This is a genomic window from Pseudomonas guariconensis, assembly GCF_024127895.1.
Lineage (GTDB): Bacteria > Pseudomonadota > Gammaproteobacteria > Pseudomonadales > Pseudomonadaceae > Aquipseudomonas > Aquipseudomonas guariconensis_B.
The window spans coordinates 1-56,789 of sequence record NZ_JAMYBK010000023.1; the positions used below are offsets into that span (position 1 = coordinate 1).

48 protein-coding genes and 2 tRNA genes (1 of these 50 running past the window's edge) are annotated in these 56,789 nt (G+C 65.9%); 24 read left to right on the plus strand and 26 right to left on the minus strand.

The features are described from left to right. Positions 1-267 precede the first annotated feature (267 nt). Genes NJF35_RS19785 through NJF35_RS19800 form a run of 5 tightly spaced genes read left to right on the plus strand, consistent with a single transcriptional unit; the run spans position 268 to position 3,885 of the window. A complete protein-coding gene (locus NJF35_RS19785; RefSeq protein ID WP_225788292.1) occupies positions 268-1,446 on the plus strand; it encodes a glycoside hydrolase family 5 protein in 1,179 nt (392 codons plus the stop codon). A 53-nt stretch (positions 1,447-1,499) separates the two neighbouring features. Further along, on the plus strand, positions 1,500-1,904 hold the full coding sequence (locus NJF35_RS19790) for a MarR family winged helix-turn-helix transcriptional regulator (RefSeq protein ID WP_225788291.1): 405 nt from the start codon (positions 1,500-1,502) through the stop codon (positions 1,902-1,904). Between the two features lie 60 nt (positions 1,905-1,964). Beyond that, positions 1,965-3,167 (plus strand): MFS transporter, encoded by a 1,203-nt coding sequence (locus NJF35_RS19795; RefSeq protein WP_225788290.1) that lies wholly within the window; start codon positions 1,965-1,967, stop codon positions 3,165-3,167. After that, positions 3,164-3,286, plus strand: coding sequence for a hypothetical protein (locus NJF35_RS24700; RefSeq protein WP_262923706.1), 123 nt, complete (start codon positions 3,164-3,166; stop codon positions 3,284-3,286). Before NJF35_RS19795 ends, NJF35_RS24700 begins: the two co-directional genes overlap by 4 nt. 47 nt (positions 3,287-3,333) lie before the next feature. Continuing rightward, the gene (locus NJF35_RS19800) at positions 3,334-3,885 is read left to right on the plus strand and encodes a glutathione peroxidase (protein ID WP_225788357.1); all 552 of its coding nucleotides are present in this window, start codon (positions 3,334-3,336) and stop codon (positions 3,883-3,885) included. A gap of 271 nt (positions 3,886-4,156) precedes the next feature. Here the strand turns inward: NJF35_RS19800 and NJF35_RS19805 are convergent, their stop codons facing one another. The 3 genes from NJF35_RS19805 to NJF35_RS19815 all read right to left on the minus strand — a co-directional run bounded on the left by NJF35_RS19805 (position 4,157) and on the right by NJF35_RS19815 (position 6,523). Next, positions 4,157-5,422, minus strand: a complete 1,266-nt coding sequence (locus tag NJF35_RS19805) for an OmpP1/FadL family transporter (protein ID WP_225788289.1) — start codon at positions 5,420-5,422, stop codon at positions 4,157-4,159. Positions 5,423-5,569: 147 nt separating this feature from the next. Then, the gene (locus tag NJF35_RS19810) at positions 5,570-6,052 is read right to left on the minus strand and encodes a hypothetical protein (protein WP_225788288.1); all 483 of its coding nucleotides are present in this window, start codon (positions 6,050-6,052) and stop codon (positions 5,570-5,572) included. 246 nt (positions 6,053-6,298) lie between these two features. After that, a complete protein-coding gene (locus tag NJF35_RS19815; RefSeq protein WP_225788287.1) occupies positions 6,299-6,523 on the minus strand; it encodes a hypothetical protein in 225 nt (74 codons plus the stop codon). A gap of 948 nt (positions 6,524-7,471) precedes the next feature. Here NJF35_RS19815 and NJF35_RS19820 point away from each other — a divergent pair. Further along, positions 7,472-7,891, plus strand: a complete 420-nt coding sequence (locus NJF35_RS19820; RefSeq protein ID WP_225788286.1) for a tetratricopeptide repeat protein — start codon at positions 7,472-7,474, stop codon at positions 7,889-7,891. Between the two features lie 192 nt (positions 7,892-8,083). After that, positions 8,084-9,469, plus strand: a complete 1,386-nt coding sequence (gene rmuC / locus NJF35_RS19825) for a DNA recombination protein RmuC (RefSeq protein WP_225788356.1) — start codon at positions 8,084-8,086, stop codon at positions 9,467-9,469. On the opposite strand, the gene NJF35_RS19830 is transcribed toward rmuC, so the two are convergent. Beyond that, positions 9,441-12,917, minus strand: a complete 3,477-nt coding sequence (locus NJF35_RS19830; protein ID WP_253091400.1) for a PAS domain-containing hybrid sensor histidine kinase/response regulator — start codon at positions 12,915-12,917, stop codon at positions 9,441-9,443. The two genes, rmuC and NJF35_RS19830, sit on opposite strands and share 29 nt — an antisense overlap. Before the next feature lie 359 nt (positions 12,918-13,276). Between NJF35_RS19830 and NJF35_RS19835 the strand changes: the two genes are divergently transcribed. Then, positions 13,277-15,151 carry an MFS transporter gene (locus NJF35_RS19835; RefSeq protein ID WP_225788284.1) on the plus strand — a complete coding sequence of 625 codons (1,875 nt, stop codon included), beginning with the start codon at positions 13,277-13,279 and terminating at the stop codon, positions 15,149-15,151. Between the two features lie 15 nt (positions 15,152-15,166). Here NJF35_RS19835 and sugE read toward each other — a convergent pair whose 3' ends face one another. From sugE to rdgC, 3 genes are all read right to left on the minus strand, one after another. Beyond that, a complete protein-coding gene (sugE, locus tag NJF35_RS19840) occupies positions 15,167-15,484 on the minus strand; it encodes a quaternary ammonium compound efflux SMR transporter SugE (protein WP_225788283.1) in 318 nt (105 codons plus the stop codon). Between the two features lie 205 nt (positions 15,485-15,689). Further along, a complete protein-coding gene (locus tag NJF35_RS19845) occupies positions 15,690-16,652 on the minus strand; it encodes a bile acid:sodium symporter family protein (protein WP_225788282.1) in 963 nt (320 codons plus the stop codon). A gap of 139 nt (positions 16,653-16,791) precedes the next feature. After that, positions 16,792-17,712, minus strand: coding sequence for a recombination-associated protein RdgC (gene rdgC, locus NJF35_RS19850; RefSeq protein ID WP_225788281.1), 921 nt, complete (start codon positions 17,710-17,712; stop codon positions 16,792-16,794). Between the two features lie 205 nt (positions 17,713-17,917). Between rdgC and NJF35_RS19855 the strand changes: the two genes are divergently transcribed. From NJF35_RS19855 to NJF35_RS19865, 3 genes are all read left to right on the plus strand, one after another. Continuing rightward, positions 17,918-17,993: transfer RNA gene (locus NJF35_RS19855), tRNA-Val, on the plus strand. Positions 17,994-18,008: 15 nt separating this feature from the next. Then, positions 18,009-18,085 (plus strand) — tRNA-Asp (locus tag NJF35_RS19860). Between the two features lie 160 nt (positions 18,086-18,245). Beyond that, entirely contained in the window at positions 18,246-19,952 is a 1,707-nt protein-coding gene (locus NJF35_RS19865) for a molecular chaperone HscC (RefSeq protein ID WP_253091401.1), read from the plus strand. 84 nt (positions 19,953-20,036) lie between these two features. Here the strand turns inward: NJF35_RS19865 and NJF35_RS19870 are convergent, their stop codons facing one another. The 3 genes from NJF35_RS19870 to map are packed head-to-tail and all read right to left on the minus strand — an operon-like array spanning position 20,037 to position 24,177. Next, entirely contained in the window at positions 20,037-22,682 is a 2,646-nt protein-coding gene (locus NJF35_RS19870; protein ID WP_253091402.1) for a molecular chaperone DnaJ, read from the minus strand. Beyond that, positions 22,679-23,371 (minus strand): DUF1266 domain-containing protein, encoded by a 693-nt coding sequence (locus NJF35_RS19875; RefSeq protein ID WP_253081104.1) that lies wholly within the window; start codon positions 23,369-23,371, stop codon positions 22,679-22,681. The genes NJF35_RS19870 and NJF35_RS19875 overlap by 4 nt, the downstream gene beginning before the upstream one ends. A 14-nt stretch (positions 23,372-23,385) precedes the next feature. Further along, complete coding sequence (gene map, locus NJF35_RS19880) at positions 23,386-24,177, minus strand: type I methionyl aminopeptidase (protein WP_225788277.1); 792 nt, start codon at positions 24,175-24,177, stop codon at positions 23,386-23,388. Positions 24,178-24,501: 324 nt separating this feature from the next. Here map and NJF35_RS19885 point away from each other — a divergent pair, with 324 nt between their 5' ends. From NJF35_RS19885 to NJF35_RS19920, 8 genes are all read left to right on the plus strand, one after another. Next, complete coding sequence (locus tag NJF35_RS19885; protein ID WP_253091403.1) at positions 24,502-28,545, plus strand: bifunctional nitrate reductase/sulfite reductase flavoprotein subunit alpha; 4,044 nt, start codon at positions 24,502-24,504, stop codon at positions 28,543-28,545. 271 nt (positions 28,546-28,816) lie between these two features. Next, positions 28,817-31,369 (plus strand): nitrite reductase large subunit NirB, encoded by a 2,553-nt coding sequence (gene nirB, locus NJF35_RS19890; RefSeq protein ID WP_253091404.1) that lies wholly within the window; start codon positions 28,817-28,819, stop codon positions 31,367-31,369. After that, entirely contained in the window at positions 31,369-31,728 is a 360-nt protein-coding gene (gene nirD, locus NJF35_RS19895) for a nitrite reductase small subunit NirD (protein ID WP_253081101.1), read from the plus strand. Before nirB ends, nirD begins: the two co-directional genes overlap by 1 nt. A gap of 52 nt (positions 31,729-31,780) precedes the next feature. After that, positions 31,781-32,713: a pca operon transcription factor PcaQ gene (gene pcaQ / locus NJF35_RS19900; protein ID WP_253091405.1), complete on the plus strand. Its 933-nt coding sequence runs from the start codon at positions 31,781-31,783 to the stop codon at positions 32,711-32,713. Positions 32,714-32,866: 153 nt separating this feature from the next. Continuing rightward, positions 32,867-33,607: an FKBP-type peptidyl-prolyl cis-trans isomerase gene (locus tag NJF35_RS19905; protein ID WP_225788272.1), complete on the plus strand. Its 741-nt coding sequence runs from the start codon at positions 32,867-32,869 to the stop codon at positions 33,605-33,607. 291 nt (positions 33,608-33,898) lie between these two features. Continuing rightward, on the plus strand, positions 33,899-34,339 hold the full coding sequence (locus tag NJF35_RS19910; protein WP_253091406.1) for a YkvA family protein: 441 nt from the start codon (positions 33,899-33,901) through the stop codon (positions 34,337-34,339). Between the two features lie 100 nt (positions 34,340-34,439). Then, positions 34,440-34,790 (plus strand): helix-turn-helix domain-containing protein, encoded by a 351-nt coding sequence (locus tag NJF35_RS19915; RefSeq protein ID WP_225788270.1) that lies wholly within the window; start codon positions 34,440-34,442, stop codon positions 34,788-34,790. Beyond that, the gene (locus NJF35_RS19920; RefSeq protein ID WP_225788269.1) at positions 34,787-35,155 is read left to right on the plus strand and encodes a hypothetical protein; all 369 of its coding nucleotides are present in this window, start codon (positions 34,787-34,789) and stop codon (positions 35,153-35,155) included. Before NJF35_RS19915 ends, NJF35_RS19920 begins: the two co-directional genes overlap by 4 nt. 103 nt (positions 35,156-35,258) lie before the next feature. Here the strand turns inward: NJF35_RS19920 and NJF35_RS19925 are convergent, their stop codons facing one another. After that, entirely contained in the window at positions 35,259-37,340 is a 2,082-nt protein-coding gene (locus tag NJF35_RS19925; RefSeq protein WP_253091407.1) for a carboxy terminal-processing peptidase, read from the minus strand. 142 nt (positions 37,341-37,482) lie between these two features. Between NJF35_RS19925 and NJF35_RS19930 the strand changes: the two genes are divergently transcribed. Then, the gene (locus tag NJF35_RS19930) at positions 37,483-38,445 is read left to right on the plus strand and encodes an NAD(P)H-quinone oxidoreductase (protein ID WP_253091408.1); all 963 of its coding nucleotides are present in this window, start codon (positions 37,483-37,485) and stop codon (positions 38,443-38,445) included. Between the two features lie 55 nt (positions 38,446-38,500). On the opposite strand, the gene NJF35_RS19935 is transcribed toward NJF35_RS19930, so the two are convergent. From NJF35_RS19935 to NJF35_RS19960, 6 genes are all read right to left on the minus strand, one after another. After that, positions 38,501-39,154: an HAD family hydrolase gene (locus NJF35_RS19935; RefSeq protein ID WP_225788266.1), complete on the minus strand. Its 654-nt coding sequence runs from the start codon at positions 39,152-39,154 to the stop codon at positions 38,501-38,503. A 12-nt stretch (positions 39,155-39,166) separates the two neighbouring features. After that, positions 39,167-40,156: an ABC transporter ATP-binding protein gene (locus tag NJF35_RS19940; protein ID WP_225788265.1), complete on the minus strand. Its 990-nt coding sequence runs from the start codon at positions 40,154-40,156 to the stop codon at positions 39,167-39,169. Then, positions 40,153-40,950: an ABC transporter permease gene (locus NJF35_RS19945; protein ID WP_253091409.1), complete on the minus strand. Its 798-nt coding sequence runs from the start codon at positions 40,948-40,950 to the stop codon at positions 40,153-40,155. Before NJF35_RS19945 ends, NJF35_RS19940 begins: the two co-directional genes overlap by 4 nt. Beyond that, a complete protein-coding gene (locus NJF35_RS19950; protein WP_225788263.1) occupies positions 40,940-41,779 on the minus strand; it encodes an ABC transporter permease in 840 nt (279 codons plus the stop codon). The genes NJF35_RS19945 and NJF35_RS19950 overlap by 11 nt, the downstream gene beginning before the upstream one ends. Beyond that, complete coding sequence (locus NJF35_RS19955; protein ID WP_225788262.1) at positions 41,776-42,582, minus strand: alkaline phosphatase family protein; 807 nt, start codon at positions 42,580-42,582, stop codon at positions 41,776-41,778. Before NJF35_RS19955 ends, NJF35_RS19950 begins: the two co-directional genes overlap by 4 nt. 362 nt (positions 42,583-42,944) lie before the next feature. Continuing rightward, positions 42,945-44,009: an ABC transporter substrate-binding protein gene (locus tag NJF35_RS19960; protein ID WP_225788261.1), complete on the minus strand. Its 1,065-nt coding sequence runs from the start codon at positions 44,007-44,009 to the stop codon at positions 42,945-42,947. Positions 44,010-44,333: 324 nt separating this feature from the next. Between NJF35_RS19960 and NJF35_RS19965 the strand changes: the two genes are divergently transcribed. Then, on the plus strand, positions 44,334-45,047 hold the full coding sequence (locus tag NJF35_RS19965) for a UTRA domain-containing protein (RefSeq protein WP_225788260.1): 714 nt from the start codon (positions 44,334-44,336) through the stop codon (positions 45,045-45,047). 104 nt (positions 45,048-45,151) lie between these two features. Here the strand turns inward: NJF35_RS19965 and NJF35_RS19970 are convergent, their stop codons facing one another. The 7 genes from NJF35_RS19970 to minC all read right to left on the minus strand — a co-directional run bounded on the left by NJF35_RS19970 (position 45,152) and on the right by minC (position 51,758). After that, positions 45,152-47,308 (minus strand): mechanosensitive ion channel family protein, encoded by a 2,157-nt coding sequence (locus tag NJF35_RS19970; protein WP_225788259.1) that lies wholly within the window; start codon positions 47,306-47,308, stop codon positions 45,152-45,154. A gap of 47 nt (positions 47,309-47,355) precedes the next feature. Then, complete coding sequence (locus NJF35_RS19975; protein ID WP_225788258.1) at positions 47,356-47,520, minus strand: hypothetical protein; 165 nt, start codon at positions 47,518-47,520, stop codon at positions 47,356-47,358. 145 nt (positions 47,521-47,665) lie between these two features. After that, positions 47,666-48,955 carry a M18 family aminopeptidase gene (locus NJF35_RS19980; protein WP_253091410.1) on the minus strand — a complete coding sequence of 430 codons (1,290 nt, stop codon included), beginning with the start codon at positions 48,953-48,955 and terminating at the stop codon, positions 47,666-47,668. 99 nt (positions 48,956-49,054) lie between these two features. Beyond that, positions 49,055-49,690, minus strand: a complete 636-nt coding sequence (locus tag NJF35_RS19985) for an RluA family pseudouridine synthase (protein WP_225788256.1) — start codon at positions 49,688-49,690, stop codon at positions 49,055-49,057. Between the two features lie 143 nt (positions 49,691-49,833). Then, positions 49,834-50,088, minus strand: a complete 255-nt coding sequence (gene minE, locus NJF35_RS19990; protein ID WP_021782476.1) for a cell division topological specificity factor MinE — start codon at positions 50,086-50,088, stop codon at positions 49,834-49,836. A gap of 3 nt (positions 50,089-50,091) precedes the next feature. Then, positions 50,092-50,904 carry a septum site-determining protein MinD gene (minD, locus tag NJF35_RS19995; protein WP_225788255.1) on the minus strand — a complete coding sequence of 271 codons (813 nt, stop codon included), beginning with the start codon at positions 50,902-50,904 and terminating at the stop codon, positions 50,092-50,094. Between the two features lie 95 nt (positions 50,905-50,999). After that, positions 51,000-51,758: a septum site-determining protein MinC gene (minC, locus tag NJF35_RS20000; protein WP_225788254.1), complete on the minus strand. Its 759-nt coding sequence runs from the start codon at positions 51,756-51,758 to the stop codon at positions 51,000-51,002. A gap of 99 nt (positions 51,759-51,857) precedes the next feature. On the opposite strand from minC, the gene NJF35_RS20005 reads away from it, so the two are divergent. Both NJF35_RS20005 and NJF35_RS20010 read left to right on the plus strand, forming a co-directional pair. Then, positions 51,858-52,793 (plus strand): lipid A biosynthesis lauroyl acyltransferase, encoded by a 936-nt coding sequence (locus NJF35_RS20005; protein ID WP_253091411.1) that lies wholly within the window; start codon positions 51,858-51,860, stop codon positions 52,791-52,793. A 105-nt stretch (positions 52,794-52,898) separates the two neighbouring features. Continuing rightward, on the plus strand, positions 52,899-54,050 hold the full coding sequence (locus NJF35_RS20010; RefSeq protein WP_253091412.1) for a patatin-like phospholipase family protein: 1,152 nt from the start codon (positions 52,899-52,901) through the stop codon (positions 54,048-54,050). A gap of 35 nt (positions 54,051-54,085) precedes the next feature. Here NJF35_RS20010 and NJF35_RS20015 read toward each other — a convergent pair whose 3' ends face one another. Continuing rightward, positions 54,086-54,901 (minus strand): VacJ family lipoprotein, encoded by an 816-nt coding sequence (locus NJF35_RS20015; protein WP_225788251.1) that lies wholly within the window; start codon positions 54,899-54,901, stop codon positions 54,086-54,088. Next, positions 54,894-56,192, minus strand: coding sequence for a serine/threonine protein kinase (locus tag NJF35_RS20020; protein WP_225788250.1), 1,299 nt, complete (start codon positions 56,190-56,192; stop codon positions 54,894-54,896). Before NJF35_RS20020 ends, NJF35_RS20015 begins: the two co-directional genes overlap by 8 nt. Before the next feature lie 338 nt (positions 56,193-56,530). Between NJF35_RS20020 and NJF35_RS20025 the strand changes: the two genes are divergently transcribed. After that, positions 56,531-56,789, plus strand: the start of a protein-coding gene (locus tag NJF35_RS20025) for a glycine betaine ABC transporter substrate-binding protein (protein ID WP_225788249.1). Its footprint extends 590 nt past the window's final position; only the first 259 of its 849 coding nucleotides appear in the window; its start codon is at positions 56,531-56,533; the stop codon falls past the right edge of the window.

Here is a 56,789-nt window from a genome sequence, read left to right on the forward strand (position 1 = left end):
TCAATTTGCGATTCTGTACGGAGACCGGTTCATCAGGCCGACCTGGTGAGAATCAGGGCCTGCCTGACGGCAGGCCGTTACCGGCCCGCACACAAAAAATCTGACAGTCCCATCTGGGGCGCGAAGCGGCCCCAATGGGCCGGTCCAGACACCCGGCGACCTGAAGGCAACCTCTTGCTGTAATGTCTGGCAACCCTTTGGTAACTGCTTCCCTGTGCAACCGGGCGTATCCTCGGCCGCCACTGCAACCGGCCAGGGAGGCCTCCCATGCGTCACTGGATACTCGCCAGCCTGCTCGCGCTGGCTACCCTGCCAGCCACGGCAGCCGATCTGATCGGCTTCTGGAACAGCCCTCGCCATGGCGGCAACAGCTTCAACCGCCTGCCCCCTGACCAAGCCTATTTCGAAGCCCTGCGCGGCTACGGCGCTACCTGGGTGCGGCTGTCCTACGACAAGTGGCGGCCCGAGAAACGCGATTTCCTGCTGGGCAACGCCGATGCCTACCAGGGCCTCGCGGCAGCCGACCTGGCCCAGCTCAGGGCTGTCCTGGACCGCGCCCACGCCGCAGGCCTCAAGGTCGTGATCGCGCCCCTCTCGCTGCCCGGCATGCGCTGGTCGCAAAACAACGAAGGCCAGTTCGACGATCGCCTCTGGCAGGACAAAGGCTATTGGACCCAAGCCGCCAACTTCTGGCGTGACCTGGCCCAGGCACTCGGCGACCACCCGGCCATCGCCGCCTACAACCTGGTCAACGAGCCGGCACCGGAAAAGCAGGGCGGCCTGCCCGAGCATGCCGATCCGCTGCGCATGAAGCAGTGGTACCAGCAGGTGCAGGGAGGCGCGCGCGACCTGCCTGCCCTCTATCGGCAACTGATCGCAGCGATCCGCGAAGTCGATGCCACTACCCCGATCATGGTCGACGCCGGCTGGTACGCCGCGGCCGATGCGTTCAGCTATTGGCCGGCCCCCCTGGCGGACGAGCGCGTGCTGTACAGCCTGCACATGTACGAACCCTACTCGGCCACCAGTGCGCCGAACATGGCCCGCCAAGCGCCCATCGCCTACCCAGGGCCCGCGCCCTTTGCGGGGCGCTCCGAGCCATGGGGGGCGAGGCGGGTGGCGCAGTACCTGCAGCAGCCGCTCGACTGGATGGCCACGATGAAACTGCCACGTTCGCGCCTGGTGGTTGGCGAGTTCGGTTGCATGCGCCGCCTGCCTGGTTGTCGGCAGTACCTGGAGGATGTACTCAGCGTGCTGGACCGTCAGCAGGTGCACTGGGCCTTCTACAGTTTCCGCGAAGACAGCTGGGATGGCATGGACTACGAACTGGGTTCGGCCAAGGTGCCCTGGCGCTATTGGCAGGCGATCGAACAGGACGCGCCGGATCCGCTGCCGCGCAAGGCCACGGCTGAATTCGAGCCGATCCGCAGCCGCTTGGCCCGCTGATCGAGATGTGAAATGTCTTGCAACATTCAATGTGCGGGTATATACACGCATTCATGTTGACCAGCGAATGCCTCTGTACCCACCTGCGTCGTGCCGCCCGCGGGGTGAGCCGGCACTATGACGAAGCCCTTGTCGGTTTCGGCATCAATGTCGCCCAGTTTTCCCTGCTTCGCCACCTGCAGCGGCTCGACCGCCCCAGCATCACGTCCCTGGCCGAAGCCATGGGGCTGGATCGCAGCACCCTGGGCCGCAACCTGCGGGTGCTGGAAGCCGAAGGTCTGGTTGCCCTGGCCGAGGGGGACGACCAGCGCAATCGCCTGGTGCTGTTGACCGAGGCGGGCAAGGCGCGGCTGCAGGCGGCCCATCCGGCCTGGGAGCGGGCCCAGCGGCAACTGGTCGAGCGGTTGGGGGAAGGGCAACGGGACGCACTGGTGCGGTTGCTGGAGCGCCTGGCCTGATTCACACACCAGAAGCGGGCAGCTACCCGCCTCAACCTTGCGATGCGCAGGAGAACGACAATGACTTCGGTATGGCGAACCAGCGGATGGATTCTACTGGGGGCGGCGTTGATCCTGGCGCTGTCGCTGGGCGTGCGGCACGGTTTTGGCCTGTTCCTGGCGCCAATGAGCGCCGATTTCGGTTGGGGGCGCGAGGTGTTCGCCTTCGCCATCGCCCTGCAGAACCTGATCTGGGGGCTGGCCCAGCCTTTCGCCGGTGCCCTGGCGGACCGCCTGGGCGCGGCGCGGGTGGTGATCATCGGCGGCATCCTCTATGCCGCGGGCCTGATGCTGATGGGCATGGCCGACTCGGCCTGGTCGCTGTCGCTGAGCGCCGGCTTGTTGATCGGCATCGGGCTTTCGGGAACGTCCTTCTCGGTGATCCTCGGCGTGGTGGGGCGTGCCGTACCGGCGGAAAAGCGCAGCGTGGCCATGGGTATCGCCAGCGCGGCCGGCTCCTTCGGTCAGTTCGCCATGCTGCCCGGCACCCTGGGGCTGATCCAGTGGCTGGGCTGGTCGGCGGCATTGCTGGTACTGGGCCTGCTGGTGGCCCTGATCATCCCGCTGGTAGGGATGTTGCGGGATCGCCCGCTGCCCAGCCTCGGCGCCGAGCAGACCCTCGGCCAGGCCTTGCGCGAGGCCTGCTCGCACAGCGGTTTCTGGCTGCTGGCCCTGGGCTTCTTCGTCTGTGGTTTCCAGGTGGTATTCATCGGGGTGCACCTGCCGGCCTACCTGGTGGATCAGCACCTGCCGGCCAGTACCGGCACCACCGTGCTGGCGCTGGTCGGGCTGTTCAATATCGTCGGTACCTACACCGCAGGCTGGCTGGGTGGGCGCATGTCCAAGCCGCGCCTGCTCAGCGCGCTGTACCTGCTGCGTGCTCTGGTGATCGTGCTGTTTCTGTGGGCGCCGGTGACCGAGGTCAGTGCCTACCTGTTCGGCATCGCCATGGGGCTGTTGTGGCTGTCCACGGTACCGTTGACCAATGGCACCGTGGCCACGGTGTTCGGCGTGCGCAACTTGTCCATGCTCGGCGGCATCGTCTTCCTGTTCCACCAGTTGGGCGCTTTCCTGGGGGGATGGCTGGGCGGCGTGGTGTATGACCAGTCCGGCAGCTACGAGCTGGTCTGGCAGATCTCGATCCTGCTCAGCCTGCTGGCGGCCGCGCTCAACTGGCCGGTGCGCGAGCGGCCCGTCGCGCGCTTGCAGGTGCAGGCCGCATGAACCGCTACCTGGCCCGCATCCTCTTGGTGGCGGGTGCGGCAGTGCTCCTGGCGCTGGTGTGGTGGGGCTGGCAACTGGGCGGGTTGCGGTTGATGCAGCTGGGCATGAGCGTTTGTTAGGCGCTACCCTGCAAGTTCAAGGATCGCCTTGCAGGAGAACAACGATGATGCGTGTACGCTGGCTGACGATACCCGCGCTGGCCCTGGCCACCTTTTCTTCCAGTTGGGCAGCGGATTGCCCGGCACTGCTGCAGGGTAGCCTGCCCGAGTTGCGTGGCAAGGAGCAGGTCGACCTGTGCCAGCGTTTCGCAGGCAAGCCGCTGGTGGTGGTGAATACCGCCAGTTATTGCGGCTTCGCCCCGCAGTTCGAAGGGTTGGAGGCGGTCTACAAGGAATACCACGAGCAGGGCCTGGAAATGCTCGGCGTGCCGTCGAACGACTTCAAGCAGGAGGACGCCGACAGCGAGAAGACCGCCAAGGTCTGCTATGCCAACTACGGTGTGACCTTCACCATGACCAAGGCCCAGGCGGTGCGTGGCAAGGATGCGGTGCCGCTGTTCGGTGAGTTGGCGCGCCAGAGCAGTGCGCCGAAGTGGAATTTCTACAAGTACGTGGTAGACCGCCGCGGCAAGGTGATCGCCAATTTCTCCAGCCTGACCAAACCTGACGACCCGGCGTTCAGGACGGCTATCGAAAAGGCGATCGCTTCCCAACCCTGAGTGCCCGGCCTGGCGAGCGTCGCTGCCTTTCTCGGGCTGGGTCGAAGCGGTGCTAATACCTGGGGCCGCTTCGCGCCCCGTCGCTGGCAAGCTCCCACAGTGGGGCCCATGCAGAGGACTCTGTGGGGATCACCCAGCCCTTCGGGCTGCGCTGTCGCGTAGAGAACATGCGGTTGACGCAGGCCCCTGTGGGAGCGGGCTTGCCCGCGAAGGGCCGCAGAGCGGCCCCATGGCCTGAAGAAGCCTACGTCTCTTGCAAGGCCCCGGCGACTCAGAAGCGGTAGGTGAGGGACGCGCCGATACCGTGGGCGCTGTTCTCGTACTTGGCTTGGTAGGAGCCCTTGGTCGCGCTGACCTGGTTGACCTTGGTGTCTTCCTCCCACAGGTAGGAGTACGCCACGTCGATGGTCATGTCGTCGGTCGGGCTCCAGCCGGCGCCGAGGCTCAGCACCTTGCGATCGCCAGTCGGGATGCGCGGCGAACGGTCGTGGTTGTTGGTCGGCGACTGGTCCACGGTGAAGCCGGCACGCAGGATCCACTCCTTGTTCACCTTGTAGGACGCGCCGATGGCGTGTGCCCAGGTGTCATGCCAGTTCTGCTCCTCGCTGATGGTCTGGAACGGCGAACCGACCAGTGCCGGCGGCACATCGTTCTGCACGGTGATGTCTTCCAGGCGGCTCCAGCGGGTCCAGGTGCTGCCCGCGTAGAGGGTCCACTGGTCGTCCAGCTCGTGGGTGATCGACAGGTCGACGGACTCCGGCGTCTTGATCTTCAGGCTGGCGTCGAACTTGCTGCCGTCGTAGGGGCCGATCAGCGGGGTGCTGACGCGGGTCTTGCCCTCGAGCTTGTAGTCGACCATGGAGTGGTAGGTCAGGCCGACGCGGGTGCGGTCGGTGGCCTGGACCAGGATGCCGATGTTGTAGCCGACTGCGGTATCGTCGCCCTTGATCTTCACTTCGCCATCGTTGCTGCCCGGGGTGAACGGGTTGATCAGGCTGGAGCCCAGCTCGCCCTTGATGCGGTTGAAGGTCGGGCCGAAACCGATCGAGACCTTGTCGTTGAAGGCATAGCTGACGGTTGGCTGGAAGGTGATGACCTCGACGTGGCTCTTCTTGCCCCAGTAGCGGGCGGCGTCGTCGCTGCCGTAGTCGGTGACCAGGCCGAACGGTACGTAGACGCCGAAACCGACGCTCCAGTGCTCATCGATTGGCTTGACGTAGTAGCCCATGGGTACGCCGACGGTCGGGACCATGTCGCCGTCGGTCTCTCCCCCCAGGTTGCTGCCTGGGCCCGAGATGTCGGACTTGGCGATGACGGCGGCGCCGCCCACGGTGATTTGCTCGCGCTTGAGGCGCGACATGCCGGCAGGGTTGCCAAAGACGGTGCTGGCATCTTCGGCAGAGGAAGAACGACCCGCGAAACCTGTACCCATGCCGCTGACGCTTTGCTCGTTGAGGGCGAAACCACTGGCGAGCAACTGGCTGGAAGCGAGGGCAACGGCAACGCCGAGGGAGGTTTTGAGCATTGCTTTTTTCATTATTGTGAAACTCCTTGGGATCTCCGGGGCGAAAAGCTACCAACAAATCACGTGCTGCGCCATAGGCTCGATCGCAGGAGTTAGAGCGGTTTTGTAGGACAATCCGACCAAAATTCCGTTTTTTCCGGTTTTAGCGTAGGACGTTTCTCAAGATGCCTGCGACATCATCGGCTCGACGCACAGATGCCAGGCTTGGGTGAAGTCGCGCAGGCGCCCCGGGGGGTGGAAGACCTGCCGCCAGATACGCGCCAACCCCAACAGGTCGTCGGCGGCGGGCAAGGGCGTGGCCTGTTCTTCGATGAGCATCCAGGCGATGGCGGTGGAGTAGCGCAGGTTGACCGCCAACTCCAGGTGCGGCCCGCGCAGGAAGGCGTGCTGGCTGGCCAGGCCACGGACCAGGCTGGCCAGGTCAGGGTCGCGGGCGAGGAAATCGTCCCACAGCGCCTGGTGACGCGTTTCGCCGATCCGGTAGAGACCATGCCCGCGCCGGTCGTGCAACGCCGAGCCGAGCGCCGATTGGCTGGCGGCGACGCCCAACAGCAGGGCCTCGGCGCTTTCGCAATGGCGGTCCAGGTAGACCAGGGTCGGCCGGATCACATACTGACACAACTCTTTCGCTGCGATACCCATGATGCCCTCGAACGATAAAGGCCGACGGGCACTGGAGCTTGGCAGCTGGTGGATTGATCAGGCCCGCCGGAAGCGGCTCGCACCGCTCGAGTTGAAGTGTAGTGTGATAATCATGGTGTAAAGGGCTGTTTTTAAATCGATTGCTGCCTGTCGTCCGGTGCTATATGCCCTACGGCAATTACGCCAAGAACGATCAGGCAGCGCAGTGGCGGGGATCGATCGCCTGAATGGGCGGGCATTCGCCGCTCATGCGGCCAGCGACTGGCGGGTTCGCTCGATCACTGCCTGCAGCGGTTCGCCGCGGCCGTATTGCTCTGGGTACAGGCGCTCGGTGTGGCACGCGACGCCATGTTCGTCGACCAGGGTGAAGCTGAAGCTGCCCTTGCGTGGGGCGACGATCAGGCACTTCAGTGGGGCGAAGGCCTGGGAAAGGGTGCCGATGGCAGCCTGGATCTGATGGTGCGTATTCATATTGTTGGATGTTCCTGCTTTAAACACGGGTTTCGATCCGTGCATCTTAGAAACGTTCCAGTGACGTCATTATTAAGGGACGCAGAACCTGACTGGAACAGGGCAGCCAGGGAGGCGCAATAAAAAGTGGGCGCTGGGCTGACTGGTAGGTACGTCAAAAGGCGGGCAAGCACACCAGGGCCAAGGTTCGTTGCCTCTGGGTGAAGATCCCGATCAATCTGTGCGTGATTCGTGCTAGGGCAGGTAGGGCTGCCGAGTGAACCATCGAATGGGCCGGTCCGTTTTCAGCATCGCCCGGAGGATCGAGCCGATGACTGAAGGGCGCTTGTGGCCAGAATTGACTTTCAGCTGGGTACTAACAGGGCGGCACCATACAGGAAGCACGCAGCAGGTGCAAGCCTTTGTTCGTTTCGCCAGGCGAGCCGAACAGTATGGCCTTTCTTGCTCAGTCTGTGAAGTAGGGCAAACGGATCATACGCGGCGGGATGATGCCATTTCGTGCATTCAAATGGAGGGATTCGGTGCACTTGTACACACTTGGTGCACGACTTGTAACGGCCCCGCAACATGTCTCGGCGGGCTCGCCAATGCCTTGACTGCACGCTTAAGTCAATGAAAAAAAACACTAATTTTTACTGGTGAAAAAATCGTCAGTTTGACTGAAACCCCCGTTTCATCGGGGTTTGAGGACTTGTTGAGGGGGTTGTCCACCGAGTTATCCACAGGATCTGTGGATTGTCCCGAGCGCTTGCTCTAGGACGGGCGTGCCAGCTCTTTTTCGAACTGTCCGACAATCGTCAACCCGGGATGATGGCAGGGACCACCCAATCGAAAACGTCAAGAAAAGATCATCGAATTTTTTTTTCGCCTGCGTGGCGATCGATCAGGCCATCGGCGAAAAAATGGAGTAGAGTGGCGCGCCTCTCGAGTTGCCTTCGCTGTTTGGTCATGAAGTTTCGCGGTAAATACCTCGCAAGCCCCGCTGCAACCCCGTCGGTGCCATCCCCCAAGCGTTTTTCCCTGAAAGTGGCCCTCTGGCTGCTCGATAGCCCGCGCCTGGGTGACAAGCCCAGCGTCAAGCACCTGGCCGGTCGTCTGCTCAAGCAGCCGGCGCGCCAGGGCGTGGTGGTCGCCCAGAGCCGCCTGGGGCAGATGCTCTGCCGGGACTGCGGTAACGCCCGTGACCGCCGCATCGGCCATGAGCTGCTGCGCCAGGCCGCACGGGCCGGCGACCGGCGGGCGCAGGTGGAGTATGCCCGCCTGTGCCAGCACAGTGAGCCGGAGCAGGCCCGCTACTGGCTGGAGTTGGCGGCAGGGCAGGGGTCGCAGGAGGCGCGGCGGTTGCTTGGGCAGTTGCGCTCGAGTTGATACCTGGGGCGGCACGACCACCCCGGGCCTCACCTGTTAAGCTGCGCGCAGCATTGTCGAACATCGATCGGAGTAGCTATGGCAGTGGATCTTGCCAGTATCCTGCTGGGCATCGTGGCAGCAGCGGTTCCATGCCTGGCCTGGGCGTTGCAGGTGCAGCGACGGCTGTCGGCCCGGCAATCGGAACTGGCCCTGGTGCAAGAGCGTCTCACCGGTGCGCAACTGGCCCAGGAAGGCCTGCAGGCCCAGCTGGAGGCCTGCCGCGACGAGATCAGCGACCTGAGCGAGGCCAACGTGGCCAAGCAGACCACCCTGGCCGCCCAGGCCCGGGAACTGGAACTGCTGCAGATCGAGCGTGACAACGCCCGCGACGCCGCCCATGCCTGGCAACTGGAACGTGTCGGCCGCGAGGCCGAGCTGCGGCGCCTGGAGGCCCAGGTCGCGCGCCTGGAGGCCGAGTTGCGTGAGCAGCAGGAAAGCCACCAGCAACGCCTGGAAGACCTGCAGGAAGCCCGCGACACCTTGCGCGCGCAGTTCGCCGAGATGGCCACGAAGATCTTCGATGAGCGCGAGCAGCGTTTCGCCCAGACCAGCCAGCAGCACCTGGGGCAGTTGCTCGACCCGCTCAAGGAGCGCATCCAGGCCTTCGAGAAGCGCGTGGAGGAGAGCTACCAGCAGGAGGCCCGCGAGCGTTTTTCCCTGGCCAAGGAGCTCGAGCGCCTGCAGCAGCTCAACCTGCGCCTGTCCAACGAAGCCACCAACCTGACCCAGGCGCTCAAGGGCCAGAAGACCCAGGGCAACTGGGGCGAGCTGATCCTCGAACGGGTGCTGGAGCATGCCGGCCTGGAAAAGGGCCGCGAATACCTGACCCAGGTCAGCCTCAAGAGCGCCGAGGGCGAGCGCTACCAGCCCGATGTACTGATCATGCTGCCCGGCGACAAGCAGGTGGTGGTCGATGCCAAGGTCAGCCTCACCGCCTACCAGCAATTCGTCGGCGACGACGACGCCGAGCGCGCCCAGGCTGCGCTGAAGCAGCACGTGCAGTCCCTGCGCAGCCACGTCAAAGGGCTCTCCAGCAAGGACTACAACCGCCTGGAGGGCTTGCACAGCCTGGATTTCGTCCTGCTCTTCGTGCCCATCGAGGCGGCCTTCTCGGCGGCCCTGCAGGCCGAGCCCAACCTGTTCCAGGAGGCCTTCGACCGGCAGATCGTGATCGTCAGCCCCACCACCCTGCTGGCCACCCTGCGGGTGATCGACAGCCTGTGGAAGCAGGAGCGCCAGGGCCAGAACGCCCGGGAGATCGCCGAGCGTGCCGGGTGGCTGTACGACAAGTTCGTGTTGTTCATCCAGGACCTGGACGAGCTGGGCAGCCGCCTGCAGCAGGTGGACAAGGCCTATGCCGCGGCGCGCAACAAACTCTGCGAAGGGCGTGGCAACCTGGTCAGCCGCAGCGAGCAGCTCAAGCTGCTCGGCGCCCGGGCCAGCAAGAGCCTGCCGGCCGACTTGCTCGAACGCGCGCTGTCCGACGACGCGGTGCCTGACGAGGCGCTCACTGAACCAGGCTCAGATGCCGATTGAGCAGGGCGCGCAGGGCCGCTGGCTTGACCGGCTTGGCCAGGTAGTCGAGGCCGGCGGCATGGACCATGGCGATGGTCTCGTTGCGTCCGTCGGCGCTGATCACCACGCCCGGTACCGGTTCGCCCAGGCGGGTGCGTAGCCAGGCCATCAGCTCGGTCCCCGTCTCGCCATCGTCCAGGTGGTAGTCCACCAGCGCCAGGTGCGGGCGCATGCCCTTGGCCAGCAGGGCTTCGCATTCGGCGCGGCTGCGCGCGGTCCACACCTGGCAACCCCAGCGGCTGAGCAGGCTGTTCATGCCGACCAGGATGCTGTCTTCGTTGTCGACGCACAGCACCTGCAGCCCGGCCAGCGGTTGGCCAGCCTGTGGCTCCGGTGGCGCGCTGGGCGCCGCGACGGCGGCCTTGGCGATCGGCACGCCGACCCGGAACACGCTGCCCTTGCCTGGCCAGGAGCGCACCTGAAGCGGATGGCCGAGCACCCGGCACAAGCCGTCGGCGATCGCCAGGCCCAGGCCCAGGCCTTTTTCGGCGCGCGTCTGGTGGCTGTCCAGGCGCTTGAACTCCTGGAAGATCACCTGCAGCTTGTCGTCGGCGATGCCTGGGCCTCGGTCCCAGACTTCCAGCCACAGGCGCCCGCCCTGGCGGCGCACGCCAAGCAGCAGTGGGCTCTTGCCATAGCGCAGGGCGTTGGTCAGGAAGTTCTGCAGCACCCGCCGCAACAGTTTCATGTCGCTGTCGACCCGCAGGCGACTGCCGCGCAGGCGGAACTCCAGGCCCTTTTCCGCAGCCAGCAGCTTGAACTCGGCACCGAGGGTGTCGAACAGCTCGTTGAGGGCGAAGGGCTTGATGTCGGGGGTGATCCTGCCGTTTTCCAGACGCGAGATGTCCAGCAGGTCGCTGATCAGTTCCTCGGCCGAGCGCAGCGAGCTGTCCATGTGCTGCACCAACTGCCGGGCTTCCTCGGACATGCCCTCGGCCTGCTGCGACAGGGCGGCGGAGAACAGCCGCGCGGCATTGAGCGGTTGCATCAGGTCGTGGCTGACCGCGGCCAGGAAGCGGGTCTTGGACTGGCTGACCGCCTCGGCATGGCTCTTGGCCTCGGACAGCGCCTGGTTGAGCTGGGACAGCTCATGGGTGCGCTCGGCGACCCGCTGCTCCAGGCCCTCGTTGGCGTCCTTGAGCGCCTGCTCGGCCTCGCGGAACGGGGTGATGTCGGTGAAGCTCATGACGAAGCCGCCGCCAGGCATGGGGTTGCCGATCAGCTCGATCACCCGGCCGTTGGGGAACAGCCGCTCGGAGGTATGGGCACGGCCCTGGCGCATCCAGTGCAGGCGCCGGGCCACATGGACCTGGGCCTCGCCGGGGCCGCACAGGCCACGTTCGGCGTTGTAGCGGATGATGTCGGCAATTGGCCGGCCCACGCTGATCAGCCCGTCGGGGTAGTTGAACAGCTCCAGGTAGCGCCGGTTCCAGGCCACCAGGTGCAGGTTCTGGTCCACCACGCTGATGCCCTGGTTGATGTTCTCGATCGCCCCCTGCAGCAGGGCGCGGTTGAACTGCAGCACCTCGCTGGCCTCGTCGGCGATGCGCACCACGTCCTCGAGCTGCATGTCGCGGCCTTCGATGGCGGCCTTGACCACCGCACGGGTCGAGGAGGTGCCGAGCACGCCGGCCAGCAGGCGCTCGGTGTGTTCGATCCAGTCGCCGTCGGCGTTCTGGTTGGGGTTGAAGCCCTTGCCCTGGCGGTAGGCGAAGCGGATGAAGCTCTGCCGCGCGCGTTCCTCGCCGACGAAGCGTGCCGCCAGCTTGAGCAGGTCGTCGATCTGCACCGCCAGCAGCGACCGGCTGTTGGGGCGGGTGGTCTGCTGGCCGATGAAGCGCCCGGCCTGCCAGTGTTCCGAGACCCGGGTGCGGGAGAAGATCGAGACCCAGGCGAACAGCACGAAGTTGCCCGCCAGCGACAGCACCACGCCCTGGGTCAGCGGGGTGATCGGCAGGTTCAACGGGTTGCCGTGCAGCCAGGCAAGGCCAGGGAACAATTGCAGCGACCAGCCCAGGCTGTGCGCGGCGATCGGCAGCACCAGGGTGTAGAACCACAGGAAGATCCCGGCCGCCAGGCCCGCGAACACGCCGCGCCGGTTGGCCTGTTTCCAGTACAGTGCGCCGAGCATGGCCGGGGTCAGCTGGGTCACTGCGGCGAAGGCGATCTGGCCGATGGTCGCCAGGCTCGCGGTGGAACCGAGCAGGCGGTAGCTGACGTAGGCGAGCAGAAGGATGACCACGATGGTCACTCGGCGGACCGAGAGCATCCAGTGGCGGAACGCCTCGAACGGCCGTTCGGCGTTCTTGCGGCGCAGCAGCCAGGGCAGCAGCATGTCGTTGGACACCATGGTCGACAGCGCCACGGCCTCGACGATGACCATGCCGGTGGCGGCCGAGGCGCCGCCGATGAAGGCCAGCAGGGCCAGGCTCGGGTGGGCTTCGGCCAGGGGCAGGCTGATGACGAAGGAGTCGGAGATCACCGTGCCCGGCAGCAGCATCTGCCCAGCCAGGGCGATCGGCACCACGAACAGCGCGGCCAGGGCCAGGTACAGGGGGAAGACCCAGCGCGCCATGCGCATGTCCTGGGGCTCGATGTTCTCCACCACGGTGACGTGGAACTGTCGCGGCAGGCAGATGATCGCCATCATCGCCACGGTCGTCTGCACCACCATCGAGGGCCAGTTGATGGTCTCCTGCCAATAGCTTTCCAGGTGCGTCGACTGGCGCGCCTGCTCGAACAGGTCGTCGAAGCCGTCGTACAGGTTGAACACCACGAAGGCGCCCACGGCGAGGAATGCCAGCAGCTTGACCAGCGATTCGAAGGCGATCGCCAGGACCATGCCGCGGTGGTGCTCGGTGACATCCAGGCTGCGGGTCCCGAAGACGATGGAGAACAGCGCCAGCACCAGCGACACCACCAGCGCGGTGTCCTGCACGCGGGTGCCGGTGGCATCGGCGCTGGCGCCGATCAGCAGGTTGACGCCGAGCACGATGCCCTTGAGCTGCAGGGCGATGTAGGGCAGCACGCCCACCAGGCAGATCAGCGCCACCACCACGGCCAGGGTCTGCGACTTGCCATAGCGCGCGGCGATGAAGTCGGCGATCGAGGTGATGTTCTGCTGCTTGCTGATCAGCACCATCTTTTGCAGCACCCAGGGGGCGAAGATCAGCAGCAGCACCGGCCCCAGGTAGATCGGCAGGAACGCCCACAGCTGTTCGGCGGCCTGGCCGACCGCGCCGAAGAAGGTCCAACTGGTGCAGTACACCGCCAGCGACAGGCTGTACACCCAGGCACGCAGGCGCGGCGGCAGCGGGGTGCTGCGGCGGTCGCCGTAGAAGGCGATGGCGAACATGATGGCCATATAGGCCAGGGCGACCACGGCGATCAGCCCGCTGGACAACGACATGCAAACTCCGGAGCAAAGAATAGAACGCGGTCCCGATCAATCAGTCTGGCATGGCGCCTGGCGTTCGTCAGCGCAGACGATGGTCGCAGTGGCAGGACGTCGCAGCCCTTGCTGCTCAGCATAAGGGCGAGGGCGGGGTTTGTCGTGCGTCTTTGTGGTGCTCAAGCTCGATGCCGGTCATTCGAGTGGCAGCGGGGCTGCTGTGCAGCCATCGTCGGGGGGACGTGGTGCTCCTTCGGCATCTGCTTGGCAGAGGATTCTGTGGGTGCGGCTTGCCAATGGCCGGCTTTCCCATGCAGATTTGTGGCTCTGTGCGGCCTGCGGGCCTCCAATGACAAAAGCCCCCAGGAACAAGGACGATGAGTCACCCCTCGCAATTCACCTTGCTCGGCAAGCGGCGTTTCCTGCCGTTCTTCATCACCCAGTCGCTGGGTGCCTTCAACGACAACCTGTTCAAGCAGTCGTTGATCCTGGCGATCCTCTACAAGCTCAGCCTGGAAGGCGACCGCTCGATCTGGGTCAACCTCTGCGCCTTGCTGTTCATCCTGCCGTTCTTCCTGTTCTCGGCCCTGGCCGGGCAGTTCGGCGAGAAGTTCGCCAAGGACGCGCTGATCCGCGCGATCAAGCTGGCCGAGATCGTCATCATGGCCATCGGCGCCACGGGCTTCGTCACCCACCACCTGGAGCTGATGCTGCTGGCGCTGTTCGCCATGGGCACCCATTCGGCGCTGTTCGGCCCGGTGAAATACTCGATCCTGCCCCAGGCCCTGCGCGAGGAGGAACTGGTGGGCGGCAACGGCCTGGTGGAAATGGGGACCTTCCTGGCGATCCTCGCCGGGACCATCGGCGCGGGGGTGATGATGTCGTCCACCCACTACGCCACGGTGGCGGCGGGGGGCGTGGTGGGCACCGCGGTGCTCGGCTACCTGGCCAGTCGCTGGATCCCTCGGGCCGCGGCAGCGGCCCCGCAGATGAAGCTGGACTGGAACATCTTCCGCCAGTCCTGGGCCACCCTGCGCCTGGGCCTGGGGCAGACGCCGGCGGTTTCGCGCTCGATCGTCGGCAACTCGTGGTTCTGGTTCGTCGGGGCCATCTACCTGACCCAGATCCCGGCCTATTCCAAGGACTGGCTGCACGGCGACGAAACCGTGGTGACCCTGGTGCTGACGCTGTTCTCGGTGGGCATCGCGGCGGGCTCGCTGCTGTGCGAACGGCTCAGCGGCCGCAAGGTGGAGATCGGCCTGGTGCCGTTCGGCTCGTTCGGCCTGACCCTGTTCGGCCTGCTCTGGTGGTGGCACTCCGGCGACGTGCCAGCCGGCGAGGCGCCGCATGACTGGCTGGCCCTGCTGGGCATGGGCCAGGCCTGGTGGATCCTGGTGTCGATCGTAGGCCTGGGGGTATTCGGCGGTTTCTACATCGTGCCGCTGTATGCCCTGATCCAGGCGCGTACCCCCGAGGACCAGCGGGCGCGGGTGATCGCCGCCAACAACATTCTCAATGCCCTGTTCATGGTGGTCTCGGCGATCCTCACCATCGTCCTGCTGAGCCTGGCGCAACTGAGCATCCCGCAGTTGTTCCTGGTGGTGTCGCTGCTCAACATCGCGGTCAACGCCTATATCTTCCGCATCGTCCCTGAGTTCACCATGCGCTTCATGATCTGGCTGCTCAGCCATTCCATGTACCGGGTCGAGCATCGGGACCTGGAGCGTATTCCCGACGAGGGGCCAGCGTTGCTGGTGTGCAACCATGTGTCCTTCGTCGATGCGCTGCTGATCGGGGGGGCGATCCGCCGACCGGTGCGTTTCGTCATGTACTACAAGATCTACGACCTGCCGCTGCTCAACTTCGTGTTCCGCACCGCCGGGGCGATTCCCATCGCTGGCCGCAGCGAGGACGAAGCCACCTACGAGCGGGCCTTCGCGCGTATCGCCCAGTACTTGGCCGCGGGTGAAGTGGTGTGCATCTTCCCGGAAGGCAAGTTGACCTCCGATGGCGAGATCGACGTGTTCAAGGGGGGCGTCAACCGCATCCTCCAGGAAACCCCGGTACCGGTGATTCCCCTGGCGTTGCAGGGCTTGTGGGGCAGTTTCTTCAGCCGCGATCCGGCCAAGGGCTTTTTCCGGCGCCTGTGGTCGCGGGTGACCCTCGTGGCTGGCGCCGCCATCCCGGTGGAGGCGGCGCAGCCAGAGGTGCTGCGCGAGAAGGTCATGGCCTTGCGCGGCGACCAGCGTTGAGGGAAGGGGCGTGGGTCAGCCGGTGCTGACCTTCAGGCCGACCAGGCCGGCGACGATCAGGGCCACGCTGGCCAGGCGCACCAGGGCCATGGATTCGCCGAACAGGATGATCCCGGCGATCACCGTGCCGACGGCGCCGACGCCGGTCCAGATGGCATAGGCGGTACCCAGTGGCAGTTCCTTCATGGCCAGGCCCAGTAGACCCAGGCTCACGGCCATGGCGGCGACGGTCAGTACGGTGGGCAGGGGACGGGTGAAACCGTCGGTGTACTTCAGGCCTACGGCCCAGCCGACTTCGAACAGACCGGCGAAGAACAGGATGATCCAGGACATGGGAGCCTCCATCGTTTTCAAGGATGGGGCCGTCCCCGGAATGGTCACGCGGTGCGTCGTGAGGTCGTCCTCACAGTGCGCACTATAGTGCACATTTGCCATGGGTAGGGCAAGTCGGGCGGATCTGCGGTGCCTGTTCCGGCACAGTGGAGAACACCAGACGTGTGGATCAGGCTGCCGCGAACAGGCCGGTGCCGTCAGCCCATCAATGCCTGGCCGGCTCGGCCTCTACAGGAGCGCCGGGCTCTTCCATCCGGCGGAACCAGGTCGACAGCACCGCCCCGGAGATGTTGTGCCACACGCTGAACAGCGCACTGGGCACCGCTGCCAGCGGCGAGAAGTGCGCCGCCGCCAGTGCCGCGCCCAGCCCGGAGTTCTGCATGCCCACTTCCAGCGCCAGCGACTTGCGCTGGGCCAGCGGCAGCTTGCACAACTTGCCGGTCAGGTAGCCGAGCAGGAAGCCGAAACTGTTGTGCAATATCACCACGGCCATGATCAGCAGGCCCGACTCGGCGATCTTCGCCTGGCTGGCCGCGACCACCGCGCAGACGATCATGACGATGCTCACCACCGACACCAGCGGCAGCACCTGCACCGCCAGTTGCACCCGCGCGCCCAGTACCCGCTGGGCCAGCACGCCGAGGACGATCGGCAGCATCACCAACTGCAGGATCGACCAGAACATGTCCATGAAGGACACCGGCAGCCAGGCCGAGGCCAGGAACCAGATCAGCGCCGGGGTCAGCAGCGGTGCCAGCAGTGTGGTCACCGCGGCAATGGCCACTGCCAGGGCCAGGTCGCCCTTCGACAGCCAGACCATCACGTTCGAGGCCGTGCCGCTCGGGCAGCAGCCGACCAGGATCACCCCCACGGCGATCTCCGCTGGCAGGTGGAACAGCTGGCACAGCAACCAGGCCATGCCCGGCATGATCACGAAGTGCGCCACCACCCCCAGCGCCACCCGCCAGGGCTGGCGGGCGAGGGCGGCGAAGTCGTCGAGCTTGAGGGTCAGGCCCATGCCGAACATCACCAGGCCCAGCAGCGGCACGATGGCCACCTTCAGGGCGATGAACCACTGGGGTTGAAGGAAGGCCAGACAGGCGAACACCAGCACCCACAGGGCGAACGTGTTGCCGACGAAGCGGCTGAAGGCGGCCAGGGCACGCATGGGGGAAATCTCCGGTTTCAGCTTCAAGCTTCAAGCTTCAAGCTGCAAGTAAAAGCGGGACGGTGTGGCCGTTCGATTCCGCATGTTCTCGAAGCTCTGTGCTTTCGCTTTGGCTTTTTCTTGCAGCTTGCAGCTGCCGTCAAACCCCTTGGGGAATCTCTTCGCCGCCCAGGGCCTCGAACAGCGCCGGGAGGAACTCGGTGAAGGTCATCATCATCAGGGTGAAGCTGGCATCGAACTGCTGCTGGGCCTCTTCGCCGCCATCCTGCTCGGCCTGCTCCTGCAGCAGCTCCTCGAACTTCAGGCGCTTGATCACGGTCTTGTCGTCCAGCACGAACGACAGCTTGTCCTGCCAGGCCAGGGCCAACTGGGTGACCACCTTGCCAGTGCCCAGGTGCAGCTGGATCTCCTCGCTGGCCAGGTCCTGGCGCTTGCAGCGCACGATGCCGCCGTCTTCATGGGTGTCGCGCAGCTCGCACTCGTCCAGGACGAAGAAGTCCGCAGCCGGCGCCTGGGACTTGACCCAGTCGGTCATGGTCGCGCTCGGGGCGGTTTTCACGGTGACCGGGCGCACCGGCAGCGAGCCCATGACCTCGCGCAGGGTCGAGAGCAGGTCTTCGGCGCGCTTGGCGCTGGCCGAGTTGACCAGGATCAGGCCCAGGCGCGGGGCGATGGCGGCGAAGATCATCGAGCGACGGATGAAAGCGCGGGGCAGGAAGCTTTGGATGATGTCATCCTTGATCTGGTCGCGTTCCTTCTTGTAGACCTTGCGCATCTGCTCGGTCTCGATCTCCTCGACTTTTTCCTTGACCGCATCGTTGACCACGCTGCTGGGCAGGATGCGTTCCTCCTTGCGTGCGGCGATCAGCAGGAAGTCACCGCTGACGTGTACCAGCGGCGCGTCCTCGCCCTTGCCGAACGGGGCGACGAAACCATAGGTGGTCAGCTCCTGGCTGGCGCAGGGGCGGGCCGGCTTGCTGGCCAGGGCGGCTTCCAGTGCTTCGGGCTCGAACGGGACATCCTGGGTCAGGCGGTAGGTCAGCAGGTTCTTGAACCACATGAGGGGGAATCTCTCCTTAATGCATAAGGCGGGCATTATTCTCCGAGTGACGGTTTGCGACCACCCCTGTCAGAGGGCCAGCAGCCATTAATCGCCAGGAAAAGGGCAGTGATGCTAGGTCTTTGAAAGGCTTCAAAAAAAATTTGAAAAAAGTGCTTGCCAGGGTGGCGGGTCATCCGTAGAATGCGCGCCACACCGAGACGAAGGGTGGTTAGCTCAGCCGGGAGAGCATCTGCCTTACAAGCAGAGGGTCGGCGGTTCGATCCCGTCACCACCCACCAATCTCGATGTATAGCGCAGCGGTAGTTCAGTCGGTTAGAATACCGGCCTGTCACGCCGGGGGTCGCGGGTTCGAGTCCCGTCCGCTGCGCCATATTCCAGCTTCCAGGGCCCACTGAACACCCGGAAGCCACAAAGAAAGCGACCTTGAGGTCGCTTTTTTTGTTTATGGCATTGCGTCAGAATCCTTCCTGTCCGCCGGATGCGGCCAGCAGGTCGCGTTCCGGTTCTTCACCGCGAGCACGAGACCGACCATGCAGGATGCCAGTACCTCTCCATCCCCCGCGCAGCCAACCCCGCTCCTGGGCATCGACCTGGGCACCACCAATAGCCTCATCGCCGTCTGGCAGGATGGCCAGGCACGCTTGATCGCCAATGCCCTGGGCGATGTACTGACGCCGTCGGTGGTCAGCGTCGACGACGATGGCAGCATCCTGGTGGGCAAGGCCGCCCGTGCGCGCTTGACCACCCACCCGCAGCGCACCGCTGCGGCCTTCAAGCGTTTCATGGGCAGTGACAAGCGTTTCGAGCTGGGCGAGCACCGCTTCAGCCCCGAGGAGCTCTCCGCCCTGGTGCTGGGCGCGTTGAAGCAGGATGCCGAGGCCTACCTCGGCTGCCAGGTGAGCGAGGCGGTGATCTCGGTGCCGGCCTATTTCAGCGACGAGCAGCGCAAGCGCACGGTGTTCGCCGCGGAGCTGGCGGGGCTGAAGGTACAGCGGCTGATCAACGAACCGACCGCCGCGGCCATGGCCTATGGCCTGCATGAACAGGCATTCGAGCGCACGCTGGTATTCGACCTGGGCGGCGGCACCTTCGATGTCACCGTACTGGAGTACGCCCTGCCGCTGATCGAGGTGCATGCCTCCACCGGCGACAACTACCTGGGCGGAGAGGATTTTACCGACGCCTTGCTGGCCGCCTGCCTGCACGACTGGGGCCTCGAGGCCGAGGGCCTGGAACCCCAGGCGCTGGCCAGCCTGCATGACGCCATCGAGCAGTTCAAGCATGACCTGGGCGAGGGCAAGCGCACCCTGGGCTGGAATGGCGATGGCCAACTGCGCGAGTGGACGCTCGACGAGACGCGCCTGCAGTCGATCTGGGCACCGTTGCTGGCCCGGGTGCGAGCGCCCATCGAACAGGCTCTGCGCGATGCCCGCCTGAGCCCGCGCGAGCTGGACAGCCTGGTGCTGGTCGGCGGTGCCACGCGCATGCCGCAGATCCAGCAACTGGTGGCCAAGCTGTTCGGCCGTCTGCCGTACCGTCATCTCGACCCGGACACCATCGTCGCCCTCGGCGCTGCCAGCCAGGCCGCCTGCAAGGCCCGTGACCAGGCCATCGACGAGCTGATTCTCACCGACGTCTGCCCCTATACCCTGGGCGTGGCGTCCCAGCGTGGCGAGGAGGTGTCCGGCGCCTTTTCGCCGATCATCGAGCGCAACACGGTCATCCCCACCTCCAAGGTGCAGCGCTTCTACAGCAGTCATCCGCAGCAGAAAAGCGTGCGCATCGACGTGTACCAGGGCGAGCGCCCCTGGGTGCGCGACAACATCCTGGTAGACAGTTTCGAGATTCCCTTGCAGCAGACCGGGCAGGTGCAGTCGCTGGACGTGCGCTTCAGCTACGACATCAATGGCCTGCTGGAGGTGGACGTGACCTTCCTGGAAACGGGCCAGAAGCACAGCCACAGCATCGACCGCAGCCCCACTGGCCTTGACGCCGAGGCCCGCCAGGCCAGCCATGAGCGCCTGGCGCGGTTGAAGATCCACCCCCGCGACGCCTTGCCCAACCGCACCCTGCTGGCGCGCCTGGAGCGGGCCTGGATGCAGAGCCTGGGCGACGAGCGCGAGTTGATCGGCAGTTGGCTGGATGCCTTCAATGCGGTGCTGGCCAGCCAGCAGGCTGGCGAGATCAACCGGCAGCGCCAGCAGTTGAGCCAGGCGCTGGACGATCTGCGTTACTGAAAGCCAAGGCCCAGGGATCAATGCCGGTCGGTCAAGGGGGGCTGGGGCTGCAAAGCAGCCCCGGGGGCGGTGAAGAACGCAGACCTAGCGCCGCAACGCCGCTTGCAGCCCGTACTGCAGAACATCCTGCCTACTCGCGGTGATGCCATAGCGGTTAGGCAACGGATCACCTCCAAGACCGAGCAGCACCAGCACGGCGAACGGCAACAACCGGCTGACCCCCATCAGCACCAGCAGCGACGGTACGCCACGCCCCATGTCGCGCAGGCGGCGCAGGCAGGCGCTGATCAGCACCAGGGCGATCACCGGCAGCACCGCGGGCTGCGTGGTATAGAAGGGGGCCGCCAACAGGCACAGCAGCAATTGCAGGGCAAAGTTGCTGCGATCCAGGCGGCTGCGCAGTTTCCATAGCTCCCAGGCCGGTGTCGGGGGCGTCTGCGCGAACTTGAACAACAGGCGCTCGCTCCACGACAGCAGGGCGGTGAGGGCACAACGCAGGCCGAGATCGAGGTTCGGATCGTCCTTGCCCCGTTGCAATGCCCGCAGGGTACGGTGGCGTGGAATGCCATCCAGGCCTTGCCCTGCCAGGCTGCGCAGGCTGTTCAGGGCGCTGCGCAACAGGTCGTATTCCAAGCCCAGGCCAAGCGCCCTGGCATCCCGCGCAGACAACACGGGCGTGCCCTTGACCAGGCTGTCGCGAAAGCGCAGCGCCAACTCGCTGCCCGCATCCAGGCCTTCGAGCCGTTCCAGCATGCGCTGGCGTTGCGCCCTGTCCAGGCTGGGGTCGTGGTAGAGCACGGCGTACAACAGCATCTGGTGGAGCCGATGCCCGTCAAGCAGCGGTGTGCAGTGTTCCAGGCAGGCATGCAGTTGCAGGTTGCTCGGCAGCCTGTCGCTGGCCAGCGCCTGGTGCAGGTCGAGCAGGCGTGCGCTGACGATGCGCTGCAGTGGATCATGGCCGTCCAGCCAACCGAGCAGGTGGTCGGTTTCGTCCTGGCGCTGCAGGTGCAGGAGCAGGTCGTGCAAGGCGGCGCAGGGGTGCCCGGCGGGAAACGCCAGCTGCGTGAGCAGTGTCGGCGAAACCAGCGCCAGCCAGCGGGCAGGGTCGAGCACCAGGGCGAGCATGAACAGGTTCTGCCGGTGCCAGCCCCACAAGGCCTCGTCGTCGTCGGGCGGCGCCGGCAGCAGCGCCTGCTCGGTCAGCAACGCCTGCACATCCATGGCGAAGGGGGCGGTGAACATGCGTTGCATCTGGAAGTGGTCGTTGAGCCGCTGCAGGGCGATGGCCGAGTAGGGGCGCATGCGCCGCAGCCATTCGCGGCACACCGGGTGAATGTCGACCTCGTCGAGCGCCTCGGGCAGCATGGGCGCCGGGTCGTCGCTGGCGCAGGCGCGCACCAGGGCCTGCACCACCGGCGAGTGCTCGAGCCAGTGCAACTGTTGTTCGGCCTGGCGCTGGAAGCCTTCCAGGATCAAGGCATCGAGGGCATCTTCGCCGACAGGCTCGGCGAGGACCTGCCGCAGCAGGCCGGCCTCTCCCCGCTGCAAGGCCCAGGCATGCCGGTACAGGCGGTGCAGCGCGTGGTCCTGCTGGTCCTCCAGCAGCCAGGCGAGCAGTGGCAGTTCGTCGTCGCCATCCAGGCGCCACTCGACGAAGCGGCCGGCGATGCCGTCCAGTTCCAGGCGTGCGGCTTGTGACCAGCGCGCCAGGGTCTGCGGGCTTTGCGCCGGGCTGCCCCAGGCCTGCGCCGGATCGGCCAGGTAGTCGGGCCAGGTAGTGGGCCTGGCCTGTCGGTCGAAGGCCTGGATCAGCAGGGGCAGGCGCTGGGGCTGGAGCCGGGTGCACAGGTCGAGCAGCCAGCGTTCGGCCTCGGGGTGCGCCTGCTCGCGCCACAGCCGCAGCCAGCAGTCCAGGGCCTGCTCCTGCGCGCCGAGGGCATCGGCCTGGCGCGCCAGCAGGTAGAGCAGGTCGGGATCGTCCGGGGCCAGGCGCTGCCGTTCCAGCAGGAGCCCATGCAAGGTGCGGCTGGCGATCCCGGCCTGGCTGAATTGCACCAGCAGGCGCTGCACCAGGGCTTCATCGTCAGGGATCGCCAGGCAGGTATGCAGGCTGGCGAACTGCTCGTACTCGAACAGTGGACGGTTCTGGTAGCAGTACTCCAGGCTGCGGAAGTACCACAGCGTTTCCAACTGCGCGGTGGGAGGCCAGTCGCGCATCAGGCCGGTGTCGAACGGGTCTGGCTCTTCCAGGCGTTGCAGCAGGGCCTCCACCTCTTGCGGGTTGGGCAGGCGCAGCACCTGCTCGGCCCAGCCCAGGCGCCGGGCCAGCAGGTTGGCGCAGCGGTGGCCGAGCGGCCCGCAGTTGGGCAGTAGCGCCAGCAATTGCCGGCCGAGGTCTTCCAGCGTCTCCAGCGGCAACTCGTCGAGTTCGGCGATGTAGCGCTGCCAAGCCTGGGGATCGAAGCGTTGGGTGGGCTCCTCCAGCAAGCGGTGAAAGGCCGCCAGCGCCGGATGGCGTTGCGTATCGTCGTGGTCTGGCGCTCGTTCCTCCAGGCTCGACGCTGCGCCTTCGCGGGCCAGGCGCAGGGCTTGCTCATAGGCTGCGCGCAGGGCCTGGAAGCCCTCCGGGTCGGATTCCGGGTGGTGCGCCGGCAACTGGCGGCGGTAGGCCTGGCGGATGGCGTCCAGGTCGTGGGTCGGCTCCAGGCCCAGGTGAATCCAGCAACTCATGACCAGCAGCCCTCTTCCAGCGAGGCGGGGCGTTGCGGTTCGGGCAGCGGCAGGTCCCAGGGCAGGCTGCGCAGCAGGCTGCTGGCGCCGAGCCGCAGGTTGAGCACGATGCAACGGTTCCAGTGCTCGCTGCCTTGGCGCTCGAGGTCGGCGGCGAGGCTTTCGTCGCTGCTCTGCGAGACATTCCACAAGGCCTTGCCGAACAGGTAGCCGGCCAGGTAACTGTCCCAGCGGTTGTAGTAGTGGCGCGCGCGCAGGGCCAGGCGATGGTGCAGGTAGAGGCTCTCGTCGCGGCTGACCAGGCCCTTCTTCACCCCGGCGCGCAGCAAGAAACCCATGCGCCCCAGGTCCCAGGCACGGGTACCGCCGGGGCCGCAATCGGGGAAGGTGCGCGCGGCATATTCGAACTTGATGCGTTCGCGCAGCGGCAGGCCGTCGAGCAAGCTGCGCCATTGGCTGGGCAGGCAGCGCTGGAATTGCCAGTAGGCTTCGCTCAGCTCCGTGGCGTGGCCGTTGTCGGCCATGTGCAGGGTGTCCAGCAGTTGGCTGCGGTCGTTGATGCCCCAGCCGCGTTCCAGGTCGGTCTGGTCTTCGCCTTCGAAGTACTCGGCGGCGGTATAGCTGGCGCCGTTGAGGGCGGCCATGGGCGCCGAGAGGGCATGCAGCCAGCGCTGTGCGTGTTCATCCATGAGCGGGCTCCTGATCAGACGACGTCCTGGCGCAAGGCCCGTTCCTCTTCACGCAGGGTGAGCACCTCGAAGCCTTGGCCCGTGACCGCCACGGTATGCTCCCACTGCGCCGACAGGGCGCGGTCGCGGGTGATCACCGTCCAGCCATCGCGCAGGGTGCGTGTGCCGCGCCCGCCCTGGTTGATCATCGGTTCGATGGTGAAGACCATGCCAGGCTTGAGTTTCATGCCCATGCCCCGTTGGCCCACGTGCAGCACCTCGGGTGCCTCGTGCATCTGCCGGCCGATGCCATGCCCGCAGTATTCGCGCACGACGCTGTAGCCGGCGGCTTCGGCATGGGCCTGGATGGCATGGCCGATATCGCCGAGGGTGGCGCCCGGACGGACCTGCTCGATGCCCTTCCACAGCGCCGCGTAGGTGGTGTCCACCAGGCGCCGGGCCTCGTCGCTGACCGGGCCGAGGCAGTACATCTTCGACGAGTCGGCGATGTAGCCGCCCTGTTCCAGGGTGATGTCGACGTTGACGATCGAGCCTTCCCCTAGCACCTCGTCGGCATTCGGCACGCCGTGGCAGACCACGTGGTCCACGGAGGTGTTGAGGGCGTAGGGGAAACCGTACTGGCCCTTGCTCGCCGGGCGTGCCTTGAGCGTTTCGACGATGAACGCCTCGGCGCGGTCGTTGATCTGCAGGGTGGTCACCCCGGGACGGATGAAGCCGTCGAGGTGGGCGAAAACCTGAGCCAGCAGTTGCCCGGCGCGGCGCATCAGGTCGAGTTGGGCGGGGGTCTTGAGGATCACCTGGGACATGGGGGCAGGGGCGGATCTCGATCGATAGGGGTGTTCAGGATATCCCCATGAGGATCGCAGGTGCCACCGCTTGGTGCGCGGGTCACCAGGATGGTGCGGTATCGGGGTTTCCATAGGCGAGTGCTGGGGCGCGAAACGGCCCCAAAGCACGCTTCACAGCCTCGCCCTCCCACTGGCCCGCCTTTTGCTGCAGCTCGTCCATCCAGGCCATCAACGCCGATGGCCCACATCCTCTTCACGACAAAGGCGCCGTGTTGCCCCTCCTGCTCCAGCAGGCCGGGGCGGCCGGCGCTTTTTTCGTTCATTCGGGCAGGAGACAGATCGATGAGCAGCAGCGAGGTGCGCAGCGTTTGCCCGTATTGCGGGGTAGGGTGCGGCATCGTCATGTCTGTGGTCGACGGCAAGGTCAGCAAGATCAGCGGCGACAAACAGCACCCGAGCAACTTCGGCCGCCTGTGCACCAAGGGCCTGACGGCGCACCTGCCGCTGAGCGCTGCCGGGCGCATGGAGCATGCCTACGTGCGCCAGCAGCGCCACCAGGAGCCGGCACGCGACGCCATCGACCGCGCCATCGATCAGGCCGCCGGGCGCCTGCGGCGGGTCATCGACGAGCATGGCCCGGACGCCGTGGCTCTGTACGTTTCCGGGCAGATGTCGCTGGAGGCGCAGTACCTGGCCAACAAACTGGCCAAGGGCTTCATCCGCACCCGCCACATCGAGTCCAACTCGCGCCTGTGCATGGCCAGCGCGGGCAGTGGCTACAAGCTCTCCTTGGGCGCCGACGGCCCGCCCGGCAGCTACCAGGACTTCGAGCATGCCGAGGTGTTCCTGGTGATCGGTGCGAACATGGCCGACTGCCACCCGATCCTCTTCCTGCGTCTGCTCGATCGCGTCAAGGCCGGTGCCAGGCTGATCGTCGTCGACCCCCGGCGCAGCGCCACCGCCGACAAGGCCGACCTGTTCCTGCAACTGCGTCCGGGCACCGACCTGGCCCTGCTCAATGGCCTGTTGTACCTGCTACACCAGGACGGCAAGACCGACACCGGCTTCATCGCCCGCCACACCGAGGGCTGGGAGGCGATGCCGGCCTTTCTCGAGGACTACACCCCGGCGCGGGTCGCCGCCATCACTGGCCTGGCCGAGGCCGACATCCGCCAGGCCGCCGAGTGGATCGGCACCGCGGGCGACTGGATGAGCTGTTGGACCATGGGCCTGAACCAGAGCATCCACGGCACCTGGCACACCAATGCGCTGTGTAACCTGCACCTGGCCACCGGCGCCCTCTGCCGTCCTGGCAGCGGCCCGTTCTCGCTGACCGGCCAGCCCAATGCCATGGGCGGGCGGGAAATGGGCTATATGGGGCCAGGCCTGCCGGGGCAGCGTTCGGCGCTGGTCGAGGCCGACCGCGCGTTCGTCGAGCAGCGATGGGGCCTGGCCCCGGGTAGCCTGCGCAACGAGGGCGGCGAGGGTACCGTGGCGCTGTTCGAGCACATGAAAGCCGGTGCGGTGAAGGCCTGCTGGATCATCTGCAGCAACCCGGTGGCCAGTGTCGCCAACCGCCAGCAGGTGATCGATGGCCTGCGCCAGGCGGAGCTGGTGATCAGCCAGGATGCCTTCCTCGACACCGAGACCAACCGTTACGCCGACATCCTCCTGCCTGCCGCCCTGTGGGCAGAAGGGGAGGGGGTGATGATCAACAGCGAGCGCAACCTGACCCTCATGCCCCAGGCCGTCGAGCCTCCCGGCCAGAGCCTGCCTGACTGGCAGATCATCGCCCGTATCGCCTGTGCCATGGGTTACGCCGAGGCCTTCGACTACCCCGACGCCGAGGCGGTGTACGACGAGATCCGCCGTTTCTGGAACCCCGCCACCGGCTACGACCTGCGCGGCATCGGCTATCCCGAGCTGCGCCAAAAGCCACGCCAGTGGCCCTGTGCACCGGGGCGCGAGGACGACCGCAGCCCGCTGCGTTATCGCAACGACGGCGTCAGCCAGCAGCTGTTGCGCGACGAGCAGGGCGAGCTGCCGGCGCTGGCGTTCCCCACCGCCAGCGGCAAGGCGCACTTCTTCGCCCGCCCCTGGCTGCCACCGGCCGAACTGCCCGACACGGACTTTCCGCTGGTGCTCAATACCGGGCGCGTGCAGCACCAGTGGCACACCCTGACCAAGACCGGCAAGGTACCGAACCTGAACAAGCTCGAGCCTGGGCCCTTCGTCGAGCTCAACCCCGAGGACGCCAAGCGCCTGGGCATCGCCGACAAGGACCAGGTGGCGATCCGCTCGCGTCGCGGCCAGGCCGTGCTGCCGGCGCGGATCAGCGAGCGGGTGATGCCGGGCAATTGCTTTGCGCCCTTTCACTGGAACGACCTGTATGGCGAGCAACTGGCGATCAACGCCGTGACCTGCGACGCGGTGGACCCTGTCTCGCTGCAACCGGCCTTCAAACACTGCGCCGTGGCCCTGGAGCGGCTCGCGGGAGAACGCATCGAGGCCCTTGAACTGACCCCAGCCATCACCGCGGAGCCTGCCAGCATGCCGACCGCCACCCTGTCCCGCCTGCTTGGCCTGGATACCCTGCCCACGCCCGTCCTGGCCGACGAGGAGCGTCATTACCTGCAGGGCTTCCTGCTTGGCCTGGAGCAGGGCCAGGCCAGGCAGGCGGTGCCGAGCCTGCCGGACGCCGCGCCGCTGTCACCGGCCCAGCGCTTGTTCGTCGATGGCCTGCTGGCCGGCCTGTTCGCGCAGCCGGCGACGCAGTCGGCGGAGCTGCCGGCGGCATTGCCAAAGGCACCGTGCCACCGGGTGCTGTGGGCGTCGCAGACCGGCAACGGCGAAGCCCTGGCCGAACGCTGCGCTCAGCGCCTGCGCGATGCCGGCCTGGCGGTCGAGCTCAGTTGCATGGAGGCGGTCAGCCCTCGTCAGTTGCAAGGGGCCGCCAGCGTGGTGCTGATCGCTAGCACCTTCGGCGACGGCGAGGCCCCCGACAGCGGCGCGGCGTTCTGGCAGGCCTTGCAGGGCGAGGAGGGCAGCCACTGTGCCGAGCTGCCCTATGCCGTGCTGGCCCTGGGCGACTCCAGCTACGCGCAGTTCTGCGGCTTCGGCCGCCGGCTCGACCAGCGCCTTGCCGAACTCGGCGCTCGGCGCCTGCTGTCGCGGGTCGACTGCGAGCCGGAGTTCGACGAGGCCTTCAGCGCCTGGCTCGACGCCCTGCTGCCGGAGCTGGGCAGCCCGGCAGCTCCGCCGGCGCCCCCCGTGTCGGCCCCGGTGTCCCTCTACAGCAAGCAGCAGCCCTGGCCAGCCAGGCTGCTGGAGAACCGCCTGCTCAATGGCCCGGGCGCCAGCAAGGAAACTCGCCAGTTGGTGTTCGACCTCAGCGGCAGCGATTTCACCTACCAGGCTGGGGATGCTCTCGGGGTGTGGCCGCGCAACTGCCCGGCGCTGGTCGAGGAGCTGCTGGCGCTGATGAAGCTCGACGGCCAGACACCGGTCGAGCTCAAGGGCCATCCGGCCATGCCACTGGCGACCGCCCTGGAGCGGCACCTGGAGATCGCCCGGGTCACCCGCCCGCAACTGGAGGTCTTCAGCCGTTGCGCCGACGACCTGCAGCGCCTGCTGCAGCCAGGGCAGGAAGCCGCGCTGGGCGACTGGCTGTGGGGGCGGCAACTGGCCGACGTGTTGCGTGCGTTTCCCCAGGACTTGCCGCTGGCCGACTGGTTGGCCCTGCTCAAGCCGTTGCAGCCGCGCCTGTACTCGATCAGTTCCAGCCCTGCGGCTCATCCTGGGCAGGTCCACCTCACCGTTTCCACGGTGCGCTATGGCACGCGCAAGGGCGTGTGCTCGACCTTCCTCGCCGACCGTGCCGAAGGGCTGGAGGTGGCGATCTTTCCCCAGGTGTCGAAGCACTTCCGCCTGCCGGACGATGACAGTGCCCCGGTGATCATGGTCGGCCCCGGCACCGGCATCGCGCCGTTCCGCGCCTTTCTCGAAGAGCGCCAGGCGCGTGGAGCGAGCGGGCGCAACTGGCTGTTCTTCGGCGAGCAGCACGAGGCGAGCGATTTCTACTACCGCGACCAGTTGCTGGCCTGGCAGGCCAGCGGCCACCTGCGCCTGGACACCGCCTTCTCCCGCGACCAGCAGGCCAGGATCTACGTCCAGCAGCGCATGCTCGAGCAGGGCGCGCAGCTGTGGCGCTGGCTGGAGGAGGGGGCGTATTTCTACATCTGTGGCGATGCCCAGCGCATGGCCAAGGATGTCGATGCCGTGTTGCGCCAGGTGGTGGCCGAGCAGGGCGGCATGAGCGCGGAGGCGGCGGATGCCTATGTCGAGGCGCTGAGCAGGGACAAGCGCTACCGGCGCGACGTGTACTGAAATGCACCGGGATGGGGAGAGGCGCACCGCAATGGTTCGATATCGTCAACGAGCATTCGGTTGCTCCTCCACAGGGGCGCTGCAAGTCCTGGGTTGAGCGCTTGGCACGCTCCCTGCTTTGAGAAGGTTACAACACGCCCCGCCGGTCAACGGCGACCCGCAGGGGCCTCACACTGATGAGTACAGGCAAAGGCGCCTGGAGCTTCGGCTCCAGGCGTTTTTTTTCGTCTTGAGCGCGGGTAGCCCCGCGAACCGTGAGCGAGGATCGGCGATGAAGGCAACAGAGAACGGCGGACAACGGCAACGATTGGTCATCGTTGGCAACGGCATGGTCGGCCATCACTGCATGGCGCAACTGGTCGAGCGCGGTGCCTTGGCGCACTTCGAACTGCGGGTGTTCGGCGAGGAGCGCCAGCACGCCTACGACCGGGTACACCTGTCGGCATACTTCAATGGCAGCGACGCCCAGGCCCTGGCCCTGTGCGAGGCGGGGTACCACGACCGCCATGGCGTGCACCTGCACCTGGGCGAGGCGGTCCTGGAGATCGACCGCGAGCGCCGCGAGCTGGTCACCGCCGAGGGGCGCTACGGTTACGACGTGCTGGTCCTGGCGACTGGCTCCTATCCCTTCGTGCCCTCGATCGAGGGCTCCAGCGGTGCCGCGCGCCTGGTCTACCGGACCCTGGACGACCTCGATGCCATCCGCGCCGCCGCCGGCGAGGCCCGTCGCGGCGTGGTGGTGGGCGGCGGCTTGCTCGGCCTGGAGGCCGCCAACGCGCTCAAGTCCCTGGGCCTGGAAGCCCATGTGGTGGAGTTCGCCCCACGGCTGATGCCGGTGCAACTGGACGGCGAGGGCGGTGCCGCGCTGCGTGCACGCATCGAGGCGCTGGGCGTTGGCGTGCACCTGGCCCGGGCCACCCAGTCGATCACCGCCGGGGAAGGCTATCGCTACCGCATGAACTTCGACGGTGGCGAGTCCCTGGAGACCGACCTGATCGTGTTCTCCGCCGGCATCCGGCCCCAGGATGCCCTGGGCCGCGCCTGTGGCCTGGAGATCGCCCCGCGCGGCGGTGTGGTGATCGACGGCGAATGCCGCACCAGCGACCCGCGGATCTTCGCCATCGGCGAATGCGCCTCGTGGAACGGCAGCGTGTTCGGCCTGGTGGCGCCGGGCTACGCCATGGCCCGCAACCTCGCCGCGCGCTTGCTCGGCGAACCTGCCGAGGCCTTCGCCGGGGCCGATATGTCGACCAAGCTCAAGCTGCTGGGTGTCGACGTCGGCTCCATCGGCGACGCCCATGGCGCCACGCCGGGCGCGCGCAGCTACCGCTTCATCGACGAGGCCAATGCCGCCTACCGGCGCCTGGTGGTGGACGCCAGCGGCAAGCGCGTGCTCGGTGCGGTGCTGGTGGGCGACAACAGCTACTACGACACCCTGCTGCAGTACGTGCAGAACGGCATCGCCCTGCCGGTTGACCCAGCGGCCCTGATCCTGCCGCAAGGGGGTGGCGCACCGGCGCTGGGCGCCGATGCGCTACCCGACAGCGCGACGCTCTGCTCCTGCCACAACGTCAGCAAGGGAGCGGTCTGCGCGGCCATCGACAGTGGCTGCACCGACCTGGCGGCGGTCAAGGGCTGCACCAAGGCCGCCACTGGCTGCGGCGGCTGTGCGGCGCTGCTCAAGCAGGTCTTCGAGCACGAGCTGGGAGCCCGTGGCATCGCCGTCGACAAGCGCCTGTGCGAGCACTTCGCCCATACCCGCCAGGAGCTCTATGCACTGGTGCGGGTCGAGGGCATCCGAACCTTCGACGAACTGCTCGCGCGCCATGGCGAGGGCCATGTCGGCTGCGACATCTGCAAGCCGGCGGTGGGTTCGATCCTCGCCTCGTGCTGGAACCAGCCGATCATGGACCCGGCCCTGGTGCCATTGCAGGACACCAACGACACCTTCATGGCCAACATGCAGAAGAACGGTACCTACTCGGTGGTGCCGCGTATTCCTGGCGGCGAGATCACCCCCGACAAGCTGATCGCGATCGGCCAGGTGGCGAAGAAATACGACCTCTACACCAAGATCACCGGCGGCCAGCGCATCGACCTGTTCGGCGCCCAGTTGCACGAGCTGCCGCTGATCTGGGGCGAGCTGATCGAGGCCGGTTTCGAGACCGGGCACGCCTATGGCAAGTCGACCCGCACGGTCAAGTCCTGCGTCGGCAGCACCTGGTGCCGCTATGGCGTGCAGGACAGCGTCGGCATGGCCCTGCGCCTGGAAGAGCGCTACAAGGGCCTGCGCTCGCCGCACAAGCTCAAGTTCGCCGTGTCCGGCTGCACCCGCGAATGCGCTGAGGCGCAGAGCAAGGACATCGGTGTGATCGCCACCGACAAGGGCTGGAACCTGTACGTGTGCGGCAACGGCGGCATGCGTCCACGGCATGCCGAACTGTTCGCCACCGACCTCGATGACGAAACCCTGGTGCGCCTGATCGACCGGGTGCTGATGTTCTACATCCGCACCGCCGACAAGCTGCAGCGTACCTCGGTCTGGCGCGAGAGCCTGGAGGGCGGCCTGGATTACCTCAAGGCGGTGATCCTCGACGACAGCCTGGGTCTGGCCGCCGAACTGGAGGCGCAGATGCAGCATGTGGTCGACCAGTACGAATGCGAGTGGGCCAACGCCCTGAAAGACCCCGAGAAACTCAAGCGTTTCCGTACCTTCGTCAACGACCGGCGCGCCGACCCGGACGTGCATTTCGTCCGCGAGCGCGAGCAGCGCCGGCCCGTTGCCCCCCTGCACCTGATCCCCACCATCGAGGAGGCTGTCTGATGAACCTGTCCAATGCCGCTGTCGTCCAACAACCCAACTGGCAGGCGGTCTGCCATGTCCAGGACCTGGTCGCCGATTCCGGCGTGGTGGTCTGGCACGAGGGCGCCCAGGTGGCGCTGTTCTACCTGCCGGGGCAGGCGCAGCCGCTGTACGCCATCGACAACCGTGACCCGCGTTCGGGGGCCAATGTCATCGGCCGTGGGCTGGTGGGCAGCCTGCAGGGCGAACTGGTGGTCGCCGCGCCCTTGTACAAGCAGCATTTCAGCCTGGAAAGCGGGCGCTGCCTGGAGGACCCGGCCCAGGCGCTGCGCGTGTGGCCGGTGCGTTTGAAGGGCGAGGCGGTGGAGTTGGCGGTCTGAACGATTCAGCCTGCTCTTGCAGCGTACGGTGCGACGCTGCAAGCTGCCGGGCATGAACCTCGATACCCGTATCAAGTACCGCCACCTGCTGTGTTTCCTGGAGATTGCCCGGCAGGGCAGCCTGGCCAGGGCGGCCGACATGCTGGCGATCAGCCAACCGGCGATTTCCAAGACCCTCAAGGAGCTCGAGGACCTGCTCGAGACGCGGCTGTTCGAGCGTTCCCGCCAAGGGGTCGAGCTGACCCCGGCGGGGGTGCGCTTCATGCGCTATGCCGGGCCCAGCGTGCAAGCCCTGCGCGATGGTGTGAGCACCCTGCGCGGCGAGGCCCGGGTGCTGTCGCAGGTGCGCATCGGCGTGTTGTCGACGGTCGAGAGCCTGCTGATGCCCGAGGTGCTGTGTCGCCTGCACCAGCGGCACGAGGCCCTGGTGGTCGGCGTGGTGACCGGTGCCAGCGCCCAGTTGCTCGGGCAGTTGCGCCTGGGCGAGCTGGAACTGGTGGTCGGGCGCATGACCGACAGCCCGCAGATCCAGGGGCTGTCGTTCGAGCACCTGTACAGCGAATCGATGACCTTGGTGGTACGGCCAGGGCACCCCTTGCTGGCGCGCCAGCCCGTGGAGCGCGCCCGGGTCGGTGACTACCCGCTGGTCTTGCCGCCGACGGGCACCACCATTCGCCAGCATGCCGACAGCCTGTTCGTGCAGTGCGGGATACAACTGCCGGCGCAACGCCTGGAAACCTTGTCCCTGGCCTTGAGCCGGCGCTACCTGCTGGGTAGCGATGCGGTCTGGGTGGCGCCCCGTGACGCCGTCCTGATCGATCTCGGGCGCGGCGAGCTGGCCGAACTCGACCTAGGCGTGCGCGAGCCTGGCGGTTCGGTGGGGATCTGTCGTAACGCCGCCTTGGCGCAGAGCCTGCCGGCGCAGTGGGTGTGCGAAGTGCTGCGGGAGGTCGCGGCGCAGTACAGGGACGGGCACTATCCCTGAACACGTCGCTGGCACCGCCGGATGGACAAGCCTTCATCCGCTGAACTTCTCGCCCGCAGGCCGTTCCTATGCCGGTAGCCATTGGTCGTGGCAGCCTGATAAGCTCGCGGCTTTACCCTGATTGCCCTCATGGCGCATGAACAAGGAAATAGCATGAAACAGCATCGTTTGGCGGCTGCGGTTGCCTTGGTTGGCCTGGTCCTGGCGGGCTGCGACGCACAGACCAGCAGCGTCGAGCTGAAGACTCCGGCACAGAAAGCCTCCTACGGTATCGGCCTGAACATGGGCAAGAGCCTGGCTCAGGAAGGCATGGAAGACCTTGATTCGAAAGCGGTGGCCCTTGGCATCGAGGACGCGGTCGGCAAGAAGGAGCAGCGCATCAAGGACGAAGAGTTGGTCGAAGCCTTCACCGCCCTGCAGAAGCGCGCCGAGGAGCGCCTGGCCAAGGCCAGCGAGGAAGCCGCTGCCGCTGGCAAGAAGTTCCTCGAGGAAAACGGCAAGAAGCCAGGCGTGGTCACCACCGCCTCGGGCCTGCAGTACGAAGTGGTGAAGAAGGCCGACGGCCCGCAGCCCAAGCCTACCGACGTGGTCACCGTCCACTACGAAGGCAAGCTGATCGACGGCAAGGTGTTCGACAGCTCCGTCGAGCGTGGCAGCCCGATCGACCTGCCGGTCAGTGGCGTCATCCCGGGTTGGGTCGAAGGCCTGCAACTGATGCACGTCGGCGAGAAGTACAAGCTGTACATCCCGGCCGACCTGGCCTACGGCGCGCAGAGCCCGAGCCCGCTGATCCCGGCCAACTCGGTGCTGGTGTTCGACCTGGAGTTGCTCGGCATCAAGGATCCGAGCAATCCGGAAGGCGAGGCACCGCAGGCCGAAGAACCGGCCAACTGAGCCTGGCTCCAGCCACGACGCCCCGTTTTGACGGGGCGTCGTCGTTTCTGCGCCCGACTCGCCCGCGAACCTCACGGGGCCTGTACTGTCCGAACAACAGCGTAGACTTTTCACGCGAGTGCTTCGGACGTTTCTGACGCAAATCGTTTGCGGATCTGAAACGACTGTGTAAAAAACGGCCGATCTGAGCGAGGCCCTTGCCCGATGGGCACCTCGCGGCGGAAACTGCACCCTGTTCACAAGGTTATCCACAATAAATGTGGATAACCTTCCTGCCGATCTGGAGGCCCCATGAGCGCACCCTGGAATTTCGCCCGCTTCCTGCCCCTGGCCGAGCGCCTGCTCAGCCGTGGCCGGCTGCCAGCCTTGCTGTTCGCCGTGGCGCGCAAGGGCCCGCGGCTTGGCCAGTTACGCGAGGATGTGCGCCTGTTGCAGGCGTTGTGCTTGGCCTGGTGGCGCGGCGAGTACCGTGCCATCAGCCCCAAGGCCCTGTTGACCGTGGTGGCGGGGCTGCTGTATTTCGTCAGCCCCCTCGATGCCATTCCCGACTGGCTGCTGGGCGTCGGCCTGCTCGACGACATCGCCGTGCTGGGCTGGGTACTGAAGACCGTGGCCCACGAGCTGGCGCGCTTCAAGGCCTGGCGCGACAGCCAGGCGCCCGACCGGCTGCGGGTGGTCGAGCGCCTGCCGGATACCCCCGAAGCCCTGCGTCTGGAGCGGCGTGCGCCCTGAAATTGGCTTGAACTGCACAGACTCCCGAGCTTGGTAATATAATTGGCATAAGGATTATGCCTACGGATTACATGCTGTAATCCTACGTAAGGGGGTGGTAATGGGTATTCAGGTCATCAGCCGGGACGGTCAGCCCGAGTACGCCGTCGTTCCCTGGGAGCAGTACCAGGCACTGCTCAAGGCCGCAGGACAGGCGCCTGCCGATGCTGGGGAGAGCGAGGCGGCAGCGGCGGTCGACGGCAGCAGCCAAGGCACCAGCCGGCCCTCCCTGGCCGAGCTGGCGCACTTGCGTCAGGCCAAGGGGCTGGCGCCGGAACAACTGGCGCGCAATGTCGGTATCAGCCCAGCCTACCTGGCCATGATCGAGGCCGGCGAGCGCCAGCCAGATGCCGCGATCCTGCGCAGCCTGGCGTGGCACCTGGGCGTTGCCGGCTGGAGCGAGCCGTCATGAGCCAGGTCAGGATCAGCCGCCAGCATTGGGAGAGCCTGCTGAGCGAGCTTGATCTGGCCCGCCGTCAACGCCACCTGCTCACCTACCGCGCGCTGCTAGAGCGCCTGCAGTTGCCCAGCCCGGCCATGCAGACCCTGACCGCTGCCCTGGAGTACCTGGCGGTGCTCGACGCCCGGGCCGACCAGCCGCTGCGCAGTTCGCTGGTGATCAGCCAGGGCGCCAGCCGGTTGCCGCGTACGGGGTTCTTCGAATGCGTCGAGCGTCTGGGGCGCTTCTCCGGACCGGTCGACGGCATGGAGGCGGCCTCCTGGCACGCCTCGGAAGTGGTTCGGGTATTCGAGTACAGCTATCCCGAAGAGGCGTGATGCGGGCACCCAGAAAAAGGGCCGGACGTTCGCACGTCCGGCCCTTCTTGTTTGCCGATACCGCGAGGCCGGATCATTCCGCCCTCGCGCTGTCGACCCGCATTCAGTGCTTGGCCACCTGGGCGTTCAGGCTCAGGTAGTCGAGCAGGATGCGGCCCGTCTCGGACAGGTAGGCGTCGTCCTCCGGCTTGGTGTTTTCCTCCTCGGCCAGCAGGGCATCCTCGTCTTCCTTCTTCAGCTCCTTGAGCGGCTCCTCGCCCTTGGCCTTGCGCCGGGTGTTCTCCAGCGCCAGCTGCTTGGCTTCGATCGCATCGTGGCGGGCGCGGCGCTCCTGTTCGTTGAGGCTGACGGTCTTCTCGTTCATCAGCTTCTGGGTCAGGGCCAGGCGGTCGCGGATGTAGGCGAACTCCGGATCCTTGGCGCTGCGCGCATCATGCCGTGCCTTGAGCTCGGCCAGGAACGGCTTGAACGGGTCCACCGCCGGGCGTACCACCGGGCGGATGGTGTCCCACGGCATGGCCTCGGGCAGGGCGCTCTCGCCGATTTCCTTGGTGTCGATGATCGACGGGTAGTCGATGTCCGGCAGCACGCCCTGGTGCTGGGTGCTCTGCCCGGAGACACGGTAGAACTTGGCCAGGGTCAGCTTGAGTTCGCCATGGTTGAGCGGCTGGATGGTCTGCACGGTGCCCTTGCCGAAGGTCTGGCCACCGATGATCAGGGCGCGGTGGTAGTCCTGCATGGCGCCGGCGAAGATCTCCGAGGCCGAGGCCGAGAGGCGGTTGACCAGCAGCGCCAGCGGGCCTTTGTAGAAGGCGCCGGTGTTCTCGTCCTCGAGCACGTCGACGCGGCCATCGCTGTTGCGCACCAGCACGGTGGGGCCCTTGTCGATGAACAGGCTGGTCAGCTCGGTGGCCTCCTGCAGGGAGCCGCCGCCGTTGTTGCGCAGGTCGATGACCACGCCGTCGACCTTTTCCTTGTTCAGCTCGGTGAGCAGCTTCTTCACGTCGCGGGTGGTGCTCTTGTACTCCGGATCACCGGCACGGTAGGCCTTGAAGTCCAGGTAGAAGGCCGGGATCTCGATGATCCCCAGCTTGTAGTCACGACCGTCCTGCTTGAGCTTGAGCACCGACTTCTTCGCCGCCTGCTCCTCGAGCTTGACCGCCTCGCGGGTGATCGACACCACCTTGGTGGTCTGGTCGTTGGGCGCATTGCTGGCCGGGATGATCTCCAGGCGCACCACCGAGCCTTTCGGGCCACGGATCAGCTTGACCACTTCGTCCAGGCGCCAGCCGACCACATCGACCATCTCCTTGTCGCCCTGGGCCACGCCGATGATCTTGTCGGCCGGGGCCACCTGCTTGGTCTTGGCCGCGGGGCCGGCCGGCACCAGGCGAACGATCTTGACCTGGTCGTTGTCGCTTTGCAGCACCGCACCGATGCCTTCGAGCGACAGGCTCATGTTGATGTCGAAGTTCTCGGCGTTGTCTGGCGACAGGTAGTTGGTGTGCGGGTCGTAGGACTGGGCGAAAGTATTGATGTAGGCCTGGAAGATGTCCTCGGCGCGGGTCTGGTCCAGGCGCGACAGCTGGTTCTTGTAGCGCTTGGTCAGGGTTTCCTGGATCTGCTTGGGTTCCTTGCCGGCCAGCTTCTGGCGCAGCACCTCGTCCTTCACGCGCTTGCGCCACAGGTCGTCGAGCTCGGCCTCGTTCTTCATCCAGGGGGCGTCCTTGCGGTCGACCAGCAAGGTTTCACGGACGCTGAAGTCCATCTTGTCGACGCCCTTGCCCAGTTCGGCCAGGGCGAACTCCAGGCGCGACTTCACCCGGTCCAGGTAGCGTTTGTAGATGGTGAAGCCGGGGTCGAGGTTGCCACTTTTGAGGAAGTCGTCGAACTGGGTCTTCCATTTGTCGAACTGGGCGATGTCGACCGCGGTGAAATAACTGCGCGACGGGTCGAGCAGCTTGATGTAGCTGTCGTAGATGATGATCGAACGGGCGTCGTCCAGGGGGGGCTTGCTGTAGTGGTGGCGCTTGAGCAGTTCGACCACGTTGAGGCTGGCGACGATCTCGTCACGGTCGGGCTGCAGGCTGTCCCATTTGTTGGCGGCCGCCGCATTGCCACCGAGCGTCAGGCTGCCGAGGCCGATCATGAGGGCCAGGGCCGTGCTGGGCAGGAAATGCTTCATGCTGATTCGACGTAAAGGCAATTGATCACGCATAGTAGGCCGTCTTTTCCGTTCGCCGGTTCCACAGGAGCCGGACGCATACTGCAAAAAGCCTGGGACATGGCGATCCCAGGCTCAGTCATGACTCAACTATGGAGGCACTGTGAAGGCATTGCAAGGCGTTGACGGACATGTGGTGTGGGGCGAGGTCGAGCGCCCGATCTGTGATGCGGGCCAGGTACGCATTCGGGTGGCGGCCGCGGGACTCAACCGCGCCGACCTGCTCCAGCGCGCGGGCCTGTACCCGCCGCCGCCGGGTGCCAGCCCTTACCTGGGCCTGGAGTGTGCCGGGGTGATCGAAGAGGTCGGCGCCGGTGCCGACTGGCGTGTGGGCGATCGGGTCTGTGCGCTGCTGGCCGGGGGTGGCATGGCCGAGGAAGTGGTGGTGGATGCCCGCCATGTGTTGCCAGTGCCCGAAGGCCTGAGCCTGCACGAGGCGGCGGGGATTCCCGAGGTCTATGCCACGGCCTGGCTGAATATCTTCCAGCTCGGCGGGCTGAAGGCCGGCGAGAAGGTGCTGGTGCATGCCGGAGCCAGCGGCGTTGGCTCGGCGGCGATCCAGCTGTGCAAGGCGTTCGGCAATCCGGTGTGGGTCAGCGTCGGCTCCCGGGACCGCCTGGCCTACTGCCAGGGCCTGGGGGCGAACGGTGGCGTGGTGCGCAACGAGAACCTCGACGACCTGGAGGGCCTTGCCCCGTTCGACGTGATCCTCGACCCGGTGGGCGCCAGCTACGGGCCGCTCAATCTCAAGCTGCTGGCGCGTGACGGGCGTTGGGTGATCATTGGCCTGATGGGCGGGCGCAAGGTCGAGCTGGACCTGGCGCTGGTGCTGGGCAAGCGCTTGCAGGTGACCGGTTCGACCCTGCGTAACCGCGACGATGCGTTCAAGGCGGAGTTGCTGCGCGACCTCGGCCAGCAGGTATGGCCGCTGTTCGCCGAAGGGCGGCTCAAGCCGCAGTTGGTGGACAGCTACCCGGCGGCCCTCGCCGAGGCGGCATTTGCCGAACTGGCCAGCAACCAGGTATCGGGCAAGCTGGTGCTGGTGATCGACGAGACCCTCGTCTAGCCAGCGCCGTTCCATTCGCGGCGGTCCAGCGCTCCGGCCCGCCGCGAATGGAGCCTCAGCTCCAGCTCAGGATCGGCCAGCCATTGATCTGGGCATGCTCGCGCAGCACTGGGTCCGGGTTCACCACGTGGGGGTGGTCCACCCTCAGCAGCAACGGCAGGTCATTGCGCGAGTCGGAATAGAAACTCGCTCCTTCCAGGTTCTCCTGCTCCTGGTCCAGCCACTCCAGCAAGCGGGTGATCTTGCCCTCGCGGTAGGTCAGCACGCCGTGGGTCTTGCCGGTGTATACGCCATTGACCGCCTCCAGCTCGATGGCCAGGTACTCCTCGACCCCGAGCCGCGCGGCGATAGGGCCGACCAGGTGGGTGCCGGAGGCGGAGATGATCAGGATGCGGTCACCCAAGCGGCGGTGCTCGGCGATGCAGCGGCAGGCATCGCCATAGATGATCGGCTCGATCACGTCCTCGACCCAGGGCTCGACCAGGTGCTCCACCTCTTCCAGGGTGCGCCCGGCGATCGGCTCCAGGCTGAACGCCATGTAGTCCTCCATCTGCAGGTGGCCCTTGCCGTAGGCCTCCATCAGCTCATGGTCGCGGCGCAGGAATTCCTTGCCATCGACCCAGCCCAGGCGGGCCATCTGCTCGCTCCACAGCGATGCACAGTCGCCGTGGATGAGAGTTTCGTCCAGATCGAAAATTGCCAATGCCATTGCGTTAGTCTCCTAGGCCACTTCTCGTAGCGCCGTGGGGTCGATCGACAAGCCTACCTGCTGCCCGTCGGCATGCAGGTCGGCGGACGAGCGATTGAGCACGTCCACCACCAGTTCCACGCCACGAACCTCGACCCGGTAGCGGATCACGTTGCCCAGCAGGCTGTGGCTGCGTACGTAGCCTTGCAGCTCGCCGCCCGCACCCAGGCTGATGGCCTCCGGGCGGATCGCCAGGCGGCTGGCCACCGGGCGTTGCAGCAGGCGGCTGGCACTGTCGGGGTCGAGCAGGTTGTAGTTGCCGATGAAGCCTGCGGCGAACAGGTCCACAGGTGCGGTGTAGAGCGTCTCGGCATCGCCGCTCTGGACGATGCGCCCTTGGTTCATCAGGAAGATGCGGTCGGACATCGTCAGCGCTTCTTCCTGGTCGTGGGTAACGAAGATGGTGGTCAACCCCAGCTCGCGCTGGATGGCGCGGATCTGTTCGCGCAGGTGCTTGCGGATGCGCGCATCCAGGGCCGACAACGGCTCGTCGAGCAGCAGCAGGCGCGGCCGGGTCACCAGCGAGCGGGCCAGGGCCACGCGCTGGCACTGGCCGCCCGACAACTGATGCGGGTAGCGTTCGGCGAAACTGCCCAGCTCCACCAGCTCCAGGGCCTCGCGTACCCGCGCCTGGCTTTCGCCGGCCTTGATCTTCTGCATGCGCAGGCCGAAGGCGACGTTCTGTTCCACGGTCATGTTGGGGAACAGCGCATAGCTCTGGAACACCATGCCGACTCCACGCTTCTGCGGGCTGAGTGGCACCAGGTCGTGGCCATCGAGGAGGATCTGGCCGCTGTCCACCGGTGTGAGCCCGGCAATGCAGCGCAGCAGGGTGGACTTGCCGCAGCCGGAGGGGCCGAGCAGGGTGACGAATTCGCCGCGCTCGATCTGGCAGTCGATGTCGTGGAACACCGGGTTGCCGGCATAGCGCTTGTGCAGTTTGCGGATGCTGACGAAGCTCATCGTTGCGATTTGTCCTTGTTCAGGCGGTTGGCGACCCAGGTCAGCGCCAGCACGAAGGCGAAGTAGGATATTACCAGCGCGCTGTTGAAGTGGCCGCTGCTGTTGCGCATGTTGTTCAGGTACACCTGCAAGGTCTCGTAGCGGGTACCCACCAGCAGGTTGGCGAAGACGAATTCGCCGAACAGGAACGAGAACGACAGCAGCAGCGCCACCATCAGGCCCTTGCGCAGGTTCGGCAGCACCACCAGCAATGCCGCCTGCCAGGTGCTGGCGCCGAGCAACTGGGCGGCGTCCATCAGGTCGCGCAGGTTGATCGCCTGGAGGTTGTTGGTGATGGCTCGGTACATGAACGGCAGGGCGATGGTGAAGTAGCAGCCGATGAGGATCCACGGCGTGCCGACCATGGCCATCGGGCCGCTGCCATACAACTGCAGCAGGCCCACCGAGGACACCACCGGCGGTACCGCGAAGGGCAGCAGGATGAGGATGTTCATCAGTGCATCCAGGCGCGGGAAGTGGTAGTGCACCACGAACAGCAGCGGCAGGATCAACAGCACCGACAGCACCAGGGCCGCGACGCACACCAGCAGTGACTGGCCGAAGGCGGCGAGGAAGCGCGGTTCGCTCCACAGCGCCAGGTACCATTTGAAGGTCAGGCCGCTGGGCAGCAGGCTCGCCGACCAACTGGTGGCCAGGGAGTAGAGCAGGGTGCCGGCCAGCGGCAGCAGCAGGATGAGAAACAGCAGGTACACCACTATCCGGTGGTAGAGGCTGCCGCGGGGTTCAGCGCGCATGGTAGCTCCTTCTCAGCAGCCATTGGTGGACCACCGTGACCAGGGTCATCAGCCCCACCAGCACCATGGCCAGGGCGCTGGCCAGGTTCGGGTCGAGGGTGATGTCGCCGGCCACCAGGGCGGCGATGCGGATCGGCAGCACGTTGAAATTGCCGGTGGTCAGGGCGTAGACCGTGGCGTAGGCGCCCAGGGCATTGGCCAGGAGGATGACGAAGGTGCCCAGCAGCGCCGGGGTCAGCACCGGCAGGCCGATGTGTCGCCAGTACTGCCAGTGGCTGGCACCGAGCAGCGCGGCGGATTCGCGCCAGTCTTCGCGCAGGGCGTCGAAGGCCGGGTAGAGCAGCAGCACGCCCAGCGGGATCTGGAAGTAGGTGTAGACCAGGATCAGCCCGCTCTTGGAGTAGATGCTGAAGTCCTCCAGCAGGCCGACCTGCTTGAGCAGCAGGGTCAGGGCACCGTTGAAGCCCAGCAGGATGATGAAGGCGAAGGCCAGCGGCACCCCGGAGAAGTTGCTGGTCATGTTGGCGAAGGCGCTGACGAAGTCGCGCAGCTTCGAGTCGACCTGGCGCAGGGAGTAGGCGCCCAGGGTGGCGATCACGATGCCGAACAGGCTCGACCAGAAGCTGATTTCCAGGCTGCGTTGCAGCGCCTGCAGGTAGAACTTCGAGGCGAAGATCCGGCTGAAGTTGTCCAACCCCCAGCCGCTTTCGCCTTGCAGGCTATGGAGGGCGACCCAGCCCAGCGGGGCGATCTGGAAGATCACGAAGAACACGGCGAACGGCAACAGGCAGAGCAGGGCGAGGTAGCGGCCTCGAGGGCGGGCATTCACTTGAGCAGCTCCCGGCACAGCGATTTGTCGTGGGGGGCTCCGAGCAGTTCGCAGAGGGTGCCGCACAGCTCGGTCTGCAGGGGCTTGGCAGCCGGGTCAAGGCTGAACGCGTCGCCGAAGACGAACAGCGGCACCTCCCGTTCCTCGGCCAGCAGGCCGTTGTGCGAGCGATCGTTGTTCATGCCGTGGTCGGCGGTGACCAGCACCTGATAGCCCTCTTCCAGCCAGCGTGGCAGGTAGTCGGCCAGGAGGATGTCGGCCGTGCGCGCGGCATTGCGGTACTGGGCGCTGTCCAGCCCATGGCGATGGCCGGCGTCGTCGATGTTCATCGGGTGCACCAGCAGGAAGTTCGGGGCATGGCGGCGGCGCAGGTACTCGGCGTCGGCCAGCAGGTGCGAGTCGGGGTAGTGGTCGGCGTAGTAGAACAGGCCGTGCTGGATCGGCAGCTTCGGCGCGTGGGTGTGGCGGTCGCGCAGCGGGTCGAACGGCGAGCGGTTGTACAGCTCGCTGATCCAGTGGTAAGCCGCCGCCGCGGTACCCAGCCCGGCTTCGCGGGCATAGTGGAACACGCTGCGTTGGGTGGACAGGCGGTTGATGTTGTTGTGCACGATGCCGCTGTCGATCGGTGCGACACCGGTGAGGATGCATTCGTACAACGGCCGGGACAGTGCCGGCAGTTCGCACTCCAGGCGGTACAGGGCGGCGCGGTCGGCCTCGACGTAGGCATGCAGGTGGCCCATGGCATGGTGGGCCACCTGGTGGTTGAGGCCGTCGAGCAGGACCAGGATGACGTTGTGTTGCATGGGGGGCTCCGTTCAGCGGCAAGCTACAAGTAAAAGCAGGGCGTGCGATGGGCCAATGCCGGTCAGTTAAGACTTTCAGTTGTCATTTGGGGCCGCTTCGCGCCCCATCGCCGGCAAGCCGGCTCCCACACTGTCCATGCAAACCGCATCATGTGTGGTCGCCGCGGTCCCTGTGGGAGCCGGCTTGCCGGCGATGGGCTGCAAGGTAGCCCCAAAAATGACAAAGCGCCGCTTAACTGACTGAGACATTGTGCGATGGGCCGCTTTTTTCGCACGGTTTGAAGCTGCGGTCTTCAAGCTGCAAGAAGAAGCGGGTCGATGCGCGGCCCGCTTTTACTTGCCGCTTGCAGCTTGCAGCCGCCTCATTCCATCTCGATGATCACTTGCTCCTGCCACATCTGCGGCAGTTTCTTCGAGGTCGCTTCCCAGGCCTCGGCGTTCTTGATCGGCTGGGCGGCGGCGTACTGGTCGTTGGGCAGCAGCTTGGCCTGTACCTCGGCCGGCAGCTTCAGGTGCTCGGCGCGGATCGGGCGGGCGTGGCCGATGGCCAGGTTGGTCTGCCCGGCATCGCTGAAGATGTACTCGCGCGCCAGCTTGGCGGCGTTGGGGTGCTTGGCGTACTTGTTGATGAGCGTGGTGTAGCCGGAAATCACCGAGCCGTCGGACGGGATCAGCACCTCGAAGCGCTTGGGATCTATCTGTTCACGATAGCTCAGGCCGTTGAAGTCCCACACCACGCCAACCTCCACCTCGCCCTTCTCCAGGGTCTGGATGGTCGGGTTGGCCAGCGACAGGCGCTTCTGCTGGGCCAGCTTGGTGAACAGCTGCAGGCCAGGGGCGATGTTGCTTTCGTCGCCCTTGTAGGCGATGGCGGCGGCCAGCACGCCATTGGCGGCCTGGGCGGCGGTGCCGACGTCACCGATGGCGACCTTGTACTTGCCTTTTTCCAGGTCGTGCCAGGTTTTCGGGCGTTCGTCTTCCTTGACCAGGTCTTTGTTGATGATGAAGGCGATGGTGCCGGTATAGGCCAGGGCCCAATGGCCATCCTTGTCCTTGGCCCAGGCTGGGACCTGGTCCCAGGTGCTCGGCTTGTACGGCTGGGTCACGCCCTTGGCGACGGCGATCGGGCCGAAGGCGGCGCCGACGTCACCGATGTCGGCGCTGGCGTTGTCCTTCTCGGCCTCGAACTTGGCGATTTCCTGGGCCGAACTCATGTCGGTGTCGCTGTGCTTGAGGCCGTACTTGCTGGCCAGGTCTGCCCAGGTGTCTTTCCAGTTGGCCCAGGCATCCGGCATGCCCACGCTGTTGACCGCGCCTTCCTTGCGGGCGGCCTCTTCCAGGGCCTTGAGGTCGGTATCGGCGGCCATGGCCGAGGTGCACAGGGCGATGGCCGAGCCGAGCAGTGACGCCATGAAGAACTTTTTCATCCGAAGCTCCTTTGGTGGGGGCCTTGCAGTCGTCAGGGAGAAAACCTTGCGTGCGAACCTTTGGTCTAGGTCAGCAAACCTTGAGCCAAGGTAGGCCCGTTGCGTGACAGTTTGATGTAAGCGCCTCGCTGGCCCGGTATGCCAGCGACCTTGGAACTACAGCGTAGACCAGATCGAAGGCCTTGATTCCCAAGGCCTGGTTCGGTTCTGGCAAGGGGCTTGGGGATGCCTTTGTCACAGGATGTTCATCGGCCGTGCCTAGGCTTGCACTATTCTCCAACTGCCCTGTTCTGGGGCTGGACTAGTCCAGATAGGTAACCATCGATGCAGTCGACGCCACCGCGCGCGGTAACAGCCATCTGCCATGCCTTGCAGGAGCAGATCGAACACGGCCTGCTGGCGCCAGGCGGCAAGCTGCCGGCCGAACGCAAGCTCAGCGAGGTGTTCGACACCACCCGCATCACCCTGCGTGAGGCGTTGGTGCAACTGGAGGCCCAGGGTCTGATCTATCGCGAGGAGCGGCGGGGCTGGTTCGTCGCCCCGCAGCGGCTGACCTACGACCTGATCGAACGCAGCCACTTCCACGCCATGGTCCGCGACCAGGGGCGGGTGCCGAGCACCGAGCTGTTGTCAGCGCGCCTGCAGCCGGCTTCGGCGGCCATCTGCGCGCGATTGCGCCTGCCAGCGTTGTCCAGCGTGGTGCGCATCTGCCGGCTGCGGCGCATCGATGGGCGGGCGGTGCTGTATGCCGAGCACTATCTCGACCCGCGCTACTTCCCCGGGATTCTTGAACAGGACCTGAGCCAGTCGCTGACCGAGATCTATGGTCGGGCGTACGGCATCGCCTATGGCCAGGTGTGCTTCGAGATCCTGCCGACGGCCCTGCCGGTGGCGGCGGCCAGTGCCTTGAAAGTGTCGGTCGGCAGCCCGGGGTTGCATATCACCCGGGTCAACAGTGACCAGCATGGGCACCTGATCGATTGCGACCTGGAGTATTGGCGACATGATGCGATCCGCATCCGGGCGCAGGCGGGGTAGGGAAGGGGCTGCCTTGCAGCCCATCGCCGGCAAGCCGGCTCCCACACGTTCGGCGCCGACCCCAAGGGCCGTATGGTTCCTGGGCGATGGGGCGCGAAGCGGCCCTAGCTGCCAGCACCTGCGGCCTCGCTCATTGCGCCGCCGCCGGCCGTCACCACCTGCACCGACAAGCGCGGCGTCGCCAGGTCCAGCCCGGCCTCGTCCAACTGCCGCTTGAGCGCCAGGTTGAACGCCCGCGACACTTCCCACTGCTTGATCGGTGCGGTCTTGAACCGCGCCCGCAGGATCGCCGACCCCGACTCGAAGCTCTCCACCCCTTGCAGCTCCAGCGGCGACCAGATGTTGCGGCGCATCAGCGGGTCGTTGCGCAGTTTCTGCCCCACGTCGCGGATCAGCGTGATGGCCTGGTCGATGTTCATGCTGTGGGGGATGGCCACGCGGAAGATGGCGTAGCCGAACTCCCGCGAGTAGTTCTTGATGCTCTTGATCTCGCTGAACGGAATGGTGTGCACGATGCCGTCGATGTCTCGCAGGCGCACGGTGCGGATGGTCAGGCCTTCGACGGTACCCAGGTGGCCGCCGACGTCCACGTAGTCGTCGATGGCCAGGGAATCTTCGATGATGATGAACAGGCCGGTGATCAGGTCGGCCACCAGCGACTGCGCACCGAAGCCGATGGCCAGGCCGATGACGCCGGCACCGGCGAGCAGGGGCGTGACGTTCATGCCCATGTTGGCCAGGGCGACGATCACCGCGATGATGAAGATGGCCACGAACATCACGTTGCGGATCAGCGGCATCATCGTTTGCGCCCGGGCATTGGCCATGCCCCGGCGCGACCGCACCAGGGCATGGTGCACGGCGGTGTCGGCGAGGATCCACACCAGCCAGGCGACGATCAGCGTACCGGCCAGGCCCAACAGGCGCAGGCTGACCTCATGCCCCTCGCCCTCGGCGAAGTCGATCATCGACAGGCCCCAGACCCGCAGGCCCAGCTCGATGAACACCAGCCAGATGAACAGGTGCACCAGGGCATAACCGAAGTTGCGCAGGCGCTCGGCATACACTGCCTGGCGCCGGCTGGCCCGCTTGGGATTGTTGGCCTGGCGGCGCACCAGGCCGTTGAGCACCATGCACACCACCACCAGCACCGTGCACATCAGCGACTGGCGCAGGGCCGTGCTGGTGTCGCCGGCGGAGACGAAAGTGGCGAACAGCGAGATGGCCACCAGGATCAGCGCCGGCACGAACCAGAAGCTGCCGAGGATCTCGATGGTATCGCTGAGGGTGCGACGGGTCAGGCGCCGGGACAGGGGCTGGTTGCGGATCAGGTGGGCGATCGGCCGGCGGAAGCGCAGGATGAACAGCCCGGTGCACAGCGCCGCCAGGACGTTGGCCAGGGTCGCCAGGGAATGCGCCAGGTGGCTGCCCAGCGCGGTGGTCATGCGCGGGTCGCTCATCGCCTCGCCGAAGGCGGCGAAGCTACCGATCAGCCACAGGGGGCGGAACGCCTGGCGGCGCAGGATGTACAAGGCACGGTGGCGGTGCGGGCCGTCCAGCAGGGAGAAGGCGATCACGCAGATCGCCGAGAAGCAGGTGCCGACTACTAGGGCATAGGCCAGGACCATGGCCAGCGACTTGCCGAGCGACGGCGGCAGGGCGAAGCTCAGGTACACGGTGAACACCAGGGCCACCAGCCATGGCCCGAGCTTGCGCAGGGCGAAGCGCACCAGGTCCCAGGTGCGCGGGTGTTGCGGCAGTTCCTCGGTCAGGCCGAAGCGCAGGCGCACCCGGTGGCCGATCCAGTTGAACAGGTAGGCCAGCAGGCTCCACACCGCGATGATCGCGGCGAAGCCGAACAGGATCGTCGGCCATTGGTGTACCGGCACCACCAGCGCGGTCAGTTCCGACTGGGCCTGGTCGATCTCCAGGGACCAGCGGCGGAATGGGCTGGCATCGCCGCTGAACTGTTTTTCCAGGTCATGCAGGGCGCCGCCGATCAACCCGAGCACGCCCTGTTCGGCGGGCGGTTGCGATTGCCGGGTGGCGTCGCGCAGCTTCTTCAGGTCGCTCAGCAGCTTGGTCCGCTGCTGGTCGTTCTCCAGGGTCTTGATCACCTCGTCCAGCGACTTGCCCAGCGGCTCGGTGGCTTCGGGCTGCGCTGGCGCGCTAGAGCCGAGCAGACCGGGCAGGCCAGCGGCCTGCACCGGGGCGATGAACAGGAACAGCAGCAGGGTCAGGCAACGCAGGAGGGCAGGCACCGGGAAATCTACCTCAGGTCAAACGATTGCCCGAGTGTAGAGGTTTCTCAGGCCAGTTTCTCGAGGATCTTCCAGCACATGATGCCGATCATGCCGAGGGTGCCGATCCACATCATCAGCACGCCGATGTTGCGCTCGCGCAGGCTGAAGCCGATGGTCAGCAGAAGCAGGCCAGCGAAGACCGGCAGGAACAGGGAAAGGAACGGCGACATGGACAGGGATCCTTCTGTATGGGGGGCCATGTCCTAAGCATAGCGGTTTGGCTTGCCGGGAGGATTGATCGAGGGCAGGTAGGAGGCTGCTGTGCGGCCTGGGCTGGCCTGTTTGCGGGCAGGCCAGCCCAGGCACCGTGATGCTTCAGGGCAACTCGCGGCTACGGTAGAACGCCGTCAGCACCTTCACCAGGTGCGCCAGGTCGTGGCTGCCGCACAGCTCGCGGATCGAGTGCATGGCGAAGGTCGGCAGGCCGATGTCGACCGTGCGCACGCCCAGGTGGCTGGCGGTGATCGGGCCGATGGTCGAGCCGCAGCCCATGTCGCTGCGCACCACGAAGCTCTGCACCGGTACCTCTTCGGCCATGCACAGGTGGCGGAAGAAGCCCGCGGTCTCGCTGTTGGTGGCGTAGCGCTGGTTGGTGTTGACCTTGATCACCGGCCCGGCGTTGAGCTTGGGCCCATGGTTGCCGTCGTGCTTGTCGGCGTAGTTGGGGTGCACGCCATGGGCGTTGTCGGCCGAGACCAGCAGCGAGCGCTGGATGGTGCGTACGTAGTCGTCGCCGTCCGGCAGCAGGCGCTGCAGGGTCTGCTCGAGCATCGGGCCGTCGGCGCCGCAGGCCGAGCACGAGCCGACTTCCTCATGGTCGTTGCACACCAGCACGCAGGACTCGTCGCTGTCGGCGGCCAGCAGCGCCTGCAGGCCGGCGTAGCACGACAGCAGGTTGTCCAGGCGGGCACCGGCGATGAAGTCGCCGTTCAGGCCGACCAGTGCGGCGTCCTGGGTGTCGTAGAAGCTCAGCTCGTAGTCCAGCACCACATCGGCGTTGAGCTGGTGCTCGCGGGCCAGTTGCTCGGTGAGCAGGGCGCGGAAATCGACCCGCTCGTCGCCGGCGACCTGGGCGAGGATCGGCGGCAGTTCGTGCTGCGGGTTGATCGCCCAGCCTTCGTTGGCGGTACGGTTGAGGTGGATGGCGAGGTTGGGAATGATCGCGATCGGCAGCTTGAAGTCCACCAACTGGCTCTCGACCTTGCCATCGCGGCGGAAGGTGACCCGCCCGGCCAGCGACAGGTCGCGGTCGAACCAAGGCGCCAGCAGTGCACCCCCATAGACTTCCACGCCCAGTTGCAGGAAACCCTGGCGCTGCAGCTCGGGTTGTGGCTTGACCCGCAGGCACGGGCTGTCGGTGTGGGCGCCGACCATGCGGATGCCACCCAGCAGCGGTGAATGCTTGCCGAGCTTGATGGCGATGATCGAGGAGTCGTTGCGGGTCACGTAATAGCGCCCGCCGGGCACCGTGGCCCAGCTGTCACGCTCATCCAGGCGCTGGTAACCAGCGGCCTCCAGGCGCAGGGCGAGGCTCGCGGTGGCATGGAAGGGCGTGGGGGAGGCCTTGAGGAAATCGATCAGGCCGGCATTCAGGGAATCGCGCATAACTCACTCCAACAAATCGAGCTGCAAGCTTCAAGCTTCAAGCAAGAGCGCCCACCGGAGCAAGCACCAACGCGATCCGCTCTGGCTTTTTCTTGCAGCTTAAAAAGGTGCCGGGCACTCGAATTTCAATCGTTCACCGGAAACCGGGTGGGTAAAGCCCAGCATGCTCGCATGCAGGCACAGCCGCTCATGAGCCGCCAAGGCCTCGGGGTTGGCATACAGACGGTCGCCCAGCAACGGGTGCCCGATCGACAGCATGTGCACGCGCAACTGGTGCGAGCGCCCGGTGATCGGGGTCAGCTCGACCCGGCAATGGTCGCCGCAGCGCTCGAGGATGCGCCAGAAGGTCAGGGCATGCTTGCCCTGCTCGTGATCCACCACATGGCGCGGCTTGGTCGGCGGGTCGTAGCGCAGGGGCAGGTCGATGCTGCCACTGTCCAGCGCCGGCTGCCCCCAGCACAGGGCGGTGTAGGCTTTCTCGGTCTCGCGGTCGTGGAACTGGCGCGACAGCTCGCGATGGCTGTCGGCATCGCGGGCCAGCAGGATGATCCCGGAGGTCTCCCAGTCCAGGCGGTGGACGATCAGGGCGTCGGGGTAGCCGTTCTCCTGCAGGCGGGTGATCAGGCAGTCCTTGTTGTCCTCGGCACGGCCCGGCACCGACAGCAGCAGGGTCGGCTTGTTGACCACCAGGATGGCGGCGTCCTCGTGGAGGATCTGGATGTTCGACAGCGGCATTGTCGCAGGTTCTCTAAAGCACTGTGGGAGCGGGCTTGCCCACGAACGGGCCGGTAGGCGCCGTGGAGGATGGCGCCGGTACCGGCCCGTTCGCGGCACAAGGCCGCTCCCACAGGGATCGCGGTGTGCCCGGAATCGCTGGATCAGCGGTCGGGCAGGGTGATGTTCAGCTCGAGGATCGAGCAACTGCCCTGGTTCTCCAGCTCGATGTGCACGTCGTCGTTGCCGATGTTCACATACTTGCGGATCACTTCGAGCAGTTCTTTTTGCAGGGCTGGCAGGTAGTCCGGCTCGCTGCGCTGGCCTCGCTCGTGCGCCACGATGATCTGTAGACGCTCTTTCGCTACCGACGCGCTGCTCTGTTTCTGTCTGCCACGAAAGAAGTCAAAAAGGTTCATGGTTTATTTGCCTCCAAACAGGCGCGCGAAGAATCCTTGCTTCTGCACATCGATGAACCGCAGTGGCTTCTCTTTACCCAGCAGACGGTCGACCGTGTCGCTATACGCCTGGCCGGCATCGCTCTGGTCATCCAGGATGACCGGGATGCCCTGGTTGGAGGCCTTGAGTACGGCCTGGGATTCGGGGATCACGCCCTTGAGCTTGATGGCCAGGATCTCCTCGACATCGGCGATGCTGAGCATCTCGCCCTTGCTGACGCGCTCGGGGTGGTAACGGGTGATCAACAGGTGTTCCTTGATCGGCTCCTCGCCGTTCTCGGAGCGGCGCGACTTGCTCGAGAGGATGCCCAGCATGCGGTCGGAGTCGCGTACCGAGGAAACTTCCGGGTTGGTCACGACGATCGCTTCGTCGGCGAAGTACATGGCCAGGTGGGCGCCTTTCTCGATACCTGCCGGGGAGTCGCAAATCACGTAGTCGAAGGTTTCCTTCAGTTCCATCAGGACCTTCTCGACGCCTTCCTGGGTCAGCGCGTCCTTGTCGCGGGTCTGGCTGGCGGCCAGGACATAGAGGTTCTCCAGGCGCTTGTCCTTGATCAGGGCTTGCTGCAGGTTGGCCTCGCCGTTGACGACGTTGACGAAGTCGTACACCACGCGGCGCTCGCAGCCCATGATCAGGTCGAGGTTACGCAGGCCGACGTCGAAGTCGACGATGACTGTCTTGTAGCCACGCAGTGCGAGGCCGGTACCGATAGCGGCGCTGGTGGTGGTCTTGCCCACGCCCCCCTTGCCGGAAGTAACCACGAGAATCTTGGCCAAGGTGTTTCACCCCTAAATAAACGGGACGCGAGTCCCTGCAAATACGAAAAACGGCAACAGCAAAAAAGTTGCGCTAAAAATGGCGGCAGTATCCGTTAAAGACGGGTGATGTTCAACACATCGCCAGACAGGCTGACCTGCACGCCGGCCCCCCACAACGGGTCGCGGCGCAGGTCTTCGCAGACCTTGTACTGGCCGGCGATGGACACCAGTTCCGCAGTCATCTGCTGGCAGAATATACGCGCCCGGGTATTGCCCTTGATGCCGGCCAGGGCGCGGCCACGCATGGCGCCGTACACATGGATGTTGCCATCGGCGAGAAGTTCCGCACCCGGGCTGACCGAAGCGGTCACCACCAGGTCGCCGCCCTGGGCGTAGATCTGCTGGCCGCCGCGCACTGGCGAGGTGATGATGCGCGTGGGGCGCACCTCGGGCTCCGGCGCTGCCGGGGGGGCTGGCGCGGGCTCGGGCTTCTTCACCTCGGGTTCGGGCTCCAGCGGCCGCTCGCGGGCACCGGAAGGCGGCAGCACCGGCAGGTCGATGGCGATCGCCGCGGCGATGTCCTCGATGCGGTTGGCGCGGATCGCCAGGGTGCGCAGGCCGTGATGGCGACAGATGCGCATCAGCCCGGGCAGGTCGATCGCCCCTTCGCCGGCCGGCAGCTTGTCCAGGGCCAGCACCAGCGGCGTGTTGCTGAAGAAATTGGGGGCCTGGGCCACTTTCGCCGCCAGTTGCAGGTCGAGGGCTTCGAGGTCGTTGCGCGCGAGTTCCAGCACGGTGATGGCAAGCATGCTGCCCTTGAGCTGGAACACGGAGGCGATATCGGGTGTCTGGTTGAGGCTCATGGTCTGCATAGACGGCTTGTTGCGGAAAAAGTGCCCTGACTTATAGCGATAAGACCCGTTGGCCGCAACCGATGTAGAATGCCCACCTTTGTCTTTCCGGAAGCTTCAATGGAACGCCCGCGTTTTCGTCCCTCTTTCCTTCACCCGCGATTCTGGGGCCTGTGGCTGGGGCTCGGCCTGCTGTGGCTGGTGGCCCAGTTGCCGTACCGCGCCCTGCTGTGGCTCGGCCGTGCCCTGGGCGCGCTGATGTACCGGGTGGCCGGCGAGCGTCGGCGTATCGCCGCCCGCAACCTGGAGCTGTGTTTTCCTGAACTGTCCGGCGACGAACGGCAGCGTTTGCTGAAGGAAAACTTCGCCTCCACCGGCATCGCCTTCTTCGAGATGGCCATGAGCTGGTGGTGGCCTAAGGCCAGGCTGGCACGCCTGGCCCACATCGAAGGGCTGGAGCACCTGCAGGATGCCCAGCGCGAAGGGCAGGGCTCGATCCTCATGGCCGTGCACTTCACCACCCTGGAGATCGGCGCCGCGCTCCTGGGTCAGGCCCATACCATCGACGGCATGTACCGCGAGCATGGCAACCCGGTGTTCGACTACATCCAGCGCAGCGGCCGCGAGCGCCATAACCTCGACTCCCTGGCGGTGGAGCGCGAGGACGTACGCGGCATGCTCAAGCTGCTGCGCGCCGGCCGGGCGATCTGGTACGCCCCGGACCAGGACTACGGCGCCAAGCAGAGCCTGTTCGTGCCGTTGTTCGGCATTCCGGCAGCGACGGTCACCGCCACCACCAAGTTCGCCCGCCTGGGCAAGGCTCGGGTGATTCCCTTCACCCAGAAGCGCCTGGAAGACGGCAGCGGCTACCGCCTGGTGATCCACCCGCCGCTGGCGGACTTCCCCGGCGAGAGCGAAGAGGCCGATTGCCTGCGGATCAACCAATGGGTCGAAAGCGTGCTGCGCGAGTGCCCCGAGCAGTACCTGTGGGCGCACCGGCGCTTCAAGTCGCGACCGCCAGGGGAGGCGCGGCTGTATGACAAGAAGAAGCGTTGAGATGCGTGGCCTGCGCCGGCGATGGGGCGCGAAGCGGCCCTAAATGGCAGTTGAGCGTCATGGCTGACTGGCTTCGGTACTGACACCCCACCAGGGAGGCATTCGATGGCTTCACCCCCCACCACCGGCCTGATTCTCTCCGGCGGCGGTGCCCGCGCCGCCTACCAGGTCGGTGTGCTGGCCGGCATCGCCGAGCTGCTGCCAGCCGGTGCGGCCAACCCCTTCCCGGTGATCGTCGGCACCTCGGCAGGTGCCATCAATGCCGTGACCCTGGCCAGTGGCGCCACCCGTTTCACTGAGGCGGTTCAGCGGCTCACCGCCTTCTGGCAGCACTTTCGCAGCCACCTGGTGCTGCGCAGCGACTGGCCCGGGGTGATCCGCCAGGCCAGCCGCTTCGTCAGCCACAACCTGCTGGGCCTGGGGGGCCAGGTGCCGGTGGCCCTGCTCGACAGCAGCCCGCTGCGCTCGCTGCTGCAGTCGCACCTGGACCTGGACGGCATCACCCATGCCCTGGCCGCCGGGCAACTGCGGGCTGTCGCCATCACCGCGTTTGGCTACGAGTCCGGCCAGGCGGTGACGTTCTACCAGGGCCGTGGCGCCATCGAGCCCTGGCTGCGCCACCGGCGTATCGGCCTGCCGACGGCCCTGACCATCGAGCACCTGCTGGCCAGCGCGGCGATCCCGCTGCTGTTCGCCCCGGTCAAGCTCGGCGAGGAGTACTTCGGCGACGGTGCGGTGCGCCAGTCGGCACCGATCAGCCCGGCGCTGCACCTGGGCGCCAGCCGCGTGCTGGTGGTCGGGGTCAGCGGCAACCCACAGCGGCCCGCGCCTCCCTTGCCGACCCAGCGGGTCTTCAGCGGCCAGCAACCGAGCCTGGCGCAGATCGGTGGGCACATGCTCAACAGCACCTTCATCGACAGCCTGGAGGACGATATCGAGCTGCTCCAGCGCCTGAACCACCTGAGCCACCTGTTGCCGGCCCACCTCGACGCCCGACGCCTGGGGCTGGCGCCGATCGAGGTGCTGGTGGTGGCGCCCAGCCAGCCGCTGGACGAGATCGCCGCGCGGCATCGGCGCGAGCTGCCGGCGGCGTTGCGCCTGTTCCTGCGTGGGCCGGGCGCGACCCGTACCAGCGGGGCAGGGGTGCTCAGCTACCTGCTGTTCGAGGCCAGCTATTGCAGCGAATTGATCGAACTGGGGCGCAAGGATGCCCTGGCCAAGCGACGGGAGCTGTGCCAGTTCCTGGGGCTGCCTTGAGGCCGCTTCACGCCCCAGGCGAACAGGGCGGCGCCTTACTCGGCGATCTGCAGCTTCCTCGCCTGGGTATACACGTACCGCACCTTCTCGTACTCGAACGGCGAGTTGAGCTGCCCATAGCGGAAGTTGGTCGTGTAGCGCTTGTCCACCGCGCGCAACACGGTGATCTCCGGGTGGTCGCTGCTGGCCTCGGCCACATTGAGGAAGTTGGCCTCCTGCTCGCCCACGTAGTCCACCACCAGCCCGGCGGTATCGCGCAGGTTCGACGGCCCGAGGATCGGCAGCATGATGTACGGTCCGTTGGGGACGCCATAGAAGCCCAGGGTCTGGCCGAAGTCCTCGCTCTGCCGTGGCAGGCCCATCTTCGTGGCCGGGTCCCATAGCCCGCCGACGCCGATGATGGTGTTGAACATCAACCGTGCGGTGATTTCCGCCGAGCGCTTGCCCTTGAGCTGCAGCAGGCTGTTGAACAAGTTGGGCACGTCGCCCAGGTTGTTGAAGAAGTTGCTCACCCCCGTGCGCACGAAGCGCGGGGTGACATAGCGGTAGCCGTCCACCACCGGCAGCATCACCCACTGGTCGAAGCGGTAGTTGAAGTGGTAGATGCGCCGGTTCATCGACTCCAGCGGGTCATAGACGTTCAGTGCGGTCAGGGTCGAGCGCTCGAACTCGCGCTGGTCGAGCCCGGGGTTGAACTTCAGCTCGCGCAGTGGATCGAGGAAGCCGTCGGTTTCCACGGCCGGTGTGTCGATCGGGTCGGCCTCGACCACGCTGGTCCGTGGCGCGGTCTCCGCCGCCAGGGCATTGCCGGCGGCGAACAGGGCGGTGACGAGCAGCAGTTTGTTAACCACGGAAGAACTCCAGCATGGCGTCGCTGTTGACGCGGTAGTTGAGGTTGCCGCAATGGCCGCCATGGGGGTACAGGGTCAGGCGATCGCCGAACACCCTGCGCAGAAAGCCGATGTCGCCGGGGCCGAGGATGACATCGTCGGCGTTGTGCATCACGGCGATCTTCGTGCTCTGGCGCAGGTAGTCCTCCAGGGCGTAGAGGCTGGCCTGGTCGATCAGTTGCAGGATGCTGCCGCCGTCGGTGCGGGCGCGCCACATGGGGATCACCTGCTCGGTCATGTAGCACTCGAAATCACACTGCAAGGCACGCTTGAAGAACGGCGTGAGGCTGCTGCCCTCGGTGATCGGGTACTTCGGCGGGGTGATCAGCCCACGACGGTTGATCAGGTCGGAGGTGAAGGCGATGTCGGCCGCCGAGAAACGGAACGAGGTGCCGATCAGCATGGCCATCTGTTCGTTGGACAGGTGTTGACGGGACTTCTGGAAGTCGTAGAGCAAGGCTTCGTTGAGGTCGATGTAGCCCTTTTCCTGGAAGTAGAGCGTGAGCTTTTCCAGCATCAGCTCGTAGAAGGTGGTGCTGCGGTCGATGCCCCTGACCCGCGTCTGCACCAGCTTGTCCAGGTTGCTGACCGAGGTGTACAGGTTGACCGGTGGGTTGAGCAGCAGCACACGCTTGAAGTTGAAGCTGCGCCGGGTTTCGTCCAGGTGGCTGACGAAGGCGGCGTCGAGGGCGCCGAGGCTGTAGCCGGTGAGGTTGAAATCGCTGACCGGCAGGCGCGGATGCTGGGCACGCACGGCTTGCATGACCCGGTACAGGTCCTCGGCATCCTCGCTGCTGACGCCAGGGGTGGCGAAGCGCGAGGCGGCGCTCATGAAGTCCCAGCTGGTGGGCGACGACAATTGCACCACGTGGTAGCCGGCCTGGTAGAACAGCTTCTTCAGGTATTCGTTGATGGTGCTGGTGTAGGGCGCGCCGGTGCCGGCGATGATGAAGATCAGCGGCGCCTCGCGGTCCTGGCGGGCCAGGCGGTACTTGAGCTTTTTCACCGGCCAGAAGTTGGCCGGTAGGTTGAAGGTTCGCTCCGGGCGCAGGTTCAGGCTGTAGTCGGCCTGGGTGATGTCCTCGTCGCTGGGCAGGGTAGGGCGTTGGTCCGGCGGCGTGGTGGCGATGGTTGCCTCGAACGGGTTGGTCAAGGGGTAGCCGTAGCTGGCGGCGTCGATATCCCGCGCCGAGGCGGCCGCAGCCAGGAGCAGGCCGCCGAGCAGGGCGGCGAGGCGCAAGGGTCGAAACATGAATTCCCCCAAAGAGATCGGCAAGGCGAAGCGATGACGAGCCTAGGACCGCAACGAACAGGGCAAAGTTGCCCATCGCCCCGCCATTTGTTGCACCAGATGTTGCCGCGAAGGTCTACGGCGCGGCAATGCTCGTTCTGTGGAACATAGCGCAAAGTGATGATTTTGCCTGGGCAGCGGGCCGCAGGCATGCAAGGATCGCGCAGGCTGGCGGGGCGATCTGGCGTTAATGGCGAAATGCTGTCGCTTACTGTTCGGTGAAGGTCGCTGACAGAGCAGGTCGCCTCGTGTGGCAGGTTGATGATGCAGTTTCCGAGACCTGACGAGGGGATGCTTTGATGAAAATGCGACGTTTCCTGGGCGTGGGGACAGCCCTGGTATTGGCCATGAGCGCTGCGCAGGCGATGGCCAAGCAAGTGAGCATAGGTTACGTGGATGGTTGGTCCGACAGCGTGGCGACCACCTTCGTGGCCGCCGAAGTGATCAAGCAGAAACTCGGTTATGACGTGGACCTCAAGCCCGTCGCCACCGGCATCATGTGGCAGGGCGTGGCCACCGGCAAGCTCGATGCCATGCTGTCGGCCTGGCTGCCGGTGA

Coding starts and splice junctions, on each gene's coding strand:
- NJF35_RS19785 (WP_225788292.1), top strand. CDS start 268: ATGCGTCACTGGATACTCGCCAGCCTGCTCGCGCTGGCTACCCTGCCA.
- NJF35_RS19790 (WP_225788291.1), top strand. CDS start 1,500: ATGTTGACCAGCGAATGCCTCTGTACCCACCTGCGTCGTGCCGCCCGC.
- NJF35_RS19795 (WP_225788290.1), top strand. CDS start 1,965: ATGACTTCGGTATGGCGAACCAGCGGATGGATTCTACTGGGGGCGGCG.
- NJF35_RS24700 (WP_262923706.1), top strand. CDS start 3,164: ATGAACCGCTACCTGGCCCGCATCCTCTTGGTGGCGGGTGCGGCAGTG.
- NJF35_RS19800 (WP_225788357.1), top strand. CDS start 3,334: ATGCGTGTACGCTGGCTGACGATACCCGCGCTGGCCCTGGCCACCTTT.
- NJF35_RS19805 (WP_225788289.1), bottom strand. CDS start 5,422: ATGAAAAAAGCAATGCTCAAAACCTCCCTCGGCGTTGCCGTTGCCCTC.
- NJF35_RS19810 (WP_225788288.1), bottom strand. CDS start 6,052: ATGGGTATCGCAGCGAAAGAGTTGTGTCAGTATGTGATCCGGCCGACC.
- NJF35_RS19815 (WP_225788287.1), bottom strand. CDS start 6,523: ATGAATACGCACCATCAGATCCAGGCTGCCATCGGCACCCTTTCCCAG.
- NJF35_RS19820 (WP_225788286.1), top strand. CDS start 7,472: ATGAAGTTTCGCGGTAAATACCTCGCAAGCCCCGCTGCAACCCCGTCG.
- NJF35_RS19830 (WP_253091400.1), bottom strand. CDS start 12,917: ATGTCGTTGTCCAGCGGGCTGATCGCCGTGGTCGCCCTGGCCTATATG.
- NJF35_RS19835 (WP_225788284.1), top strand. CDS start 13,277: ATGAGTCACCCCTCGCAATTCACCTTGCTCGGCAAGCGGCGTTTCCTG.
- sugE (WP_225788283.1), bottom strand. CDS start 15,484: ATGTCCTGGATCATCCTGTTCTTCGCCGGTCTGTTCGAAGTCGGCTGG.
- NJF35_RS19845 (WP_225788282.1), bottom strand. CDS start 16,652: ATGCGTGCCCTGGCCGCCTTCAGCCGCTTCGTCGGCAACACGTTCGCC.
- rdgC (WP_225788281.1), bottom strand. CDS start 17,712: ATGTGGTTCAAGAACCTGCTGACCTACCGCCTGACCCAGGATGTCCCG.
- NJF35_RS19865 (WP_253091401.1), top strand. CDS start 18,246: ATGCAGGATGCCAGTACCTCTCCATCCCCCGCGCAGCCAACCCCGCTC.
- NJF35_RS19870 (WP_253091402.1), bottom strand. CDS start 22,682: ATGAGTTGCTGGATTCACCTGGGCCTGGAGCCGACCCACGACCTGGAC.
- NJF35_RS19875 (WP_253081104.1), bottom strand. CDS start 23,371: ATGGATGAACACGCACAGCGCTGGCTGCATGCCCTCTCGGCGCCCATG.
- map (WP_225788277.1), bottom strand. CDS start 24,177: ATGTCCCAGGTGATCCTCAAGACCCCCGCCCAACTCGACCTGATGCGC.
- NJF35_RS19885 (WP_253091403.1), top strand. CDS start 24,502: ATGAGCAGCAGCGAGGTGCGCAGCGTTTGCCCGTATTGCGGGGTAGGG.
- nirB (WP_253091404.1), top strand. CDS start 28,817: ATGAAGGCAACAGAGAACGGCGGACAACGGCAACGATTGGTCATCGTT.
- nirD (WP_253081101.1), top strand. CDS start 31,369: ATGAACCTGTCCAATGCCGCTGTCGTCCAACAACCCAACTGGCAGGCG.
- pcaQ (WP_253091405.1), top strand. CDS start 31,781: ATGAACCTCGATACCCGTATCAAGTACCGCCACCTGCTGTGTTTCCTG.
- NJF35_RS19905 (WP_225788272.1), top strand. CDS start 32,867: ATGAAACAGCATCGTTTGGCGGCTGCGGTTGCCTTGGTTGGCCTGGTC.
- NJF35_RS19910 (WP_253091406.1), top strand. CDS start 33,899: ATGAGCGCACCCTGGAATTTCGCCCGCTTCCTGCCCCTGGCCGAGCGC.
- NJF35_RS19915 (WP_225788270.1), top strand. CDS start 34,440: ATGGGTATTCAGGTCATCAGCCGGGACGGTCAGCCCGAGTACGCCGTC.
- NJF35_RS19920 (WP_225788269.1), top strand. CDS start 34,787: ATGAGCCAGGTCAGGATCAGCCGCCAGCATTGGGAGAGCCTGCTGAGC.
- NJF35_RS19925 (WP_253091407.1), bottom strand. CDS start 37,340: ATGAAGCATTTCCTGCCCAGCACGGCCCTGGCCCTCATGATCGGCCTC.
- NJF35_RS19935 (WP_225788266.1), bottom strand. CDS start 39,154: ATGGCATTGGCAATTTTCGATCTGGACGAAACTCTCATCCACGGCGAC.
- NJF35_RS19940 (WP_225788265.1), bottom strand. CDS start 40,156: ATGAGCTTCGTCAGCATCCGCAAACTGCACAAGCGCTATGCCGGCAAC.
- NJF35_RS19945 (WP_253091409.1), bottom strand. CDS start 40,950: ATGCGCGCTGAACCCCGCGGCAGCCTCTACCACCGGATAGTGGTGTAC.
- NJF35_RS19955 (WP_225788262.1), bottom strand. CDS start 42,582: ATGCAACACAACGTCATCCTGGTCCTGCTCGACGGCCTCAACCACCAG.
- NJF35_RS19960 (WP_225788261.1), bottom strand. CDS start 44,009: ATGAAAAAGTTCTTCATGGCGTCACTGCTCGGCTCGGCCATCGCCCTG.
- NJF35_RS19965 (WP_225788260.1), top strand. CDS start 44,334: ATGCAGTCGACGCCACCGCGCGCGGTAACAGCCATCTGCCATGCCTTG.
- NJF35_RS19975 (WP_225788258.1), bottom strand. CDS start 47,520: ATGTCGCCGTTCCTTTCCCTGTTCCTGCCGGTCTTCGCTGGCCTGCTT.
- NJF35_RS19980 (WP_253091410.1), bottom strand. CDS start 48,955: ATGCGCGATTCCCTGAATGCCGGCCTGATCGATTTCCTCAAGGCCTCC.
- NJF35_RS19985 (WP_225788256.1), bottom strand. CDS start 49,690: ATGCCGCTGTCGAACATCCAGATCCTCCACGAGGACGCCGCCATCCTG.
- minE (WP_021782476.1), bottom strand. CDS start 50,088: ATGAACCTTTTTGACTTCTTTCGTGGCAGACAGAAACAGAGCAGCGCG.
- minC (WP_225788254.1), bottom strand. CDS start 51,758: ATGCAGACCATGAGCCTCAACCAGACACCCGATATCGCCTCCGTGTTC.
- NJF35_RS20005 (WP_253091411.1), top strand. CDS start 51,858: ATGGAACGCCCGCGTTTTCGTCCCTCTTTCCTTCACCCGCGATTCTGG.
- NJF35_RS20010 (WP_253091412.1), top strand. CDS start 52,899: ATGGCTTCACCCCCCACCACCGGCCTGATTCTCTCCGGCGGCGGTGCC.
- NJF35_RS20020 (WP_225788250.1), bottom strand. CDS start 56,192: ATGTTTCGACCCTTGCGCCTCGCCGCCCTGCTCGGCGGCCTGCTCCTG.